This is a genomic window from Halobacillus rhizosphaerae, from assembly GCF_046719735.1.
GTDB lineage: Bacteria > Bacillota > Bacilli > Bacillales > Halobacillaceae > Halobacillus_B > Halobacillus_B rhizosphaerae.
The window spans coordinates 57,672-115,342 of sequence record NZ_JAUTWQ010000012.1 but is presented as its reverse complement, the minus strand read 5'-3'; the positions used below and the strand labels follow the sequence as shown (position 1 = coordinate 115,342).

At 41.7% G+C, this 57,671-nt stretch carries 49 protein-coding genes and 1 riboswitch (2 of these 50 cut by a window edge); of the genes, 35 read left to right on the top strand and 14 right to left on the bottom strand.

Going from position 1 to position 57,671, the window contains the following annotated elements:
- Window positions 1-1,041, bottom strand: partial view of a high affinity choline transporter 1 gene (locus Q7A53_RS14440; RefSeq protein ID WP_411789885.1) — the 5' portion only. It extends 540 nt beyond the left edge of the window; the window shows 1,041 of its 1,581 coding nt (coding positions 1-1,041); it begins with the start codon at window positions 1,039-1,041; its stop codon lies off the left edge, out of view.
- Window positions 1,042-1,460: 419 nt separating this feature from the next.
- The gene (locus Q7A53_RS14435; RefSeq protein WP_411789882.1) at window positions 1,461-2,918 is read right to left on the bottom strand and encodes an Eco57I restriction-modification methylase domain-containing protein; all 1,458 of its coding nucleotides are present in this window, start codon (window positions 2,916-2,918) and stop codon (window positions 1,461-1,463) included.
- Window positions 2,919-3,151: 233 nt separating this feature from the next.
- On the opposite strand from Q7A53_RS14435, the gene Q7A53_RS14430 reads away from it, so the two are divergent.
- Window positions 3,152-4,252 (top strand): M24 family metallopeptidase, encoded by a 1,101-nt coding sequence (locus tag Q7A53_RS14430; RefSeq protein ID WP_411789881.1) that lies wholly within the window; start codon window positions 3,152-3,154, stop codon window positions 4,250-4,252.
- A 361-nt stretch (window positions 4,253-4,613) separates the two neighbouring features.
- Here Q7A53_RS14430 and Q7A53_RS14425 read toward each other — a convergent pair whose 3' ends face one another.
- The gene (locus Q7A53_RS14425) at window positions 4,614-5,618 is read right to left on the bottom strand and encodes a phosphotransferase family protein (protein WP_411789880.1); all 1,005 of its coding nucleotides are present in this window, start codon (window positions 5,616-5,618) and stop codon (window positions 4,614-4,616) included.
- Between the two features lie 216 nt (window positions 5,619-5,834).
- On the opposite strand from Q7A53_RS14425, the gene Q7A53_RS14420 reads away from it, so the two are divergent.
- From Q7A53_RS14420 to Q7A53_RS14375, 10 genes are all read left to right on the top strand, one after another.
- A complete protein-coding gene (locus Q7A53_RS14420) occupies window positions 5,835-6,185 on the top strand; it encodes a lmo0954 family membrane protein (protein WP_411789879.1) in 351 nt (116 codons plus the stop codon).
- 26 nt (window positions 6,186-6,211) lie between these two features.
- Complete coding sequence (locus Q7A53_RS14415) at window positions 6,212-6,850, top strand: PspA/IM30 family protein (RefSeq protein WP_411789878.1); 639 nt, start codon at window positions 6,212-6,214, stop codon at window positions 6,848-6,850.
- Between the two features lie 125 nt (window positions 6,851-6,975).
- On the top strand, window positions 6,976-7,698 hold the full coding sequence (liaF, locus tag Q7A53_RS14410) for a cell wall-active antibiotics response protein LiaF (protein ID WP_411789877.1): 723 nt from the start codon (window positions 6,976-6,978) through the stop codon (window positions 7,696-7,698).
- Window positions 7,695-8,735 carry a sensor histidine kinase gene (locus Q7A53_RS14405; RefSeq protein ID WP_411789876.1) on the top strand — a complete coding sequence of 347 codons (1,041 nt, stop codon included), beginning with the start codon at window positions 7,695-7,697 and terminating at the stop codon, window positions 8,733-8,735. Before liaF ends, Q7A53_RS14405 begins: the two co-directional genes overlap by 4 nt.
- Window positions 8,732-9,364, top strand: a complete 633-nt coding sequence (locus tag Q7A53_RS14400) for a response regulator (protein WP_411789875.1) — start codon at window positions 8,732-8,734, stop codon at window positions 9,362-9,364. Before Q7A53_RS14405 ends, Q7A53_RS14400 begins: the two co-directional genes overlap by 4 nt.
- Before the next feature lie 669 nt (window positions 9,365-10,033).
- The gene (locus Q7A53_RS14395) at window positions 10,034-10,267 is read left to right on the top strand and encodes a ribose-5-phosphate isomerase A (protein WP_411789874.1); all 234 of its coding nucleotides are present in this window, start codon (window positions 10,034-10,036) and stop codon (window positions 10,265-10,267) included.
- An 82-nt stretch (window positions 10,268-10,349) separates the two neighbouring features.
- On the top strand, window positions 10,350-11,876 hold the full coding sequence (locus tag Q7A53_RS14390; RefSeq protein WP_411789873.1) for an RQC-minor-2 family DNA-binding protein: 1,527 nt from the start codon (window positions 10,350-10,352) through the stop codon (window positions 11,874-11,876).
- 393 nt (window positions 11,877-12,269) lie between these two features.
- Complete coding sequence (locus Q7A53_RS14385) at window positions 12,270-12,914, top strand: DUF4166 domain-containing protein (protein ID WP_411789872.1); 645 nt, start codon at window positions 12,270-12,272, stop codon at window positions 12,912-12,914.
- Between the two features lie 19 nt (window positions 12,915-12,933).
- Window positions 12,934-13,770 carry a tryptophan 2,3-dioxygenase gene (gene kynA, locus Q7A53_RS14380; RefSeq protein ID WP_411789871.1) on the top strand — a complete coding sequence of 279 codons (837 nt, stop codon included), beginning with the start codon at window positions 12,934-12,936 and terminating at the stop codon, window positions 13,768-13,770.
- Window positions 13,771-13,865: 95 nt separating this feature from the next.
- Window positions 13,866-15,239, top strand: coding sequence for a polysaccharide deacetylase family protein (locus Q7A53_RS14375; RefSeq protein ID WP_411789870.1), 1,374 nt, complete (start codon window positions 13,866-13,868; stop codon window positions 15,237-15,239).
- Between the two features lie 140 nt (window positions 15,240-15,379).
- Here Q7A53_RS14375 and Q7A53_RS14370 read toward each other — a convergent pair whose 3' ends face one another.
- Genes Q7A53_RS14370 through Q7A53_RS14360 form a run of 3 tightly spaced genes read right to left on the bottom strand, consistent with a single transcriptional unit; the run spans window position 15,380 to window position 19,144 of the window.
- On the bottom strand, window positions 15,380-16,360 hold the full coding sequence (locus tag Q7A53_RS14370; protein WP_411789869.1) for a homoserine dehydrogenase: 981 nt from the start codon (window positions 16,358-16,360) through the stop codon (window positions 15,380-15,382).
- Between the two features lie 4 nt (window positions 16,361-16,364).
- Window positions 16,365-17,426, bottom strand: coding sequence for a homoserine O-acetyltransferase MetX (metX, locus tag Q7A53_RS14365; RefSeq protein WP_411789868.1), 1,062 nt, complete (start codon window positions 17,424-17,426; stop codon window positions 16,365-16,367).
- Between the two features lie 20 nt (window positions 17,427-17,446).
- A complete protein-coding gene (locus Q7A53_RS14360; RefSeq protein WP_411789867.1) occupies window positions 17,447-19,144 on the bottom strand; it encodes an O-acetylhomoserine aminocarboxypropyltransferase/cysteine synthase family protein in 1,698 nt (565 codons plus the stop codon).
- A gap of 121 nt (window positions 19,145-19,265) precedes the next feature.
- Window positions 19,266-19,375: riboswitch (SAM riboswitch) on the bottom strand.
- Window positions 19,376-19,527: 152 nt separating this feature from the next.
- Between Q7A53_RS14360 and Q7A53_RS14355 the strand changes: the two genes are divergently transcribed.
- The 3 genes from Q7A53_RS14355 to Q7A53_RS14345 all read left to right on the top strand — a co-directional run bounded on the left by Q7A53_RS14355 (window position 19,528) and on the right by Q7A53_RS14345 (window position 21,655).
- On the top strand, window positions 19,528-19,725 hold the full coding sequence (locus tag Q7A53_RS14355) for a DUF2188 domain-containing protein (RefSeq protein WP_411789866.1): 198 nt from the start codon (window positions 19,528-19,530) through the stop codon (window positions 19,723-19,725).
- A 211-nt stretch (window positions 19,726-19,936) separates the two neighbouring features.
- Window positions 19,937-21,148 carry an FAD-dependent oxidoreductase gene (locus tag Q7A53_RS14350; RefSeq protein ID WP_411789865.1) on the top strand — a complete coding sequence of 404 codons (1,212 nt, stop codon included), beginning with the start codon at window positions 19,937-19,939 and terminating at the stop codon, window positions 21,146-21,148.
- 51 nt (window positions 21,149-21,199) lie between these two features.
- Window positions 21,200-21,655 (top strand): hypothetical protein, encoded by a 456-nt coding sequence (locus Q7A53_RS14345; RefSeq protein WP_411789864.1) that lies wholly within the window; start codon window positions 21,200-21,202, stop codon window positions 21,653-21,655.
- A gap of 100 nt (window positions 21,656-21,755) precedes the next feature.
- Here the strand turns inward: Q7A53_RS14345 and Q7A53_RS14340 are convergent, their stop codons facing one another.
- From Q7A53_RS14340 to Q7A53_RS14325, 4 genes are all read right to left on the bottom strand, one after another.
- On the bottom strand, window positions 21,756-22,721 hold the full coding sequence (locus Q7A53_RS14340) for a coiled-coil domain-containing protein (protein ID WP_411789863.1): 966 nt from the start codon (window positions 22,719-22,721) through the stop codon (window positions 21,756-21,758).
- Window positions 22,722-22,834: 113 nt separating this feature from the next.
- Window positions 22,835-23,137 carry a hypothetical protein gene (locus tag Q7A53_RS14335; RefSeq protein WP_411789862.1) on the bottom strand — a complete coding sequence of 101 codons (303 nt, stop codon included), beginning with the start codon at window positions 23,135-23,137 and terminating at the stop codon, window positions 22,835-22,837.
- Window positions 23,124-23,702 carry a hypothetical protein gene (locus tag Q7A53_RS14330; RefSeq protein ID WP_411789861.1) on the bottom strand — a complete coding sequence of 193 codons (579 nt, stop codon included), beginning with the start codon at window positions 23,700-23,702 and terminating at the stop codon, window positions 23,124-23,126. Before Q7A53_RS14330 ends, Q7A53_RS14335 begins: the two co-directional genes overlap by 14 nt.
- 83 nt (window positions 23,703-23,785) lie before the next feature.
- Window positions 23,786-24,466, bottom strand: a complete 681-nt coding sequence (locus Q7A53_RS14325; protein ID WP_411789860.1) for a BMQ_0737 family morphogenetic spore coat protein — start codon at window positions 24,464-24,466, stop codon at window positions 23,786-23,788.
- Between the two features lie 270 nt (window positions 24,467-24,736).
- Between Q7A53_RS14325 and Q7A53_RS14320 the strand changes: the two genes are divergently transcribed.
- Window positions 24,737-26,530 carry a hypothetical protein gene (locus Q7A53_RS14320; RefSeq protein WP_411789859.1) on the top strand — a complete coding sequence of 598 codons (1,794 nt, stop codon included), beginning with the start codon at window positions 24,737-24,739 and terminating at the stop codon, window positions 26,528-26,530.
- A gap of 1 nt (window position 26,531) precedes the next feature.
- Window positions 26,532-26,945, top strand: a complete 414-nt coding sequence (locus Q7A53_RS14315; RefSeq protein ID WP_411789858.1) for a M67 family metallopeptidase — start codon at window positions 26,532-26,534, stop codon at window positions 26,943-26,945.
- A 496-nt stretch (window positions 26,946-27,441) separates the two neighbouring features.
- Here Q7A53_RS14315 and Q7A53_RS14310 read toward each other — a convergent pair whose 3' ends face one another.
- The gene (locus Q7A53_RS14310) at window positions 27,442-28,293 is read right to left on the bottom strand and encodes a TetR/AcrR family transcriptional regulator (protein ID WP_411789857.1); all 852 of its coding nucleotides are present in this window, start codon (window positions 28,291-28,293) and stop codon (window positions 27,442-27,444) included.
- 120 nt (window positions 28,294-28,413) lie between these two features.
- Between Q7A53_RS14310 and Q7A53_RS14305 the strand changes: the two genes are divergently transcribed.
- The 3 genes from Q7A53_RS14305 (at window position 28,414) to Q7A53_RS14295 (ending at window position 33,041) form a co-directional block, all read left to right on the top strand.
- The gene (locus Q7A53_RS14305) at window positions 28,414-31,599 is read left to right on the top strand and encodes an efflux RND transporter permease subunit (RefSeq protein WP_411789856.1); all 3,186 of its coding nucleotides are present in this window, start codon (window positions 28,414-28,416) and stop codon (window positions 31,597-31,599) included.
- 248 nt (window positions 31,600-31,847) lie between these two features.
- Window positions 31,848-32,816 (top strand): NAD(P)/FAD-dependent oxidoreductase, encoded by a 969-nt coding sequence (locus Q7A53_RS14300; RefSeq protein ID WP_411789855.1) that lies wholly within the window; start codon window positions 31,848-31,850, stop codon window positions 32,814-32,816.
- A 42-nt stretch (window positions 32,817-32,858) separates the two neighbouring features.
- A complete protein-coding gene (locus tag Q7A53_RS14295) occupies window positions 32,859-33,041 on the top strand; it encodes a hypothetical protein (RefSeq protein WP_411789854.1) in 183 nt (60 codons plus the stop codon).
- A gap of 44 nt (window positions 33,042-33,085) precedes the next feature.
- Here Q7A53_RS14295 and rarD read toward each other — a convergent pair whose 3' ends face one another.
- Window positions 33,086-34,003, bottom strand: coding sequence for an EamA family transporter RarD (rarD, locus tag Q7A53_RS14290; protein WP_411789853.1), 918 nt, complete (start codon window positions 34,001-34,003; stop codon window positions 33,086-33,088).
- A 692-nt stretch (window positions 34,004-34,695) separates the two neighbouring features.
- Window positions 34,696-36,291, bottom strand: a complete 1,596-nt coding sequence (locus tag Q7A53_RS14285; RefSeq protein WP_411789852.1) for an FAD-dependent oxidoreductase — start codon at window positions 36,289-36,291, stop codon at window positions 34,696-34,698.
- Between the two features lie 143 nt (window positions 36,292-36,434).
- Between Q7A53_RS14285 and Q7A53_RS14280 the strand changes: the two genes are divergently transcribed.
- The 9 genes from Q7A53_RS14280 (at window position 36,435) to cls (ending at window position 46,177) form a co-directional block, all read left to right on the top strand.
- The gene (locus tag Q7A53_RS14280) at window positions 36,435-37,712 is read left to right on the top strand and encodes an EAL and HDOD domain-containing protein (protein WP_411789851.1); all 1,278 of its coding nucleotides are present in this window, start codon (window positions 36,435-36,437) and stop codon (window positions 37,710-37,712) included.
- A 90-nt stretch (window positions 37,713-37,802) separates the two neighbouring features.
- A complete protein-coding gene (locus Q7A53_RS14275) occupies window positions 37,803-38,222 on the top strand; it encodes a MarR family winged helix-turn-helix transcriptional regulator (protein ID WP_411789850.1) in 420 nt (139 codons plus the stop codon).
- Window positions 38,219-39,418: an MFS transporter gene (locus Q7A53_RS14270; protein WP_411789849.1), complete on the top strand. Its 1,200-nt coding sequence runs from the start codon at window positions 38,219-38,221 to the stop codon at window positions 39,416-39,418. The genes Q7A53_RS14275 and Q7A53_RS14270 overlap by 4 nt, the downstream gene beginning before the upstream one ends.
- Window positions 39,419-39,524: 106 nt before the next feature.
- Complete coding sequence (megL, locus tag Q7A53_RS14265) at window positions 39,525-40,724, top strand: methionine gamma-lyase (protein WP_411789848.1); 1,200 nt, start codon at window positions 39,525-39,527, stop codon at window positions 40,722-40,724.
- A 161-nt stretch (window positions 40,725-40,885) separates the two neighbouring features.
- The gene (locus Q7A53_RS14260; RefSeq protein ID WP_411789847.1) at window positions 40,886-41,380 is read left to right on the top strand and encodes a PTS sugar transporter subunit IIA; all 495 of its coding nucleotides are present in this window, start codon (window positions 40,886-40,888) and stop codon (window positions 41,378-41,380) included.
- 157 nt (window positions 41,381-41,537) lie between these two features.
- Window positions 41,538-42,482, top strand: coding sequence for an aminoimidazole riboside kinase (locus Q7A53_RS14255; protein WP_411789846.1), 945 nt, complete (start codon window positions 41,538-41,540; stop codon window positions 42,480-42,482).
- Between the two features lie 12 nt (window positions 42,483-42,494).
- Complete coding sequence (locus tag Q7A53_RS14250) at window positions 42,495-43,979, top strand: glycoside hydrolase family 32 protein (RefSeq protein WP_411789845.1); 1,485 nt, start codon at window positions 42,495-42,497, stop codon at window positions 43,977-43,979.
- An 83-nt stretch (window positions 43,980-44,062) separates the two neighbouring features.
- Entirely contained in the window at window positions 44,063-44,605 is a 543-nt protein-coding gene (locus Q7A53_RS14245; RefSeq protein ID WP_411789844.1) for a transcription repressor NadR, read from the top strand.
- Window positions 44,606-44,734: 129 nt separating this feature from the next.
- A complete protein-coding gene (gene cls / locus Q7A53_RS14240) occupies window positions 44,735-46,177 on the top strand; it encodes a cardiolipin synthase (protein ID WP_411789843.1) in 1,443 nt (480 codons plus the stop codon).
- Window positions 46,178-46,888: 711 nt separating this feature from the next.
- On the opposite strand, the gene Q7A53_RS14235 is transcribed toward cls, so the two are convergent.
- Window positions 46,889-48,040 carry a S1C family serine protease gene (locus tag Q7A53_RS14235; protein WP_411789842.1) on the bottom strand — a complete coding sequence of 384 codons (1,152 nt, stop codon included), beginning with the start codon at window positions 48,038-48,040 and terminating at the stop codon, window positions 46,889-46,891.
- Between the two features lie 190 nt (window positions 48,041-48,230).
- Between Q7A53_RS14235 and Q7A53_RS14230 the strand changes: the two genes are divergently transcribed.
- From Q7A53_RS14230 to Q7A53_RS14200, 7 genes are all read left to right on the top strand, one after another.
- Window positions 48,231-48,923, top strand: coding sequence for a response regulator transcription factor (locus Q7A53_RS14230; RefSeq protein WP_411789841.1), 693 nt, complete (start codon window positions 48,231-48,233; stop codon window positions 48,921-48,923).
- A complete protein-coding gene (locus tag Q7A53_RS14225; RefSeq protein WP_411789840.1) occupies window positions 48,920-50,248 on the top strand; it encodes a sensor histidine kinase in 1,329 nt (442 codons plus the stop codon). The genes Q7A53_RS14230 and Q7A53_RS14225 overlap by 4 nt, the downstream gene beginning before the upstream one ends.
- A 63-nt stretch (window positions 50,249-50,311) precedes the next feature.
- Window positions 50,312-50,830 (top strand): acyl-CoA thioesterase, encoded by a 519-nt coding sequence (locus tag Q7A53_RS14220; RefSeq protein ID WP_411789839.1) that lies wholly within the window; start codon window positions 50,312-50,314, stop codon window positions 50,828-50,830.
- Between the two features lie 368 nt (window positions 50,831-51,198).
- Window positions 51,199-52,644 (top strand): alanine/glycine:cation symporter family protein, encoded by a 1,446-nt coding sequence (locus Q7A53_RS14215; protein ID WP_411789838.1) that lies wholly within the window; start codon window positions 51,199-51,201, stop codon window positions 52,642-52,644.
- A gap of 357 nt (window positions 52,645-53,001) precedes the next feature.
- Window positions 53,002-54,894 (top strand): ABC-F family ATP-binding cassette domain-containing protein, encoded by a 1,893-nt coding sequence (locus Q7A53_RS14210; RefSeq protein ID WP_411789837.1) that lies wholly within the window; start codon window positions 53,002-53,004, stop codon window positions 54,892-54,894.
- 110 nt (window positions 54,895-55,004) lie between these two features.
- Window positions 55,005-56,246, top strand: coding sequence for an aminopeptidase (locus Q7A53_RS14205; protein ID WP_411789884.1), 1,242 nt, complete (start codon window positions 55,005-55,007; stop codon window positions 56,244-56,246).
- A 243-nt stretch (window positions 56,247-56,489) separates the two neighbouring features.
- Window positions 56,490-57,671: the 5' portion of a penicillin-binding transpeptidase domain-containing protein gene (locus tag Q7A53_RS14200; RefSeq protein ID WP_411789836.1), read on the top strand. It continues 840 nt past the right edge of the window; the window shows 1,182 of its 2,022 coding nt (coding positions 1-1,182); its start codon is at window positions 56,490-56,492; its stop codon lies beyond the right edge, outside the window.

Sequence of the window (57,671 nt, the reverse complement as noted above, 5' to 3'; positions counted from 1 at the left end):
AATAGAAGATATAATGCCAGGGGTTAAGTACCGTAAGACATGCGGCAGAATAACCGATGGATTACTTGGTGACGGGAGTCCCAGGCTTGCCCAGTCAATATTAAATCCAACTACTCCAATGAGCACGGCAGGTACTGCGGCAATAATACAGATGATTCCGGCAGTAATGGAAAGCCACATCGCTGTTTTCTCATTTTTAGCGGATAGAACTCTTTGGAAGTAGACTTGCCAAGCGATACCACCGAAAATTAATAATAACGCATAATCCAGCCAGTTCCAGAAGTAATTTCCCCATTCAGGATCCTTCCAGCCATTTAATGGAGGGAACAAGTTAGAGTAAGACCCTAGCTCTCCAGAATAGTCACTCCATGCAGACTGGAGTCCGCCAACGTGGCCGAGGGCAAAAGGTACAACTAGAATCAGTCCGATTAGTAGGATTGCCATTTGGAAAACGTCCGTATAAGCAACGGCCCACATGCCGCCTGCAACTGTATAAGCAATAGCGATGACCCCTGATAAAATGATGGAGGTCGTGAAATCAATGTTTAGAATGGTTCCAAACGTCGTACCTAAAGCTGTTAAGATTGCTGCACTCCAAAACATTTCTCCCAGCAATGCGGGGATGTACAGAACACCTGCCATTCGTTTCCCGAACCGTTGCTCCAATGGATCAATAATCGTCATAAATTCATAACGGCGCATTTTTCTAGCGTAGAATATACCTCCGATAATTAGACTTAAGGCATATCCCCATGGAGCTTGTGCCCAGACGAGTCCATCAGTATAGGTAGATTCTGCCGTACCATTGACATAGCCGCCTCCTACCCAGGTTGCCGCCATAGTGAACATAGCAATTCCGAGCGGCAGGCTCCTTTTAGCGACCATCATATCTGATAGGGAACCGGACTTGTTTGTAGCGAGGAAAGCTCCGATGTAGTATACCAGGGCATAGAAGGCAATCATGGCAATGAACCCGCCCCATTGAATATTATCGTTAGTAACAGCGATGTAAATAACGAAAATGATTAATAATGTCCCCATTAAAATGAATGGACCATTTTTAGATAAGAAGGATTGTTTCGATTGTTTTTCCATCCATATCACTCCTTTGTTAGTATTCGGAATATTCCGTAAATCACAACAGACGTACGGTTTCCTTAAATAACTGCTCTCAGTTATTCGTAGAAGAGTTCGCAGTTCGTTCTATTCCAAGATGTAAGAACGAACGTCTACTGTTGGTTTAATGTGCAATTCCGTAGACTTGCCGACCGACTTGTCTAACTTGATTAATTTTATTAAGAAAAAATTTAATCTTTTTAACAGCTTTTACACTATCAATACTAGTAAAGTTTGTCAAAGTGAGAATTACACGTAAGGTAGTATAATTGGAAAATATACCTCACTAAAAAACACCAGCAGATGCGCTGGTGTCATAGATATGGGGGAAGGATAATTGATTTTTAAAGCAATTCGAAGATATGATCACAAAATCGGTTGATATGGTGCTGATTGTCAGGCGAGATTTGATAGATGTTAAAGACTAACTGATTCATTTGGTTTTGTAACACGTGTACGGGAAAGTTTTTATCAGCTTTTTTCCCCTCAACAAGCTGCTTTGCGCAATTCGTAACTGCAGTTTTCATAGCCGGAGAAGGTTCGATATAGGGCAGTTTCTTTATATATCCAGAGGTAATCATATTCGTTCGGTTCAATACTTTTCTAAGCATGTATTTAATCAAATTACTATTTAATAAGCCTAAAATATAGTAAAGGTCTTCCCTGTTGTTGGGAAACAGGTTAGCGTTGACACCAAACAAGCTTCCCTTTGGAAGGTAGGCGGCAGAAAAGTTTATCCCCATGGAAGAACAGGTGATGCCCTCTTTATAAAAGAAAGATTTGTTCCTTAAGACAAAGGTATGGCTATGCTCAGCGTAAACGGGCCAATCTTTATGAATGTAAAATTTAGGTGAATAGTACCATGCATCCTTATTTCCTCCATTTTTATAAAAGGGAATCCACACGTTTCGATCTTCTGTCCTCTCATCCGGCTTGATGAGGTAGTGACCGTCATTTCCAGTTGAAATTCCAGTACCTCCTTGAACCACAGAATCCAGCATCGTATATTCTTTATGAAAGTGAGTTAATATTTCCTGAGGAACATTAATAGCGAAATTTCTATTGGGAAGGTCTTCGTAAACCTGCTGAGGCAGGAATTGAATTCTCTCTGAAGGAGGAGAGGCATACTCTTCTTCCGCTAAGCGATCAACTAACCTCATAGGTTTTACGCTGTTTTTTTCATTAGGTTTACGTTTTACAATCGTTAAGATTGCCGTTCGGACATTCGCGTTTCCCATGTGAAACAGACGCCTTGGGGCCAGTATAATTTCCTGAATTTCTATTTGTTTTACTAGAAATCTTCGAAAGGCTCTATAATATGCGTTGGTTAAAAAGGAATCCTGAACAATCATGGTCAAGACTCCTCCATCTTTTAAAGTTTTCAGCCCATGATAGACGAATAAAGCATACAGGTTCGGAAGGCCTATTTCCTCGAACTGTTCACCCAGCCAATGTTTATTACTTTGAAAGTAAGAGCTTTGTCTTTTTGATTTATACGGAGGGTTTCCAATGATCGCATCATACTTAATTTCTTTCTCCTTCATTAAGAAATCCGTGTTTTCGAAATGAATCTCAGGGTGCGGATTTTTGATGTTTAAGTCGATATCAAAGGCATGCAATCGATCGGGAGGATGACCTTGTTTCAATAATTCATGAACAAATACACCTTCTCCCGTACAAGGATCAAGAATAAGCGGAGAGGAAGAAGAGTCCTTAAAATGGCTGAGAATTTTTTGGACCATGTATTCTGCAGTGGTTTGCGGTGTTTCGTACTGCCCCATTGCACGCTGATAAGATAACATAGATACCCCTCCTGTACGGTTGGGGTATATTTTACTATTACATAAGGTAAAAGTCACCAAATAATAGTTAATAAGAATTATTATTTTTGGGTATATTATAGTTATAAAGGTTCATTAATAGGGAAGAATTGCCGCCGGGAGCTGAAAGAAAAGCGTCAGATTTTTGTGGCATTTGGATTGTGGTCCATCTTCCGATATGATAATGAAGGAAAGAATAATAAAGGAGTGATCCTATGGAACATAGACTGAACAACTTTTCAGATTATCTAAATAACAATCAAGTAGACATGGCTTTTATTAATTCTACAGAAAACGTTTTTTACTTAACTGGTTTTCATACGGACCCGCATGAAAGGCTGCTTGGTCTGCTTGTGTTTAAAGAAGCTGATCCTGTCGCCATTCTTCCTAGCATGGAGGAAAGCCAGTTGCGTGATGCCGGCTGGAAGTACGATATAATCGGTTATAAGGATCATGAAGACCCTTGGAGCAAAATGAAGGATCAATTAAATGAAAAGGGCATTCATTCTGCTGACACGATCGGCCTTGAGAAGCAAGTGCTATCCTACGGGCGCAGTGAATCCTTATTCTCCCTTTTTCCAGAAGCGAAAGTAGTGGATGTGGAAGGACAGTTGAATGAAATGCGCGTCGTGAAAGACGAACAGGAAATTTCAATTATGAGGGAAGCGGCAGAGCTCGCTGATTATGGTGTGAAGATCGGAACGGAAACATTAAAAGAGGGAATTACAGAGATGGATGTTATCGCTGCCATTGAATATGAACTGAAACGAAAAGGTGTGACAGAAATGTCCTTTTCTACAATGGTTCTATTCGGTGAAAAGTCGGGTCAGCCACACGGTAATCCGGGGGATCGGAAGCTGAAACCTGGTGACTTTGTCCTCTTTGATCTAGGGGTAGTTTGGAAAGGGTATACTTCTGATATTACCCGTACATTTGCTTACAAGTCTGTTTCTGATCAGCAGCGCAGTATTTATGAGAAGGTTAAGGAAGCCTTAGAAGCTTCTCTTTCTATTTCCAAACCAGGAACTAGGATTGGAGATCTGGATCAAACAGCGAGAGACATCATTACCGAAGCGGGATATGGAGATAAGTTTCCGCACAGAATCGGCCACGGTCTAGGAATTAATGTACATGAATTTCCTTCTATGAGTCACTTAAATGACGGTACACTTCACACAGGTATGACCTATACCATTGAACCGGGAATCTATGATCCCGAAATTGGCGGCGTACGGTTGGAAGATGATGTGCTGGTTACTCAAGATGGATATGAAACGTTAACTAAAACACCAAAAGAATTGCGCATTATTGATTGAACGGAGTCAAGGTGGAGGACAGATGAAACTTCACAATAATAAAGCTCAGACAAAAACTCTTGAGATAAAGGCTGAGACAGAAGTTTTTTAGACATTATTTAAACCGAACGATGATGAAATGTTGAAAGACATGATTCCATCATCGTTCGGATTTTTTTGTGCTTTTTGAGGTAAGGTGTCCAGCCTTTCTACAAGACGAAGACAAGGGTTTGACCCCGAAATAGGCACCACGAGGAGGCACTCCTGCCGCCTGCGAAAAGCGGAGTATAGTTAGACTTTAAAAAAGTCTGTTCGTGTTTTCCATTCTTTTCTAAAATCCATTATCCAGTTACTCTGCTAGTTCCTATCATTTTTCATCCATTTAGAGATGAGCTTGAATCCCTGCATAGACTTCCCATTCGTTCAAAGTTTTACGGATGAGTCTTTGGGTGTCCAGCAGGCGGACTTGTCCGCAGTTTTCTTTATTAGCTAAGTCACATAAGGCAACCATGTCTAACAATTTAGCTTGCTGCAGCCAATTCTGCGGTAATTTACCTCCGTGTTTTAGGTAACTTGAGATAAAGGGCTTTATAAAAGAAGACTGATGAACATCTTCATACCTCAGCATGTTTCCAATATCAATTAATGGTGAGTGACTAAAGGCAAATTCCCAATCTAAAATTCCAGTAACTTGTATCCCGTCCGTGGCCTCTTTTATAAGAATATTCAAAGGGTTGAAATCACTATGTACTAATGAGGTATGGTTTCCGGTATGGTCAAGAAGATGGGCATGGTTCCTTGCCAGTCTGCTGATGTCTTCGGCCATTTCCGTGCCGGAATTTTGTAAGAACGGCTTGTCTGTAATGATCTTTTCTAGCATATGGATAAAGGATTCTGCACCAGATAGATCGAGTGGGTGAACGTTTAATTCTTCATCGAAAAAACCAGGTGACGAAAACTGAAAGGTATGGATGGCGGCTAAATGCCGTCCTGTTTCGTGTGCTGCTTGAATTAATTTCTCTTCTTCTTTTTTATCAAACATCTCAGATAGCTGATCACCATGTATCCAGCTTAATAGGATAACTGGATACTCGTAAGTCGATAATGAAAAGTCAGAATACAGAACTTCAGGAACGGGGACGGTGTCCTCCACTAGCTGCAGTACTTTCCTTTCTACCTGACCTTTCATTATTTCTCCATTATAAATCCGAAGCACATAACATTCTCCAGTCACTAGAGTAATTTTTACATTAGAATTACTTAGCCCTCCACTAAGCATCTCTAGTTTAAGAACTTCTTTTCCTTTTAAAAATGGCTGCAGCAGACTTGAGACAGTGGAGTGGTCTGGGATAATGAGTGGTTTGGAACGCTCCCATCCTCTTTTCATTTGAATCTCTCCCTTATCAAAAAAAGTGTCAACTATTCATCACGTTTCTATCATTAATCTAACATAAAATCTCCTGCCTCTTTAGGAGCTGGCAGCTAGGGTTGGACCACTACTAAGCCTCAAGTCTTAATAGAAAATATGGCTCTAGCTCATTATCTCAGCATTCTGCTCGCGGTAAGATAAGGATAAGAAATAAACAAGGAGGGAAATAAAATAATGAAAAAGTTCATGCTGTTTATCGCGGGATTGATTGCACTTGGAATCCTTCTTGCAAACCTAGGACCTATGGTATTGCTTGGCGTTAGCGTCTGGCTGCTGTATGTGGTATTTAAACAATTTATGAAGAGCGACTCCACAGCGGGAAAGATTGGCTGGGCAGTGCTTGGGCTAATCATCCTAAGCTTTGCTGTTTCTAATATCTACTCTGTAGTAGGTTTGGCTGCTGCTTACATTCTTTATATCATCTATAAAAAATGGAGCGGTAATAAAAATGAACACGTAACATCTTCCAAAAGTTCTGATCCCTTTTCTAATTTTGAAAAGCAGTGGGCAGAACTGAATAAATAAACTGAACTCTAAAGGAGAGATTATGAATGGGAAATCTATTTACTCGATTAAAAGATTCGATTTCAGCAGACTTACATGATGCTTTAGATCAAAAGGAACAACGCAATCCAATGGCGATGCTGAACCAATACTTGCGCGAAAGTGAACGAGAGACTGAAAAAGTACGAAAACTTGTGGAACGTCAATATCGGTTAAAGGATGAATTTGCCCGTGAGCATTTGAAGGCTCAAGAAATGGCCGAGAAAAGAAAGCGTCAGGCAGATGTCGCTCATCGGGCAGATGAAGAAGCCATGTATGAATTTGCCACGAAAGAACATGAAGAATACGTGAAACGTTCGGAACGATTAAAAGCCTCCCATTTAGAGGCAATGGAGCAGCTGGATCAGTTAGAGCGTAAATATGAGGAAATGAAACATCGATTAAAGGACATGCACCTAAAACGAATGGAGCTAATGGGAAGAGAAAATATTGCAAGTGCTCACCACCGTATGAATCAAGTGATCGAAGAGTCAGCGGATAAACCTTATTCAAAGTTTTCGGAAATGGACCAATATATTGAGAACCTTGAATACAAAGTAAACAGTGCCTACTATAAAAGCACTTTCGATAGTAAAATGGCTCAATTAGAGAAAGATTTACTGAAGAAAGAAGAAGTTAACAGCTAAATATAAATCATGGTATTATAAAAGGCGCAGAGTACTGCGTCTTTTATTAAAGAATTCATTTTATAAAGAGTGAAAGATATAGAAAAAACTCCATCATTAAGAATGGCACACTTGGGGGGACCTTTATGTTTAAAAATATCTCTACAGACACGATTAATTCCATCTTAATCATAGGGGTGATCCTCCTCGTGGTTGAAGTCGTTTTCTTTAATGGAGGGCTCATCTTCTCTATGTTATTTTCTGGCCTGTTTATCTATATAGGGTGGAAAAGATATTACAAACTATGGGGGAAAATCTTTTTTTGGATCGGAACACTCTCCCTGGTATTTACGGTATTAAGCATGATTGCTGTAAGATTTATTATTATCGCTATCATTGTCATCTTCGTAAGAAACTATTATCGATCCAAAAAAAATCCAGAACTTATTGTACCTGAAATTGAAGTTGAAGAATTTGAATTTCCAAGCGGGGGAAAGCTGTTATTTAAGCAGAAGTTCTTTGGGGATCAAACCACTGGAGAACATTCCTACCAATGGCGGGATATTAATATTCATGGTGGTTTCGGCGATCGGATTATAGATTTAAGTAACACAGTACTTCCCCAGGATGAAGCTGTCATTTCTATCCGTCATCTGGTGGGTAATCTTCATATTTATGTCCCTTATGACGTGGAGGTCAGTATCCACCATAGTGCATTGTTGGGAAAGGCGGCAATCTTTCAGTATAAGAAGGTTAAGATTTGGAATCAGTCTGCCTCCTACCAAACCCCGGGTTATCTTCAAAACAAGCCGAGAGTCAAAATAATTACTTCTCTTCTATCCGGCGATATCGAGGTGAAGAGAATATGAGTGTATGGCAGCGACAGATCGTGATTGGTGTCAGTACATTTGTCCTTTTTTCACTTCTGATCCTTTTGTTTACCTTTATGGGGTTCCCAATCCATTCCTGGTCTGAATTGTGGGAAAGACAAGTATTAAGCATGCCCTATATATTCTTAGTTATAACGATTTCCGTCTCCGCAGGTTTACTGATAGGCATTGCACAGGGCTGGTACTGGAGAAGACATTTACATGGAATAGACCACCAACTAAATGAAATCTCTCATGGTCACCCTGTTGCTTATGAAGATCCTGATATCCAAGAGTTTCAGCTGATAGAAGAAAAGATGAAGCAGATTGAAAACAAGTTCCGCAAGCAAGCTGAATTATCCCAGCGCCTGGCTACTGAACGGGCAAAAGAACGAGAAAAGAGTCTTCAGGAAGTGGTTATTCAAGAACGAAACCGGCTGGCAAGAGAACTACATGATTCTGTCAGTCAGCAGCTTTTCGCAGCATCCATGATGATGTCCGCGATCAATGATTCCACTGAGCAAGAACCTGGTGGCAGTCATAAACAATTGAAAATGGTTGAAAAAATGATTCATCAATCCCAGCTGGAAATGCGTGCACTGCTTTTGCATCTGCGTCCTGTAGCGTTGAAGGATAAGACTTTATCAGAAGGAATAGAGGAATTACTTTATGAACTCACACAAAAAGTTCCTTTGGAAATTGATTGGTCAGTGGAAGAAATCGGTCTCGACAAAGGATTAGAAGATCAGCTATTCCGGATCCTCCAAGAATCGGTTTCCAATACATTGCGCCATGCCAAAGCCCATACATTAAATGTGGCCCTGATTGAAAGAGAAGGCAATATTATTCTAAGAGTAGTGGATGATGGGATAGGTTTCGATGTAGAACAAGAGAAGGCGAGCTCTTATGGACTTCAAACCATGCAGGAGAGAGCTTTCGAAGTGGGCGGAACTTTGAAAATTGTCAGTCTGAATGAACAGGGAACGAGACTTGAAGTCAAAGTTCCTTATCGTAAAGAAGGAGGAGAGACTTCGTGATCAAGGTATTATTTGTGGATGACCATGAGATGGTGCGAATCGGTGTGTCAGCATACTTGTCCGCACAAAAAGATATTGAGGTTGTGGCAGAAGCAAGTGATGGAGGGGAGGCTATTGACTTAGCATTAAAGCACCGCCCTGATATCATTCTGATGGATCTTGTTATGAAGCAGATGGATGGCATAGAAGCAACTAAACATATTATGGACAAGTGGCCGGAAGCGAAGATTATAATTGTTACCAGCTTTTTGGATGATGAAAAGGTTTATCCAGCCCTGGAAGCAGGAGCTGCTAGTTATATGCTGAAAACTTCTAAAGCTGAAGAGATTGCCAGGGCAATCCGTGCTACATATGAAGGACAGTCTATTCTAGAGCCCGAGGTCACCGGAAAAATTATGACAAAAATGCGTAAACCTGCTTTAGACGCTCCTCATGAAAATCTGACCAATAGAGAAATGGAAATTCTAATGCTGATGGCAGATGGAAAAACGAATCAAGAAATAGCCGATCAGCTATTTATCGCTTTGAAAACGGTCAAAGTCCATGTGAGTAATATACTTGGAAAGCTTGAAGTTCAAGATCGTACTCAAGCTGTCATCTATGCTTTCAAGCATGACCTTGTACAATAAAAGAAATCCTGCGTTGCCATGCCGCGGGATTTCTTATTTATTTCCGGGGCGTGTCTAAGCGGATATTCCGCATTTGTACGTTTTCCATTTGTGGCGAGCTTCATCGGAAGCGGATCTCCACCCTTATTCGGAATTATATATGGCTGCGGACCTTTGTTAACTCAAATAAAGTCATTAGCATAGGGAATAACATGCAACTCAATAAATCTTCAACACATAACTGCTTTTATTAAGATTTCAAATATATTAAGAGGTTAAAACGAATAAAGTAAAGAACCAAGGGCTTTAAGCTATGATGTTTTACTTTTATGATGCCCACATTTAAAACCTGAACGGTATGTAAAGGTAGGTAAAAAAATGACGCAAGCAGGTAAGTACGGCTATCTCTTCCGCTATTATTTGGTACAATTTAATTAAAGAAGCAGCTGCTTACAGGCATGTGGTTTAACTGTCTGGGGAATAACATAAGTAGAGGTGAGATCATCGAAGTGGAAGAATAATATTGCTGATAGCTTTGACTGGAACGAAGAAATTTAACAGGAATCAGCCAATAAGGTAAGCCAATTTGTTAAAGATGGAGAAATAATCGGAGCGGGTTCAGGGTCTACCTCTTATCTTGCTCTTTGTGCCATCGGAAAACGAATCAAAGAAGAAAATCTACATAGTACTGTGATCCCATCCAGTGAAACAGCACTAAATTGCGTGAGATTGGGCATCCCGCAATCAACATTGTTGGATTGCCGTCCTGATTGGGGGTTCGATGGGGCAGATGACAAGAAGCGGCTAATCAAAGTACGCGGAGGGGCAATGCTCACCGAAAAGCTAGTGATGGCAAGCAGCATCCCTGGAGTGGTGGAAGCCGACTTATTTTTTGATTATAACGTGGAAATTTTAACAATTTAAGCCCATTTATCTAATAATCAATGGTACTCGTTCTCGGATTTTCTATAATAGTAATAAAACCTTCAATAAAAGGGGAATCATTATGGGACTGCCAAAGAGGATTACTTATCAGGATGATCGATACCCGTTTATCGTACTCACGCCCATTGGAAAAAAGAATAAGCAAATACGGTCCATAGGGCATAAAACAGAACGGGGCTTGTTATCGCGCTTAAATGATGCGGTCAGTGATCAGATTCGTATTCAAGCTTTAGATACTTGCCAGTTGAAGAACTACCTGAATATAGAAGGGCAGGCAGTCATTCCGGTCCCTTTTTTAAAAGATGAAACGGTTTACCCCCATTTCCTCCGCCCAGAGCTATTTCTCTGGAAAGAACTGAAAAATGAACAAGGTCTGCCGTTACTTGCGGATTATGTATATGATATTGATTTCACCCAGTTATCATCAGAGAAGTTAGAAGTCCATATTGCAGAAGTTATTGAAGATTACATGTTTCTAGCAGACGTAGCCACGCAGCCCAGAGAGTATTGGTTAAAAAGGATTGCCACTGCCTTCCATCGGCATCCGATTGTTCAGTTAGCTCACAAGAAAAAAGACGTCATTCATGCCGTAGAAACGATGAACCAATCCGCTTTACTATCCCTGTTAAAGTATCCAGAAGATATTGCCTACTGGCGGCATCGAGCGGAAATCATTATGCGGCCGTTTCGGTCTCTTCCTAGTGACTGGCTGAAGAAATTGAACTCTAGCTGCAGCCACGAGAAGCATTTGCAATTTGACGCTCCTTCCCGCACGATCTGCTGTTATTGTGAAGCTTGTGACTTTTGCCTTTTTTACCAGGTAGATGAAGATACGGTACAATTTGAAGAAGAATTTGATGTCTTGAAAGCAGAAAAGAGACTCATTACTACAGAACGTCAATTTGATGAAATTGCTAGAAAGAACAAGCGGCTTTTAGAACAGCTTCAGCAGTTAAAAACCATAAAAAAACAACTTTGGATCGCTAGGAAACAGCTTGATGAGTGTTTAAGGGTTACACGCCAGATTGAACGGTATCAAAAGAAAGTCAATATATTTAAAGATTATCCCATCCTTCAAATGTATGATCAATTATCTAAAACAGAACTTCCAGAAAGAAAAAGAGCTTCCATATTAATTTGGCTTGCTGGGGTGGAATTGTATGACGTGAATATTGTGAAACAGCTGCCTCTATGGCTGCAGTACATTCCAGAGAATGTTTATCCGCTTACCGGTCATATCTTAGAAGAACTTTCTGAACGGCTGGAAGAAGTGCGGTATGCTGAAGAAGATGTAATTATTACGATCAAGGGCAAGCCATTAACCTATGCGTATGTTCAGCAGATTTTAGACTTGATTCATTACTATGGAACCGATTATCCTGCCCACACACTGGTGCAGATTCTGGCAGGGAAAACGACGAATAAGCTTAGAACCCTGTATTTACATGAAACTCGGTGGTTTGGTTTGTTATCCGATTGGCCAGAAAAATATATTCAAAAGCTTTTCACACAACTGGAGAAACAGGGGTGGCTGATGAAGCAGCAAAAAGGATATTCAGTAAGTGACTTTGCAGAAGAAGTCATGTGAATCCGATAGCGGAAGCGCCTCGGAAGCTGCGAAATGCATAAGCAAAACCATGAAGCGTGCTTTTGCCACAGAATGGGGTAGCTTATGTCACGAGTTAGGCAGGAGCTGGATGTAGCTAAAAGCGGAGAGGTGCTTTTAATCCCTCCGTGCTAAGCCAGCCGGCAGCAAGAGGGCGATTTCCCCCTTTGTATATCTAAGAGTTACCTTAACTTTATAAAAAACAGGGCTACCCTTGGTGGGCCTGTCTATATTTGTATGGTAAGCGCTTTATTATGCTATAATTCTAATTAACTTAATCAAAAAGTTCCTTCTTAACTTTCTGAAATTCAAGGTTTTTCAATAGAAGATTAACGTTCGATTAAATAGAGCCTGCCATACGAAGGAGGAGAATTCGTGAAGTCTATTTACCAATTAGCACTAGGGGAAAGTTTCCATAAACTTCACCCAGAGATGCAGAAGAAGTTTGGTTTAATAAGCAAGCAGAAAATTATGATTCTTGGACAAGGAAGGATGACAGAAATCCGAGGAACCCCGGCGTTTCTGCGTCCACTTCTTATGGCCTTTGTTCCCGCCCATGTGATGTTTGCGGAAAGAGGGAGAAATATTCCGTTTACGCTGGAGAACTATGCTTATGAAGATGAACAAGGCAGAGAAAAGGTAAGCTGGATCAGACGCTTTTTCTTTCCTTATGCGATTCGCGGTTTCGATGCAGTGATGCATTACAATTCGGAAACGGGCAAAATTGTGGATGACCTCGGTAAATCAGGGACCTTTCAAACAGAATTGGATCTTGAAGTTACTCCTGAAGGTGGATTGCTGATGCAGTCGAATGCCATTTCCTATAAGGGAAAGTATGACTTATCAGGCATTCATACTTCTGTTTACGAACATTTTGATGAGGATCAGGAGGCATTTCGAGTGCACGTTCATGTGGAACACCCTTGGTTTGGCACCCTGCTGATGTATGAAGGGCTTGTTCATACAGAATTTTTACCGATGACCTACAGCAATATTCCAGAGCGGGGAATATTAGTATAAAGGAGTGCAATGAACGGATATGAGACATCAAGACTCTAAAACTAATGAGAAAGTTCACACGGATTTTCGCGATCGAATGACGTACGGGGAATATTTAGACCTGGATAAACTGTTGTCTTCTCAGGAAAGATTATCGAATCATCATGATGAGATGTTATTTATTATCATTCATCAGGTAAGTGAACTATGGATGAAATTAACGCTGCATGAATTGCGGGAAGCGATAAACGCCATTCGGAAGGATGATTTGCAGGAGGCTTTTAAGATGCTGGCCAGAGTTTCAAACATCCAGACTCAGATTATTCAAGGATGGGATGTCTTGTCAACGTTGACTCCTGCTGAATATATTCAATTCCGGGATGAACTTGGACAAGCTTCTGGTTTTCAATCATATCAATACCGCATGATTGAATTTGCTCTGGGATATAAAACCCCGCATGTTCTGAAAATTTACGAGAAAAACACAGCATTACATGAAGAACTGGAAAAAGCATACAAATCCCCTGGGCTGTACGATGTGGCCATTGAAAAGCTGGCAGAAGCAGGTTTTTCCATCAATCCTGATCTGATCGGGCGTGATTATACAGAAATTTATCACGGAGACAAAAGCGTTGAGACAGCGTGGACAAAAGTTTACAGAAATGTAGATTTGTACTGGGATTTATATCAACTGGCAGAAAAGCTGGTCGACATTGAAGACCGTTTTCAGCAATGGCGGTTCAGGCATATGAAAACCGTTGAAAGAATCATCGGGCATAAGGCGGGCACCGGCGGCTCTTCCGGAGTTGGTTACTTAAAGAAAGTACTTGATCACCAGTTCTTCCCCGAACTTTGGAATGTCAGGACAAATTTATAATAATAGGAAAAAACTGAATATAACAAATATGTTAATTGATTATTACATTTATGTTACACTAAGATGTGAATAAATATGAATGCAGAGGTACAGTCATGAAAGAACCCATCATTTATCTATCACTTCTTAGTGTGTTGTTGTTATCAGCCTGTTCGTTTATTGCTACAGCGAATGAAAATAATGCAAAGAAATCTGCGCCTTCACATTTCAAAGTGTCTATGGAAACTGAAGTCGAGCAGTTTGAAGGATATCAATTAACTATTCATTATCCTCAAACTCCTGATAGTCAAATTAATCAAACGATCATTGATTATGTGAATCAGAAGAAAGCATCTTTTAAAAAGCAGAGCTTTCAAACTTCTGTTAAGCAGAATAACCATGAAATCCATGAATTAAATATAAATTTTGAAGTCTTGTATGAGAATGCAAGTGTGTTTGTCGTGCGTTTTAGTGAAAAGCTTCATATGGAAAAGCAAAAAGAAGTCACCCAAACAATTATGAATTTTGACAAGGAAAACGGAAAACGCCTAGAGCTGGACCAGATTTTCCAAAAAGATAAAGAATATTATGATCTACTATCCAGCCAAGTTCAAACGGAAGTACTCGAGAAAGCAAGGGTGGACGATGCGGATCTGACGGCGAAGATTAAAGCAGAGTTAAGCCCGAAAGCAGATCTGTATAAGAATACAGCGCTAACGGGAGATTCCTTAACCGTTTATTTCAATCAGGGCCAGCTTCCTAAACAAGTTTCTATTCAAAAGGTGAAGCTGAACGACAAGAAGCTAATGAATTTGGTGAAGGAGAAATACCTTCAGCAGGGAGAGCCAGCAGAAAAAAGCAAGGAAGTTGCAGCGAAAGAGGAACAGCCGTTAAACGAAGATGTGAAAGCGGAATATCGTTCTGAAGCTGATAAAAAAATTGCCCTTACGTTTAACGATGGACCGCATCCTAAGGTAACTAGAAGAATACTAGGAACGTTAAAGAGTTATCATGCAAAGGCAACCTTCTTTATGATCGGACAGCGTGTTAAGTATTACCCGGAAATTGCTAGAGAAGTCGCTGAGCAAGGCAACCAGATTGGGAATCATACTTGGGACCATTCCAGGGCAGATTATTTAACCAGCAAGGAACTTAAAAAGGAACTGGAAAAAACTCAGAGGATTATTCAGCAAACGACAGGACAGACTCCAACTGTTGTGCGTTATCCATTCGGAGGAGTTCCTGCTGAAAAACAAGATGATCAGCTGCGCCGCGCTCCCTTTACGATAACAGTAGATGACTGGCAGCTGGAGAATTCAGAAGTAATCGCCAAGGAAGTTATAGCGAAGGCGAAGGATCATTCCGTAATCATGCTTCATGATCTTTATCCATCTACGGCGGATGCTGTAGAACAAATTGTCCGCACCCTTACTAAAAAAGGGTACAGCTTTGTGACTTTAGATGAACTTCAAAACCGCAGAGTTAAATGAAAGAGGCACGGACAATTCTGAATGGTTAACGAGAAATCCGGCCACCTCATTTATCCTTGAATACAGTAAACCCGAACCAAAAAAAATTTAATGGTTCGGGTTTTTTAAGTGATTCAATTATAGTGGTTGCTGCCTCTTCTTCATAGCTGTAGTTGTTTTTCAGGTTGATCCTCGAAAAGGGTTAGGAAGTCTTCAATCATGGCACTAGCAGTCGCCATTTTACCTGCACCTGGGCCTCTGAGAGTGAGGGGGCCAGCTAACTCTGTAGTCATAGTCACTGCGTTGTCCACTCCATCAATACCGTAAAGAGAGTGCGACGAGTCTAAGTGAACAGGTTTTACAGCTGCGATAATTTTTCCGTTAGATTCCTCGAGTATGGCCAGGTGCTTTATTCTTTCTCCTTGAAGAGTGGCTTGTTTCAGGTCGGATTGATCTATAGCTATGATACCCTGACGTGTAACTTCATGCCAATCAGGCTGTTTTCCATAGATAAGCTGGCTTAAGATCATTAATTTATAAAAGGCATCCCATCCTTCTAGATCGTTAGCTGGGTCTGCCTCGGCAAAGCCTTCCTTCTGAGCAGCTTTTAAAGCATCCTCGAAGCTATCTCCTTGATTGTGCATAGAAGATAATATAAAGTTAGTCGTTCCGTTTAAAATCGCTTCAAGTTTTACTACTTTATTGACTTGCAGTAAACGGGTAAGGGTTCCGATGACAGGGGTCCCGCTTGCAACGGCTGCTTCATATTTTACGGAGAGACTTTTCTTTTCTGCCTTTGCGAATAGTGCCGCTCCGTGGGTGGCAAGTAATGCTTTATTTGCGCTTACCACGGGTATGTCTGCATCTAACGCACGTGAAAGGTACGTATAAGCAGGCTGTTCACCATTGATCGCTTCAAAGATCACATCAGGCTTTTGATCCAGAATTTCTTCAAATTGATCGGTAACCAATATAGAGGCAGGCAGTGGTCTAGGCCGATCCAGATGTTTCACTAGAATAGCGGTAATTTTGATTTCTGCGCCAGTCAGCTGTTCCAAATATTTTTTGCGAGATTGAATGATTTCTACTACACCTTGCCCTACAGTTCCATAACCTAACAGGGCCGCCTTTATGACTGCCAATCTTTTACCCCCCTTTGTTAATTTTTCGCTGTATCCATTCTCCCCAATGATTAAATTCTACTAAGAAACCATCATGACCATAATCGGTTTCTACATGAAAGTGCTCGCTTCCGGGTACTTCATTGCTGAAAGCATCGATGAGTTCTTTGGGGTAGAGAAGATCATGCTGAAAACTGATGGTATTTACTTTTGCTTGATATTGTTTGCATGCTTTTTTCCAGCCATCACGACCCCGTCCAATGTCATGATGATTCATAGCTTCCAGTAAGTAGAGGTAGCTGTTAGCATCAAAGCGATCTTTAATCTTTTCTCCTTGATAGTCCAGATAAGATTGAATATTATACGATAAAGGTTCACTTTTACTGCGATCAAACCTTTTTTGAAATAAAGTTCCACTGCGATAAGTAACCATACCGGCCATCCGTGCTAATTCAAAACCCTGGAGATGGTGGTTCGAGGAATAATCCCCTTGCTGCCACGCAGGATCATCTTTAATGGCCCGTGTCCCAATATGATTGAACGCGATCCCATAATCACTTAAGTAGGGGGTAGCTGCCAGAACGTATAACTGTTTCATAAACAGGGGATAAAGCAATCCCCATTCTAATGTCTGCATTCCGCCAAGCGATCCCCCGGCGACAGCATGCACTTGATGAATCCCTAATTTGATAAGAGCACGATACTGAGCGTGCACCATATCCCGAATCGTTACGGCTGGGAAATCCAACCGATACGCTCGTTTTGATCCTTTTGGACAGCTTGCGGGACCAGTAGACCCATGGCAGCCGCCTAAAACGTTGAATGTGATTACTTGATACCGAGAAGTGTCTACGGGCTGATCCTGACCTATGAGTCCTGCCCACCAGCCGGGCTCCTGATCAGACCCAATCGCATATTGGTTTCCTGTTAAGGCATGGCAAACAAGAACGACGGGGGCATCATCAGGACCAAATCGTTCATAGGCAAGCTGGACATCATCCAGTGTCTCTCCGGATTCAAAAGTAAAAGGACCGATTGAAATGGTATGGTTGTTTTGTTTAGAACGGGTAGGGTTATTCAATGACATGCTGCTGCCTCCTCTCATAGTTATACGGATAGCGGAGCTTCCTGAAAGGATTTGCCTTCACGAATGGCTGTAATAGATTCATAGAGACTTAAACCGGAAATCAAGTGAGTATCCTCCATCGTTAATTCCTGCTTCGACCAAATCAGAGTGGGCTGGAATTTACGGGCTTCTTCGACGAATTGATCGGAAACCTTGTATTTGTAAATAATATCGACGGGTGAAGAAGGATCTAAGGTAGTGAGGTCTTCTGTCTGAATCACATTAAAGCCGAGACGCTGTAATTTCTTGAGTTCTTTAGAAAAGTCTTCATCCAGATGCTCCTCAACTGCGATAATCGTTTTCTTGCGTAGATCTCCATTGGAACGATCCAGGGAAGATTCCAGCGTTTGGACTACGAGATGCTTCGATTCTCTGTAAGGCTTTGAGAAACCGGTGGCTTGCTCGATAGCAGAATCTAAATCTGAAATTAAGTCTTCAACGGATTCAAGACCGACGGATAAACGGATTAACTCTTCTGTAACTCCTGATTTCTGCAATCCTTCCTCACTTAATTGCTGGTGAGTGGTAGAAGCGGGGTGGATAATTAACGATTTAGCATCTCCTACATTGGCTACGTGGGACCAGAGCTTTGTATGGTTAATAACCTGCCTTCCTGCTTCACGATCTCCTTTTATGCCAAAGACCACAATGGAACCATATCCATAATTTAAATATTTTTCAGCAAGAGCGTGAGTGGGATGATCCTCGAGTCCCGGATAGTTCACCCACGCTACACCTTCATGTTCATTCAAATACTCAGCGATCTCTGAAGCCTGATCGGCATGTTTTTTAATTCTTAAATGCAGAGTTTCAAGACCTTGAAGAAGTAAGAATGCATTTTGCGGACTCAAGCATGCCCCAATATCTCTGAGTAATTGGACACGCAGCTTTATTGCATAGCCGGCAGGCCCGGCATCAATTCCGAAACGAATTCCATTATAGCTCTCGTCAGGTTCAGTGAATCCCGGAAACTTTTCGTGATTCCAGTCAAAGCGGCCGCTGTCGACGACAATACCGCCGATCGTTGTTCCGTGACCGCCGATCCATTTCGTTGCAGAATGAACAACAATGTCTGCACCCCAGGCAATGGGCTTGCAAACGTAAGGAGTAGCAAATGTATTATCAATGATTAAAGGAATATGGTGATCATGAGCCACATCTGCCACCGCTTCAATATCCAATACATTTAAGCTTGGGTTCCCGATGGTTTCTGCAAAAATGGCCTTCGTTTTTTCAGTGATTGTTTTTTCAAAATCTTCCGCTCGCTGTCCATCAACAAAATGCACTTTAATGCCATAGCGGGGGAGTGTATGGACAAACAGGTTATAGGTTCCTCCATAAAGGTTAGAGGAAGCAACAATCTCATCACCAGCACTTGCTACGTTCAAGATCGCCATCGTGATCGCAGCCATTCCCGATGACGCGGCTACGGCAGCGGCTCCATCTTCGAGTAAAGCGATCCGTTGCTCCAGAGCGTCTACGGTTGGATTCATAATCCGGGAATAGATGTTTCCCGGTTCAGCAAGTGCAAATAGATCTCTTGCATGGTCTGTATCCCTAAATACATAAGATGTGGTTTGATAAATCGGCACCGCTCTTGATCCAGTGGCTGGATCGGGTTCCTGACCTCCGTGTAAAAGCTGAGTTTCTGGTCCTAAGTTATGAAAAGATAAAGTCATCGTTCATCCTCCTTGGATTTTAAAGTCTAGGAAATGAATTTCGATCAGGTCAATACATTTGAGAGAATATGAAAAAGCCCTCTTCTTATCAGAAAGAAGAGGGCGTATGAATCAGTTCCTCCTCTCATCTTTCAGATCATACGACCTGTAGGAAGTAGCACCTTTTCAAGTTTCCACTTGAAGGTTGCCGGGCGTCACAGGGCCTAGTCCCTCCGCCACTCTCGATAAGAGATGTTCCAATATTTAATTTAATTTGACTTGTTACGAATTATAAAAGGACTTTATGCTATTGTCAAACTATTTTTTCAATTTAAGAAATGTTTGAGAAAGGAATCTGTTGGGAATTGTTGTTTATCAAGATAATTGAAGGAGAGGATTAAATCATGAAAGAATATAGTGTAGTACCTAATAAAGACGTAACAGGCTGGCTTGTAAAAATTGAAGATATCGCCCCTGAAAAATTATACGATGAGCGCGATACTGCAATTGAAAAAGCGGTTGAAATTGCTGAAAACAACAAACCAAGCCGTGTGCTTATTATGGATCAGAACCACGAAGTAGAAGAAGAGCGTACATTCTAGAAAATATGAATAGTGCCCTTTTGAATAGGGGAGAAAAACAGGCTGCCGGGTATGATCGGGCAGCCTGTTTTTTAGTGAAAAATTAATGGTGTTAGAGCATTTGTTGATATTAAATAGAGGCCTATTCATTGGGGAGTTCTATATCAGGGAGCTTTTTATAGTGTTTATCTATGAATAACGTTACATTATAAAGAGAGAGGTGACGAAAATTATGGAGAAAGAATTCGATATCATTATTGTTGGTGCTAGAGCCGCCGGAGCTAGTTTAGCCATCCTCCTTGGCCGCATGGGAAAAAGAGTAGCAGTCATAGATAAAGCGAAATTTCCTAGTGACACTCTATCAACTCACCATATGTCCCATCTGCATTATTTGCGGGAGCTTGGTGTTTTGCAAGAAGTAGAAAAAACAGGGCTTAGAAAGATTACGAGAATGAGAACTTACATAGGGGAAAGTTTTGTAGAGGGGCCGAGAGCTTCTTATACACTGATCCCAAGGCGTAAACACTTGGATCAAGTATTGTTAGAAAAGGCGCTGACTTATGAAACGATCGTGATGAAAGAAGAAACCTTTGTCAGTGACCTGCTTTGGGAGGCAGGGCAGGTTACGGGGGTTTGTACAGTAAACAAGCAGGGGGAATCTGAGCAAATTACAGCGGATATTGTGGTGGGAGCCGACGGAAGAAACTCAGCGATCGCCAGATGGGTAAAGGCAGAAGAATATCATACGGAACGACCGCTTAGGCCAGTGTTCTACGGATATTACAAAGGAGTACAGCCATTGATTGAACCAGCGACTGAAATTTTTCTAAATGAAGGGAGAGTGGGCTTTCTTTTTCCGATGGAAGAGGGCATGGATTGTTTGGGTCTGGAAATCCATCCAGAGGAATTTAAAACGTTTACTGAGGATCCACAGCAAGTGTTTGAACAAACATATAGAAACTTCTACCAAATGGAGACACGCTTGAAACAAGCGGAGCTAGAAGGGAAGATGATTTTCACTCCTGGGGTTCCTAACTTTTTCAGACAATCGTTTGGGAGCGGCTGGGTCTTGCTTGGGGATGCGGCTCACAGTAAAGATCCAAGTACAGGCTTAGGAATCAATGATGCCTTTATGCAATCCTTCCTGCTTGCTGATGCGATTCAGCGTCACGATCAGGGAGAGAAATGGCAGGAGCTTATGAATCAATTCAATGAAAAGACAGATGAGCAGCTCATGCCTGGGTATCAGCTCACGTTGGACTACGTTCACTCCCTGAGAAAATGGACGACGCGAGAAAAAGCCATCTTTCAATCTATAGCTGCTAACCCTATGGTATGGAATAAAATCGTTCCGCTTCTTCCTGATTATCTTAAACAAATCTCCCCTGAACTGTATGGTGCAGCGGAAGCAGAAGCCAAAGAATTTGGGTTTGACGGCGAGTAAAAAGGAAGGGAAACCTTGGCAGTATAGCGAATAGGTAACAGGAGGTGATTTATGATGTCCTGGACCAAAGAATCAGCATTTGAGAAATTACAGGAAGTCTATACAGATAGAGTAATGCAAGATGAAAAACGACGGATTTTCCAACAGGTGTATCGGCATCTAAATGAGCATCTAAAGGATCTGGCAGTTCCAAAAGCGATAAAAGAAGAATCTCAAAAACAGTTGAAATTCTTTAAGGAATACACATTTATGCCTGGAGATAATTTATTTCAATCTATGCGTTATGTCTTCCTGCTTGCTCGAGGAGAAAGAGAGAAGAGCCAGCAGGAAACTGTGGACCATTTACAAAGAATTTATCGGTCGTTATTTCAGCCGGCCGGTTTAAAAAATCCTTATATCCCCGATTCTTTCTGGAACACTCCTTTAGGGACAGCATGTCTTGTTGCTGAAGAAGGGGTAGAAGCGGTCTATCCAATACTGGATGAAATCCTTGAAGCAGAAAAATAAAGACGACCAGAAAACCCGAACCTTTAAATATATTGGTTCGGGTTTTTTGCGGTTTGTTCTGAATGATGGTGTGCGAGTCCTTCATAGTTTAGTAGAAATTTTATTCTTCCTCTTCGTTATCCTGGTCTTCACTCTCAAGTTCATCTATTTGCTGAGACAAATCGTTGAGTCTTTGCTCCAGTAACTGAGTGAGCAGAGATTTAAAATCTAATTTATCCTCCGTCCCGGCAAATGGGGACGCTATTGCCTGAAAGGTATCGAACAGGGGAAGATTAAGATTTTCGAAGAGATTTTCTAAGTCCAGTTCAGGACTTTCTTCTTCCTTCACTTGTATATCGTTTATTTGTTCTTCTAAACTTAAATTGCTCTGAATAAGCCGAGAAATTTCTTGATCCTTTGCTGATTCCATATCGGCGTATTTCTTTTCCAGATCCTCAATTTCATTGCTGTGATGGGCAGATAGCTCCTCAATTTCCTGTTTATGTTGAGCAGTTAACTCCTCAAGTTCTTGTTCCTTGGCTGCTTTGTATAATTCGCTCCGATGCTGGCTCTCGTGAAGTTGGGCATGAAGTTTGTTTATTTCGTTTTGCATACTCTTTTCCTTTTGCTCGTAATTCTCTTTGTTTTCTGCTAACTCTTTTTTTAAGGAAATGTTTAACCTGCCCATTTCCACAAGTTCGGCGCTTTGCTGGTAATACTGAGTGTTTAACCGTTTCATTTTCACTTGTAACTCTTCATAATTCTCTCTTAAATCTTTATTCTCCTCATGCATAGACGACATCCTTTTTTGATAATCGTAGTTATCATTTTGCAGAGTAACCAGGTTTTCTTTATAGACTAATATTCTATTTTCATAAGATTGACTCCCTTTGGAAGCCGATTCCCTGGCAGAGGTTAAATCCTCTGCTAGTCGGTTATTTTCTTCCTTTAAATTCTCGTTTTCATCCTTAAGTTTTTCTAATAGAGCATAATGAAAGTTCTCTTGATAATCTTTGACCTGTTTCTTATATTTATCTAGCTCGGCTTTAAAATAAATGATTCTTTGCTGAAGCTGGATTTGATCCAAGGGAAAACTCCTTTCTGTAACTTAATAGTAAATGATAGGTAGTTCCTTCCCACTATTTATATGAGCGTGCGCCCAGGATGGTTCCTTCTGCTTGCCTGCCAGAAAAAAAGACACTATTCCTTTAGCATGTGAATAATGTCTTCAAACTCTTGATGATTCTGTTCAATGACTGCCTGAAGGGCGGCATCTACCTCCTTCGTCAGTGGGGGATTTTGAACGGCTTCTTTAGTTGCGGTTTTTTTGTTTAAATTCGACAGAAGATAAAAAATAATTAATTGAATCGTCTTATGATCGAGAAACATAAAGCTGCTGTTCGTATCTTTTTTGTGACCATGCAAGTCCTCGAGTAGACCTTTCAAATAATGACTCATCAACTTCTTTAATAGCAGTTCTTCTTCAGCATTATAATTGCTCATTTGTCCCACCCTCTCCATCGGGAGTATTCCCATTGAGGTTCACTTGATTAATGGCTGTTATGCCCTCCTTGCATTCATCGCAGTAGCTAAACCCAAGAAGACCGCCTGCATAAGATTTTTCGGGTGTCCATTTCAACTGGAAATTAGAAAAACTTAGCGTCTCATTCGGTTGAATGACTTTTCGGGTCAGCGGCTGCAGCCAGAACTCTTCTTTATCCTTGGGATCGTTTAAGCGTTCCCACGCTCCGGCAATGTTCATTTTGTGTTTCGAGTTTTTATAAACGTATTTGCCGGAAAAGTGAAAAGGTGAATCGGGAGTGGTTTTAATGCAGATATATGGATTCGTAAGAGGGAGTTTTCCGAGATTTAAAATATGATACGAGCCCATGCATAAGCTTTCCTGACCGGCACTATGTGAGATATTCAGTGAATATGTAAAGTAGCTGATGTAGTGAATGTTTTTTTTCTGTTTGATTACGGATAACTGTTCTTTGATTTGAGCGAAGGAAGAAGAGTTATCCTTTTGAAGTTGTATCAGCTTTTGTAAGAGATCAGATTGATTCATGGATGGGTCACCTCCAAAAAAAATAAAGAGAGGATTTAATTTCCTCTCTTTATTCCTATGAAACATTCCCGTTCGTTAGTACATCAGCCGGCTGTAGTCGGAAAGATAACAGGGCATTGTGGCGGGATAGTTGGAGCAGGACATGGCGGAATAGGCAGCATGTCGCGAGGCGTACAGAAGTCAGCAGTGATTTCAAGAGTTACATCAAAAGTAGACTGAATGCTTTGGCAAAGACGAACAGTTACAGTAATATCAGTAAGCATGTCGACGTCAGTTCCTGCTGTTACACAGTCTGCAGTACAAACGAAGCAGTCTAATTCAGTATAGCTTACAGAAACGTCAGTTCCTGTTGGAGCACAAAGGATAACTTGCTCACAGCGAGTAAACAAAGCGCTTCCTACTTCTACAGTTCCTCCACCCATTGCTGGTACTAAGTCAACCGAGATAGTAACGTTGAAGTTTTTACGGATGTTAACTAACTGAAGAGTCACTAGTGCTCCGTCGATGACGAATTCTTGATCGATTCGATCCAAAATTACGATTGGAGGTACTCCATCTACTGCTAAAGATGCTGGAGTTACAGCACAGGATACTGTGCTTAAGTCAATATCAGTACACTCCAATAGGTCGCCGGTAGGGCCAACCGGTAAATCCAAATCTGCCAAAGTCAAATCAAACGATGCCTCATTCACAATCCAGTCATAAACTTTCTCTGTGTTAATACAAAGAAGTTCCTGACCTCCATTTAAATTTTCCGCTTGCATAATATGCAAACACCTCCGAAAAAATTATTGTTCTTTCATTCGTAGAATATGAATTCCGTGTACCCGAGGTATAGTGAATCAGCGGAGTTTTGAACATCTTTCTAAAGTTGTACGATTTACCTAGTAAGAAATGGAAATGAAATTAACTTCTTCAGCCCGCATAGTTATAAATTAGAATTCAATTTATCCGTGATTCCCTATACGGACAGTTGTCACGTCTCAAGGGTTACTCAATAGTATATTAATGTGCTGAAAAAGGGTGAAGGTGTGATGGATCGATATCAGTTATACAGCACTGCAGAAATTGAAGAGTTAAAGCGAAAGCTTCATTTGTATAAGAAAACGGTTGCCGCGTGGAAATCAGGTGAAGCTGTCGAAGATTCTCTTCAAACCAAACGGGAGCTTTACCAGATCACAACAAAATTATTATCATTAGAAGGAGTTATGCAGAGAATGGAAGAAAGAGAAGATCAGCAATTATCAGAATATGAGCGTAAAGTAGAAAATATGACCTCAAGGATGGAAGACTTTCGAAATTCAGTCAGTCATTTGAAACAGGATATGAACATGATTAAAGATAAAGTTGCAAATATCCCCTTTCAGGAACTTCTTTATAAAATGGATCAAATGATTGATACACAGCACAATTCTATAGAAGAAAACAAGGATGAAATTGATCAATTAAAGTCTCAAATTTACCAAATGAGAAGAGAAATGGAGAGAGAAAAAGAAAAGCTTGAGGAGACCTATGGATCTCAACAGCACAATTCTATAGAAGAAACCAAGGATGAAATTGATCGATTAAAGTCTCAAATTTACCAAATGAGAAGAGAAATGGAGAGAGAAAAAGAAAAGCTTGAGGAGACCTATGGATCTCAACAGCACAATTCTATAGAAGAAACCAAGGATGAAATTGATCGATTAAAGTCTCAAATTTACCAAATGAGAAGAGAAATGGAGAGAGAAAAAGAAAAGCTTGAGGAGACCTATGGATCTCAACAGCACAATTCTATAGAAGAAACCAAGGATGAAATTGATCGATTAAAGTCTCAAATTTACCAAATGAGAAGAGAAATGGAAAGGGAAAAAGAAAAGCTTGAGGAGACCTATGAATCTCAACAGCAGACTTCTCAGCAATCGTATGCTCCTAAGAGGAGATCAGAATACAAGCAGTTGCAAAACATGCTTCAAAGTTCGAGACATATTGAAGCTGCTCCTCAAGAAAAAAAAAATAATTCCATGAACTGGCAGAATTTTAATCAGTACCAGCATCCGCAGAGTCATACTCAAGACCCGTATGGGAGGCAGGTAAGGGCGCCGCATGATAGAAGAAGGAACACTTCAGTATCGAGTGATAGAAATAAAACAACCGCTCCATTTTCTCCACTGGAGTTAAACAAAAATATTGTGATTTCGAATTCAAACAGAAACAACGGAAAAAAAAATTCTAAAATACCATCTTCAAAGAACAAGGAAAACAAAAGTAAAGATCAATCAGAAGCGGATGAAAAAAAGAGTCCCTTGTTAGAGAAGAATGAAACAGTAAGTGCTCAAAGTAATTTCAGTGAAAAGACCGTGGAACAAGCAGCGGTGCAAGACAAAGCGGTGGTGCAAGATAAAGCAGCGGTGCAAGACAAAGCAGCGGTGCAGGATAAAGCAGCGGTGCAAGACAAAGCAGCGGTGCAGGATAAAGCAGTGGTGCAAGACAAAGCAGCGGTGCAGGATAAAGCAGTGATGCAGGACAAAGCAGTGGTGCAAGACAAAGCAGTCGTTTCAGACAAAAAGGAGATACCTCCACAGATCCAAGAACGAACCAAAGCGGCAGTTATCTCGGAGTCAGAAACTGCCGCTGATTTATTATCGGACAAAAAGGAAAGTAAAACCCCTGTTAAACAAGAGACTAAAAAGAAATTAGAATATCCCAAAGAACCTACCGCAGCTCAAAAAAGCAACAAAGAAAAAAAGCCTGCTCAAAAATTGGAAAAGAAAACAGAGGAAAATTCACAGTCAGACACTAAGACGAACTCTCCCTCATTTTTTTCTTTATTTCAGAAGAAACAATAGGTTGGAATTAAGAAGAATGGTTATACCTGAAACGATATATGATGAAATGGTTCGTCAATGTCACCTGAATCTACCCTATGAGGCTTGTGGTCTGCTTTCTGGAAACGAGCAAACGGTCCGATCTTTATGGATACTGCAAAATGAACTGAAATCGGATCGCCGGTTTTTTGTCAGTAAGATGGCAGTGGAGGAAACTCTGCTTAAGGTGCAGAACAAAGGGGAGAGGGTACTGGTTATCTATCATTCTCACCCGACCACAGCGCCTATCCCTTCCTATTCGGATCGGAAGAATCACCCTGATGATGAGATTATGATGATGATTGTGTCTTTTAAAACACATCCACCGATTGTAAAAGGCTACCAGCTGCAGTCTAATAGTTACTTAGAACGCCCTATTTTTATCGACCCCTTATGATAGCCCTATCCTTTATCTAGTTTCTGCTTATAATAATAGAAATCACATAAAGGAGGGGTGGGTTTTGAAGAAAAGAATTACCACAAAACAGCCCAATAAACATGTCGTTCCTTCGAGGGAACCAATTGTAATTGATTCCTCGTCTATAAAAAAAGTACCTCTAAGAAGAGGCGGTTGCTGCGGGAAATCACGAACACGCTAACGTTTAGGCAGATGCGAACAGTCCTCCGATGACAAACATTTGTCTGGAACTTACTGAAATAATAATCAATATATTTATTTAACTCCTTTCGTGTCTAAAAGGAGTTTATTATTGTTTGCAGGATGTGGCTGGCACATAAACTAGCTGGGTTAGTGAAGGAGTATGGGCAAGCAGGTAAGAGCAGTTTCCACTGATATCGAAGGTATGAACTCAGGAGTCTTTATTTATGATGATAAAGCTCACCAGAACCACATTATTAAGGGTTCGGGTGAGCTTTCTTTGCCTGGACAGGCTTTATTTCTTCAATTGGTAAAAAGTGCGTATTTGTCCTGCAATTCCCTGAAACCGCTGGTCATGATCCAAATTGGAAATCATTCCTCTAATGATAGCTGGTCGGGGTTCCATTTTTTGGATTTCATCTAATAATACGGTAAGTGTAACCTCCAGGTCTCCTTCTGCGTGCTGTTTAAGGCTTTCCAAAGTAGTGATTATCTCATCAAGTTCATAATTGTAAAATTCTTTAGGGATAATATCTCTCATGAATTCCTCGGTTATGACTGGCTGGTCATTACTCTTTCGAAAACCTTCAACAATGAAATCTGTACTTCTTAACAGAGCATGACAGACCTCTTCTAAATCTAAATCAGCATTTTCGATAATGATGAGGTCAAGGAAGCTTTTAAATATTCCCTGCATGAGCAGACTTACTTCCCAAAGTACAGAATCGATATCCTCCCCGTAAAGAGCCAGAAGGTGACGTTTATAAAATAAGTAAGAGTTGAACCTCATCTGCTGAAGAAATCCTTCAATATTTTCATTAAAAGGAATCGCCTGTTCGCGGATTTGCATAATAATAAATTCTCTATGGTCTGCTATTTCCTGAAAAGTAACTAACAGCTGGCGGATAAACTTCGTTCTAGGTTCTAAATCCAGCGACTGAATTTCATCGGTTTTTTGTTGAATCCTCCTTGAGTAATAGTTGAATATCTCAAGGAGCAGCGCATCCTTAGATTTAAAATGCAGATAAAATGCACCTTTGGAAATGCTGCATTCATTTGCAATCTCCTGGACCGAAGTGGAACTGAATCCTTTTTTAGCAAACAGCTTTATAGAATGTTCAATAATTTTTATCGACTTTTCTTCCATAGTTCATAAAGCTCCTTATTTAGTCATGATCAAAACGTTACCTCTTGACTATTGACCGGGTAGTCATTTATATTATAGATGGTTATGACTAAGTGGTCAACAAAAGGAGTGGAACGATAAGTGAAGGGAATTATTAATTTTTCAATGAATAATAAATTTGCGATTTGGTTAATGACGATCATCATTACCATTGCAGGTTTATATGCAGGTTTAAACATGAAGCTAGAAACCATACCTAATATTGAGCCGCCGATTATTACGGTACAAACGGTATATCCTGGGGCAACTCCGGCTGAAGTAGCCGATCAGATCTCCGAACCCCTTGAAAAGCAAGTGAGTAATTTAAGCGGGATGAAAACGGTAAGTTCTACTTCTTACCAGAATGCTTCCTCACTTCAGCTAGAATATAGTTTTGATAAAGATTTGGACAAGGCCGAACAGGAATTAAAGGATGCGGTTAGTAAAGTCGATTTACCCGATGAGGCACAAGATCCTTCGGTGACGCGTTTGAACTTTAATGCTTTTCCGGTTATTAGTTTTAGTGCGGTGAACAGTGATCAGTCTCTTGAAGAACTTACTGCCACGGTACAAGACAAGATTGTACCGGAAATTGAAGGGTTAGATGGAGTAGCAGACGTTCAGGTTTCCGGACAGCAGGTTCAGGAAGTCCAAATGAATTATAAAGAAGATAAGTTGAAAGAACTTGGAATGGACGCTGATACGGTCACGAATTTAATCAAAGGATCAGATGTTCGGTTTCCATTAGGGCTCTATACGTTTAAAGACAGCCAGAAATCTGTCGTAGTGAACGGCAATGTTTCATCTGTAGATGAACTTAAAAACTTAGAAATTCCAGCTGTTCCTTCAGGTTCCTCTCAGGGAGGGCAGACAGGCTCTTCTGCACAAGGAACACCAGCAGGGCAAGGAGAAGGAGTTCCAGGCAGCTCTCAAGGTGCTGCAGGACAAACATCTCCGCAGGCACAATCTTCAAATGGAGCTTCCCAGCAAGCTTCCGCGCAGATCCCGACTGTACAGTTGAAGGATATTGCAGATATTAAAATGGTAGGTAAGAGTGAATCCATTTCACGCACGAACGGTAAAGATTCCATTTCTATACAAGTCGTAAAATCTCAAGAAGCAAATACGGTCGATGTTGTAAATTTAGTAAAAGAAAAAACTAAAGAATTTGAAGATGATATGGATGGCGTGAATTTCGTTTATTCGTTTGACCAGGGAGAGCCGATTGAACAATCGGTCAGTACCATGCTGAATAAAGCATTATTCGGCGGGTTATTTGCAGTTGTCGTCATTCTCTTATTCTTGCGTAACTTCAAGACGACCATTATTTCAATTATTTCGATACCTCTTTCCTTATTAATAGCTGTTTTGCTATTGAAGCAAATGGATATCACGTTAAACATTATGACGCTTGGTGCTATGACAGTGGCGATTGGCCGGGTTGTCGATGATTCCATTGTAGTGGTAGAGAATATATATAGGCGAATGGCTTTACCGGAAGAGAAACTTCGCGGGAAAGAATTAGTTCGATCGGCAACCCATGAGATGTTTAAGCCAATTCTTTCTTCCACAATCGTGACGATTGCAGTATTCCTTCCACTAGGACTCGTGCAGGGTACGGTTGGACAACTATTTTTACCTTTTGCATTAACTGTAGTATTCGCGCTGCTTGCTTCGTTACTTGTGGCGATTACGATTGTTCCTATGCTTTCACATTCCTTGCTTAAGAAATCACCAGCAAAAGAAGGGAAGCACGAAGGACCTGGGCGAATGGCACGTGGCTACAGGAAGTTCTTAAATGGCGTATTAAATCATAAAATAATTTCCTCCATTATTGCGATTGGAGTGTTAGCGGGAAGTATTGCTCTTCTTCCGCTGGTGGGAACAAGCTTCTTATCCAGTCAGGAACAAAAGATGGTCGTGGCAACTTATAATCCTGAACCGGGTCAGACGGAAAGTGATGTAGAAGATATTGCCGTTAAAGCTCAAGATCTTTTAGCCGGGAGAAATGGAGTAGATACGATTCAGTACTCCGTAGGCGGAGAAAATCCGATGAGTCCTGGAGCATCGAATCAAGCGGTCTTCTACGTAGAATATCAAGATGATACGGAAAATTTCTCTGATGAGTCTCAAGAAGTTCTTGATGAATTGAATAAAGAAACCGATAAAGGCGAATGGGTATCACAGGATTTCTCTTCTTCAGGATCAAGCAGTGATTTAGAAATGCTAGTGTACGGAGAAAATACGGATGAAATTAAACCGGTTGTGAAAGATGTTGAAGCGATGTTGTCCAAACAGGACCACTTGAGAAACATTGATTCCAGTCTTTCGGAATCCTACGATGAATACACGTTAATTCCAGATCAGGAGAAGTTAAGTGAGCTTGGTTTGACCGCTTCACAAGTCGGTATGGAGTTAAATACAAACAAGCAGCGTCCTGTAGTGACCACCATCCAAAAAGATGGCGAAGACGTAAACGTGTATTTAGAAGTACAGAAGGAGAACTATGAAAGTATTGATGATTTAACGGATAAAGAACTGCAGTCCCCAACCGGGAAATCCGTTCCGATCAGTGATGTAGTCAAAGTAAAGGAAGGCAGTACGGAAGATACCATTACTCGTAAGGATGACCGTGTATATGCAAGTGTCAGCGCGGAAGTTACCATCGATGATGTAGGATCTGTCTCCCAAACTGTTAAGGATAAAATGGATGATATCGATAAACCATCTGGTGTAGATATTACCATGGGCGGAGTAACTGAAGATATTCAGGAGTCCTTTACGCAATTAGGACTCGCTATGCTTGCTGCGATTGCGATCGTTTATTTAGTTCTCGTGATTTTCTTCGGCGGTGGTTTGGCTCCGCTTTCGATCCTATTTGCACTGCCGTTTACAATTATAGGAGCTGTATTAGGTTTATTAGTAAGTGGTGAAACCTTAAGCATCTCAGCTATGATCGGCGCCCTTATGCTAATAGGAATCGTCGTAACGAATGCGATTGTCTTAATTGACCGAGTCATTAACAAAGAGAAGGAAGGCTTTACTACCAGAGAAGCTCTTCTGGATGCAGGCATGACTCGTATGCGTCCGATCCTTATGACTGCCCTTGCTACGATTGGAGCCTTGCTGCCACTTGCTTTAGGCTTCGAAGGCGGATCAATTATTAGTAAAGGTCTTGGTGTAACAGTCATTGGCGGGTTAGCAAGTTCTACATTGCTTACCTTGCTGATTGTACCGCTCGTCTATGAAATGTTAACAAAGTTCCGCAGAAAAAAACCTGCAGAATAAAGGATGGAAACACATGAGCACTTGCTGCTCATGTGTTTTTTTGTATAAGTTTCTCTATAATCGTCGAGCGATTCCCATTGAAAAATAGATAAGAGAAACGGAAATTTATGTTACTATAACTTTACGATGATTAATAGGTTATTTAATGGTGAATAGATTAATAAGCGAAGATTTTTCAAAGATAGAAATGATGATTAGCTTTTTGAAATCATTTAATAGGTTGAATAATAGAGAGGCAGGTGGAAGCGGTGAATTCATATTCCGTTACCATTATAGGGGCAGGACTGACAGGAATTAGTGCGGCAAGAAAATTGCAAGAACAAGGGGTTACCGATTTTATCGTTGTCGATAAAGGGAAAAGTGTCGGAGGCCGTTTAGCAACGAGAAGAGTGGGAGATGGAAAAGCCGATCATGGAGCTCAATTCTTTACAGCTCGCACAGAAGAATTGAAAACTGAAGTCGATCATTGGCTCTCCAATGGCTGGATAAAACAATGGTTTGGAGAAAAGTATCCTCGCTACACTTCTGTAAATGGAATGAACCAATTTGCTAAAGAGCTTGCTGAAGGTCTGCCTGTTTCACTGCAGACAAAGGTGAATAAAATAAATGAAGATGCTAAAGGAATGATTCTTGTAGACAGCATTGGGAATGTGTGGAGAAGTGAACGTGTCCTCATTACCATTCCTGTACCTCAAGTAATTGAGCTGCTTAAAAATAGTGAAGTATCGATTAGTCATGGTGCGGTAAAGCTGCTAAAGTCCATCACCTTTACTTCTACTTATGTAGGGATCTTTGAATTTGAAAACTCAACGCAGCTTCCTGACAACGGTCACATTCATGAGGAGCTTCCAGATGGAGTGGAACGTATTGTCGATCACAAGAAAAAGGGGATCTCAGAGGCTACCATCGTTTGTGTGTATATGACCGGAGACTGGTCCCGCCGACATTTCGGGGAAGATTACGTGATGTCTTTAATTAAAGAAAAAGCAGGGAAATACTTAGATTGGGCTGATCTTAAATCGGAACAGCTTAAAAAATGGCGGTATGCTCAGGCGAATCAAACAGTCAACGAGCCTTATGTGGACTTGAATGATAATGGAAGGTTTATTGTTGCGGGAGATCCCTTTTTAAGAGAAGATGACACCGCCAAACGAACAAGATTTGAAAGTGCTTATTTGTCCGGTAATGATGCGGGGGATTATTTAATCAAATTGTAAGATTGGGTAATTTCCTATTTCTTTAAAAAGGAGCAGCCAGGAATGGGACTGCTTAAAATAAAAAAGCCGCATTCTCTTGATAGAATAGAGGATGTGGCTTTTTTTATTTTAAGCGCTCTGCCTGTACTTTTTTCTCTTTTTAAACTGCAGCCTATGATATTTCCCGCCCCACTAAATTCTAAAGGTCATAACGGAAATAGTGAGGATTACAGCAACGAGCTTTAATAAGACCAACCGGTCCGGCAAGCTGGGAAATTAGGAAAGTTCTGTTATCCGCTCGCCTTAACTTTATAATTTTCATATTTTCTTAATCGTTTCATTCGAGTAAAGGTGTAAACGACGAGCCCTGCCCAAATGAAAGCAAAGGATACAGCGTGGACGGCTGTAAATGATTCATCATACAGGAACACTCCTAAAGCCAGCATGATGGTGGGAGCAAAATATTGTAAAAAACCAACCATCGATAAAGGAATCCGTTTCGCCCCTGCTGAAAAAAGGAGCAGAGGGATGGCTGTAACAATTCCCGCGCCAAACACTAGCAAAGAAGTTAAGGACAACCAATTTACTTGGTTGAAGCTCCCGCTTTGCTGTGTAAACAAATAGATCAAAGCAATAGGAGCGACCACAAGAGTTTCTGCTGTCAGGCTGAACATGGCATTAAGCGGTACAAGTTTTTTAACTAAACCATAGGTCCCAAAGCTAAACGCCAGTAATAAAGCAATCCAAGGAACGGAGCCAAAATGAATGGTCATGTAGAGTACTCCAATGCCGGCCAGTAAGAAAGCAAGCCACTGCGTTCTCGAGAACGTCTCTTTAAGCACCACCATCCCAAGCAGGATGCTGACAAGCGGATTAATGTAATATCCTAAGCTCGCCTCAATCACGTGTCCGGTATTGACAGCCCATATGTAGGTAAACCAATTGAGACTGATCGTAAGTGACGCCAAAATGACTCCAAGGAGACTCTTTTTGTTATTCCAAATGGCTTTACATTCTAAAATAAAAGCTCCCCACTTATTTAAAATAAGAATAACCGCAATCATAAATACACAAGACCAAATAATACGATGAGCCAGTATTTCGAAAGCAGGAATTTCTTCAATCAGCTTCCAGTAAATCGGTAAAAATCCCCATAAAATATAAGCGGCAGCTGTATAAATCATCCCAAGCTTTTGTTCATTATCCATACACACATGTCCTTTCCTGAAGTTGGAATCTTAATACATTCTAATCCAGGAAGCCCCAAAAAGAAAAGAAAATGGTTCACTCTAAAGCGGAGGCGACTGTTCAGCTCCGACAAGCATAAGGCAAGCGGCGGAGTGGATGGCCCTTAATCCACGGAGGCGATTGACTTATGACCTCGAGGAGCTAGGAGCCGCAGCTGGAAGACTCTAAAGCGGAGGCGACTGATCAGCTCCGACAAGCATATACCTGTCAGTAATTTGCTGCTCATTTAGGAAAACTCGCGGTCAAATGTAAATTACCCGCCGACCAAAATTCTAAGAGCAGTTAAATAGAGACTGGGACAAAAGGGAAGAAGAATCAAGGGAAGGACAGGGGCTTCATCCGAATGAGCGATCCGGAAATACACTCCGCTTTTTGCGGGCGGATGGTGTGCCTCCTCGTGCTTTCGCACTGCGGGGTCAAACCTATGTCTTCCTCCCGCAGAAGTCTCCGTGTATTTCCTGCGGGCTGGTATGTTTCTATTTCTCATTCGCTTAAATTATTGTTCATCAGAGGAAAAAGCCTGATAAAGAAAAACTCCAAGAAATTCTGCATCATGAAGGGCATGAAAAAACCCGCACGATGGAGGAGTGTTAATCCCTTCACCGTTCGGGTTTAATAATGGCTAACAGACTTATGTCCCACACTCAGGATTTTACGGTTGGTCACTGGATGGTTCGTGGGTTTGTTCTGTTTCAGTGGGGACAAAATCGACGTCCTTTGTATCACTTAAAGCGATTTTCAACAAAGGCTGTTTGGCTGGACCTTCCATGACTGCTCCGTCATAGGAAAATCTTGATCCGTGACAAGGACAATCCCAAGTGTGTTCTGCACTGTTCCATTCTACTTCACAGCCCATATGAGTACAGGTAGTATCGAGGACATGCAGTCTGCCTTCCTCATCTTTATAGGCACCTGCGCGTTCACCTCGCCATTGAATAATTCCGCCTTCTCCTTTTTTGAGAGATTCCGGCCGATTTCCAACCAGCTCAAGCTTCCCTTCAACTAAGTGAGCGGATACATCAAAATTCTGTGCTAGGAATTGCTTAATGCTTGGGTCTGCTTTAAAACGCGCTGGTTTGAAAACCTCATGAAAGAGCGATTTTTCTCCCATAATATAATCGTGGTTCAGCTGAGCGGCTAAAGTTCCGTTCGTCATTCCCCATTTTCTGTAGCCGGTGGCAATGAATACACGGTCATTCTTTCTAGTGATCGGTCCGATATAGGGGACTTTATCTAAAGTAGTTAAATCTTGGGCCGACCAGTGAAAGAGAACATTTTTCACGCCGAAGGTTTCTGCGGCAAATTCTTCTAAAGCTCGGTAATGGAAGCGGGTATCTCTTCCTTCTCCGGTGGGATGGTTTTCTCCTCCTATTAAAAGAACAGTCCTGCCTTCATGTTCAGCGGTTCTGATCGATCGTTTGGGTTCGTCAATGGATAAATACATGCCATCTGGAGCGGGTCTTTCCGGTTCAATGGCAAGTAAGTAGGAACGTTCAGCATGCATGCGGCTGAAGTAGAACCCTTTGCCATCATAGAAAGGGAAGTGGGTGCATGAGACGAGCTGATCGCAGGTAACTGTAGCGCCGCGGTTCGTTGTTACAAGGAGCTGTTCTCCTTCTTTGACCTTTAAAGCTTCGGTCCCTTCATAGATTTTTCCACCTAATCGAGTGATTTCGTTTACGAGAGCAGTTAAGTATTTAATGGGATGAAATCTTGCTTGGTGGGACATCATTAACGCTTTGGAAATGTCTTGGTTAAATGGGAGAGTATCTACTAGGTCTCCGGGAATTCCTAAGGTCTGGTAGGCTTGATATTCTTTTTCAAGCTTTTGGGCGCCTTCCTTCGTTTCGGAATACAGATATGCGTCCTCTTTCGTCCAATTGCAGTCTATTTCTAAATCATGGATCAGCCTTTCTATGAGGGTATGGGCATGGAGTTGGGCTTGATAGTATAACGTAGCTTTCTCCAAACCGAAATGGTGAACTAATTCCTCGTAAATAAGACCGTGCTGAGCTGTGACTTTAGCTGTGGTATGTCCGGTAGTTCCGTTAAGTAATTGATCTGATTCCAGAAGGATAACTTTCTTTCCTGATTTAGCTAATAAATAAGCGGTAGTAATTCCTGTGATTCCGCCTCCGACAATTAATACCTCTGTGTGTTCAGCTTTATCCAATGCTGGAAAATCAGGGAGGTCGGCATCTTTTCTCCACATCGGTTCCGGCTGAGTCCAGTCTTGTTTCTTATCCATAACTTTCCTCCTCTAAGGATGCTTTGCTCTCAGTTTGTCCTACCCTTTCTTTTTCATGTACGGAAGAGTGCAAATTAACAATAGAGGATTTGTGTAGTATACTCTTAGGTATGAACTAGCGTTTAAAGGGGAGACGACAAGGGGTGGAAGTATTTGTAGCAAGACAGCCCATTTTAAAATTAAATGAACAAGTTTACGGCTTTGAGCTTTTGTATAGGAGCAGTCAATATAATAAGTTTACTTACATAGATGCTAATCGAGCGACATCTGAAGTGTTGCTGAATAGCTTTGTTACGATTGGTTTGGATAAATTGTCTCAAAACCGTCCTTGTTTTATTAATTTTACAGAAGAACTGCTCTTGAAAAAGATTCCGGAGTATTTTAACCCTGAAAAATTGATTGTAGAAATATTAGAGGATGTTTCCTGGACACTGGATTTAATTCGAGTTTGCAGGGAGCTGAAACAAAAAGGTTTTCTTATTGCCCTGGATGATGTAGTCAGTGTGGCCCAGACAGAAGTAGTAGAGCTGTTAAATTATGTGGATATTATTAAAGTGGATATTCAGATTGCTCTTCCCCGGGACCGGGCGGAAATTATCCAAATGGCTAAAGCAAGAGGCATCACTTTGCTTGCCGAGAAGGTAGAGACTAGAGAAGAGCACCAGCAGTGTGTGAAGGAAGGATTTGAATTATTCCAGGGGTACTTCTACAGCAAACCTGAAGTGTTTTCTGCGATTGATTTACCCTTAATCAGCTCTAGTTACTTTCACCTTATTAAAGAGTTATCCGTTCCGAGTGAACAGATTAATTTGAATAAAGTGACAGAGTTATTTGAGCAGGATTTAGCACTGACCTACAAATTATTAAGATTAGTTAATACCTCTATCTATCAGCTGTCAGTGCCGATTCATTCCATCAAACAGGCAGTGATGCTACTGGGTACGGAGACTCTTAAAAAATGGTTGTACGTATTGTCGATTGAACAGTCGAATCCACATTTACCTACTGGCTCTGAACATATTTGGAAGCTTAGTTTGCAGCGGGCAAAAATGTGCGAACAAGTGGCGATTAAGATGGGAATGGAGCGAAAAGCGGATGGATATTTTCTAATCGGGTTTATTTCGCTGATTGATGTCATTACTAAACGATCCATTAAAGAGTTAAGTGAAATGCTGCCGCTTGATAAAGAAATTAAACAAGCACTGAATTTTACAAATAATAGTTATCGAACAGTCCTGGATCTTGTGATTGCGATGGAACGTGCCGATTTTGACTGGCTTGAGAATAAAATGAACAGTGAATTGATTACCTTCAATGAATTGTTTGAAATATACGGACAGGCGATCTCCTGGACGGATCATCTTTATTCTGAAGTTTTCTTTTCGAATGAGGACAGTATGGACAATAGGAACGAACTCTGATAAACTTACTTTTGGTTTTGCTTGCATAGGTGCAAGCAAATTTTTTAGTTAAAACATTACCTAGGTAATGAATAGAAGGAGAAGAGTCGAATGCTTTTTCACCGAATACAACAGCTTTCTAGAGATGTGAACCAATACTTAAATCATGCATTGAAGGATGAAGATATTTATATGTCGCACTGGGCAGTCATCTTTCAGCTGAAACAATTTGGTCCTATGACTCAGACAGAATTGAAAGAGCGATTAAATATTGAAGCCCCGCCGCTTTCTAGAACCTTGAAACGACTGGAAGAGATGGAATACGTGCAGAAATGGACGAGCCAAGATCATCGTACCAATGACCTGCAATTATCTGCCAAAGGGGAAAGCTATTATCCAGGCTGGGAAAAGAAGATCAAGTCTGCTGAGAACAGGGTGTTGAGTCAGCTCGGTGAACAGGGAGAGGCGGAGCTTGAACAGAAGCTGATCGCCATATCTTCCATGATGAATGGTAAAGGAGGGCAGTCATGAGGCCTAAACAAAAACTGTGGACGAAAAACTTTGTCAATGTGTGTATGAGCAATTTCTTCGTCTTCTTAATTTTCTATCTTATGTTTGTTACGCTGCCTATTTATACGATTGATCAATTACATGTCAAAGAAGGACAGGCAGGGTTAATCATTTCAATTTTTTTACTGGCGGCGATATTAATCAGGCCGTTTACGGGGCAGTGGGTGGATACTATTGGCCGGAAGCCGATCGTCATTCTGGCTTTATCCATCTTTCTAGTCAGTTCGCTGCTCTATTTATTCGTGGAATCGTTCCCTTATTTATTAGTCATTCGTTTTCTCCAGGGGATCGGATTCGGTATGGCGACCACAGTAGTGGGGGCGCTTGCTTCGGATGTGGTACCTAATCAGAGAAAAGGAGAGGGAATGGGATATTTTGCGATGTCGATGAACTTTGCCATGGTGATCGGACCCTTTCTTGGATTAACTATTGTACAAACGTTTGATTATCAAATCATGTTTGTCATTTGTGTGGTATTTGCCGCGGTGGCGTTTGGATCAGGTCTCTTCATCCGTGTTCCCCTTGCAGCAAGTTCAGAAGTTAAGAAGCGCAGAATTGTTCCGAAAGCAGATGGGTTGATCGAACGACCTGTTCTTCCTATTGCGCTGACAGGTGCTTTCATGGCGTTAACGTATGCGGGGGTGCTATCGTTCGTATCGGTATACGCCAAGCAATTAGGATTAGAAACAGCAGCCACCTACTTCTTTGTAGTCTATGCCGTCGTGTTACTAATTTCTCGACCATTTACAGGAAAGTGGTTTGATCAATATGGAGAGAACATCATAGTGATTCCTTCCATTATTATCTTTAGTGCAGGTCTGCTCTTATTGAGCTTGGCACACTCTTCGATCCTTCTATTAATTGCCGGCGGCTGTATCGGCCTCGGATGGGGAACGATCGTGCCGAGTTTCCAGACGATCGCCTTGAAAAAAGTTCCCGAGCGTGCGGGCGCTGCCACGGCCACTTTCTTTTCAGTTTTTGATACAGGGATTGGAACAGGCTCCTTTATCGTAGGAGCCGCCGCAACCAAAATTGGTTTTTCCTCTTTATACTTTAATAGTTCCTTTATTGTGCTAGGTACAGTCCTGCTTTATATGCTGCTTCATGGCAGGCAAAGTCAAAAACAATGGGCAATGGAATTAAATTATGACAGCTAGAGGAGGGAGGAATTCCTCCTTCTTTTATTGAAAGAATAGAAAGCGCTTACAATTAAAGGGAGTAGCGCATATAGTAATAAAAGAAAGAAATGAGGAGGATGAAAACATGAACGAAGAGAAAAAACGTATGGAGACCGCCATGATTCACGAGGGGTTTCATTCTAAAGACCATATGGGAAGTTTGACTACACCTATCTTTCAAACGTCCACCTTCTCCTTTGATACAGCAGCACAGGGAGCTCGAAGGTTTGCTGGAGAAGAGGAAGGTTACATATATTCAAGGTTAGGTAATCCGACCGTCCGTGTGCTTGAGGACCGAATCGCAGCACTGGAAGGTGGAGAAAGCGGCCTTGCATTTGCTTCGGGGATGGCGGCAATTTCTGCTGTTCTCATTGCCTTAACCAAATCTGGCGACCATATCCTTTGTTCTAATGGACTGTATGGCTGTACCTTTGGGCTATTAAAAATGCTCGAAGAAAAGTCTAAGATTTCATACGGCTTCAGTACTATGGAGGATGAGGAATCGCTAAGGAAGGCTATCCGGGAAAATACGACATGTATTTTCATTGAAACGCCGATTAACCCAACGATGAGAGTGATTAACTTGGAAATGGTGTCGCGGGTAGCAAAAGAATATAACGTGCCGGTGGTCGTTGATAACACGTTTTCTACACCTTACTTGCAGCAGCCGCTGGCACATGGGTGCGATGTTGTTGTGCACAGTGCTACCAAATACATTGGCGGACACGGGGATGTTATTGCGGGGCTTGTGGTGGGAAAGGAAACGTTTATCAAATCTCTTGCCATGAGTACTCAGAAAGACATTGGCGGCATATTGTCTCCTTTTGACGCCTGGCTGTTAGTGAGAGGCTTGAAAACGCTCCATGTCCGTCTTGATCGGCATTGTTCCAATGCGCTTAAAATTGCGGAGAAATTGGAGAGTCATCCGTTTATAAACCACGTCTATTTTCCAGGTAGTCAGAAGCACCCTGATTATTCACTCATTCATAAACAAATGAGGCAGGGAGGAGGCGTCCTGTCCTTTGAAATTGTTGGAACGAGAACAGATGCAGAGCAATTTATGAATCAGCTTAAGCTTATTAAGATTGCCGTAAGCTTAGGCGATGCAGAAACATTAATCCAGCATCCAGCTTCCATGACCCATGCTGTGGTTCCGCCGGAGGAAAGAGAGAAGATGGGAATTAGTGAGACAATGATTCGGTTATCAGTGGGTCTTGAAGCGTGGGAGGATATCTGGGAGGATTTAGAACAATCCCTGGATGCCAGCGTACACCACCAGGGATAGGAACACCTGTTAGCAGGGGCGCCTGCCGGGACGCTCAAATGCTGCAGGTTTTATAATTTGAGTGGCAGGGAAAAGGTGATGTAGTTTAGTTTTTGCCGTAGGTACGACATGTATTGAAGTAACAGGAAGTTTTACCAACTGAGGAAAGGGTGAATCAATGGATGTTTAAAAAGCTATTTGGAAATAACCGTACCGAAGAACAGCTTGTGGCTCCATTGAGCGGCAAGGTTGTGTCCCTTGACGAAGTAGATGACCCTGTCTTTAATCAGCGCATGATGGGGGACGGTGTGGCCATTCAGCCTTCTGAGGGAATAGTCGTCAGTCCAGTGGACGGAGAAGTCGTTCAATTGTTCCCTACCAATCATGCTGTAGGGGTAAAAACAAAATCTGGAGTAGAAGTACTTATTCATATTGGTCTTGAAACGGTCTCCATGGAAGGAGAAGGATTTGAAGGTCATGTGAAAACTGGAGATAAAGTAAAAGCCGGTCAAACGTTGGTTACATTTGATAAGTCTCTTGTGGCGCAAATGGCTAAGAGTACCATCACGCCTGTAATCATCACAAATTTTGACGAAACTATTGAACAATTCACCCCTGCTTATGAGAAGGTTACCTATGCAGGGGATACCGTGATTGCTACTTTGCAAACTAAATAATGAATGGAAAAGTCTAAAATGACAGTTCTGCCAGAAGCAGAGCGAGTCTTTTAGGCTTTTTTTGGCTGGAACCATTCTATTCTCACAAGTTATAATGGTTTCAGATCATTCATTCAGCAAGTAAACTAATTTGGATAGTATAGGGGGACGCATGGAAATGACAATCGGAGTAATCAGTTTAGGAGAAGCGCTGATCGATTTTATCCCATTAGATAACCAGAATATCAATTTTCAAAAGTGTCCAGGCGGGGCACCTGCGAACGTAGCAGTTGGGCTGGCTAGACTGGGAGCACGTTCTACTTTTCTCGGAAAAGTCGGTGAAGATGTTCTGGGCCGGTTTTTAAAGAAAACCTTAGAAGATTATGGTGTCCATACAGAAAATATGAAGCTGACGAAAGACGTACGCACAGGTGTCGTGTTCGTTACCCTGGACGAAGCAGGCGAACGCAGTTTTGACTTTTATATCGACCCGAGCGCCGACCGTTATTTGAAGGAGTCAGAGATTGACGAGTCCTTATTTCCCTCTCATAATTTACTTCATTTCGGTTCTATATCAATGATCGATGAACCGGCAAAATCTGCCACACAAAAAGCCGTGAAGCTTGCAAAAGAACATGGCTTACTTGTATCCTATGATCCCAATTTAAGGTTAAGCCTATGGAAGTCTGAAGAACAGGCAAGAGAGACCATCCTCTCCATGATAGGGGAGGCAGACATCGTGAAAATTTCGGAAGAAGAGCTGGAATTCTTAACTGGAGAGTCCGGCGTTGAAGCGGGAGCGGCAAAGTTAAACGATTATCATATTCCTCTATTGTGTGTGACGATGGGGAAAGAAGGCAGCTATATTTTTAATGCGGATGGACATGTACACATTCCTGCAATGAAAGTCAAAGCTGTTGATACTACTGGGGCTGGCGATGCCTTCGTTTCTGCCTTGTTATACCGATTGAGCGAAATGAATGTGCCCGCCTCGCAATTAACTTTGGAAGAGCTGGAAGAAATGATGGGATTTGCGAGCGTATCCGGAGCCCTTGCCGCAGCGACTAAAGGGGCGATGACAGCATTGCCTACATATCAGGAAGTAATGAAGCACTTAGAGTAAAGGAGACTGGACATGACAGCTAGTGATCAAGAATTGAGAAGACAGGTACTTGAAGAAGTTCAAAAACATAAAGCTAATGTAGAAAATGATCCTTACCGGCTTCAATTTCACCATATGCCGCCGGCAGGATTAATGAATGATCCGAATGGCTGGATCCAATGGAAAGGTACTTATCATTTATTCTATCAATGGATGCCGTTTGAAACCGATCATGGAGCCAAGTTCTGGGGTCATTACACCACAGAAGACTTCATCCACTGGACCCATGAAAAAATCGCGTTAACTCCTTCTGAATGGTATGACAAAGATGGCTGCTTCTCTGGCAGTGCAATTATTCATGAGGACAAGCTGTACTTATTCTACACTGGAAATGTCTTTAATGAGTCTGGAGAACGGGAGGCTTATCAGTGTATGGCTGTATCAGAGGACGGGGTCACCTTTGTTAAAAAAGGAGTAGTGGCGCACCTTCCCGAGGGCTATACCGCCCACTTTAGAGATCCGAAAGTGTGGAAGAAGGGAGAAGAATGGTACATGGTCGTTGGAGCTCAAACGACAGAGCAGGAAGGGAAAGTGGTCCTGTTTCGCTCTTCCCGCTTGACGGAATGGCAGTTTCTCGGTGAAATAGCCGGAAGCGGTGAAAATGACCTTGCCTCCTTCGGATATATGTGGGAATGTCCCGATTTATTTGAACTGCAGAACACTGATGTGCTGATCACCTCTCCTCAGGGACTGCAAGCGGACGGAATGGATTATGCCAATACGTATCAAAGCGGCTATTTCCTTGGGACTTTAGATGAATCTGTACCTCATTACCGTCATGGTTCTTTCAAAGAACTAGATCGAGGGTTTGAATTTTACGCTCCACAGACCACTTTAGATGAGAAAGGTAGACGGATTTTGGTGGGATGGATGGGAGTGCCGGATCAATTTGAACAGGAACATCCAACAATTGAGCAACAGTGGATCCACTGTTTAACGATGCCTAGACAGCTTTCTGTCCGCAATCAGCAAATCATTCAGCAGCCCCTTGAAGAATATCAAGCGATGAGAGGACCTGTTTTACTATATTCCTCGATAACGATTGAGAACGATCAAAAAGCGGTCCGGGGGATTGGCGGCAGATCCACAGAACTCTTCATCGAAATGGAGACTCTTGATGATCAATTTGCTCTTGAGCTTTTTCAATATGCCTCTATTAGTTATACGAAAAAGGACAACGTCATCACAGTATCCCGTCCGCATCTTAAAGATAAAAGCCAGACAGAATTCCGCCGTGTAAAGCTGGAAGGGGAATTAAGAAACCTGCACTTATTTATCGATTCTTCTTCTTTGGAAGTGTTTGTAAACGACGGAGAAGAGGTGTTTACTTCCCGGATTTTCGCTGATCCTGCCGAGAAAGACATTCTTTTCACGTCAATTGGGCAAACTACATTCTCAATAGAACAATGGTCTTTATCAGGATTTATTCACCACTCACGGTTAGAAGAAGAGAAATAAAAGGATAAAATTACTGCCTGGTACGTAAGAAGTTAAATTATGATAAAATAGGCTTACGTAAATTGTGCGAAGGAGCCGTCAATATGAGTGAATCACATAAAAAATTAAAAGCAAGTGAACGAAGGCAGCACATTCTGTCTCTTCTAAAACAGCATGGACATCCGATTACGGGCAGTTCTTTAGCTGAAGAAATGGAGGTCACCCGGCAAGTGATCGTGGGCGATGTTTCCCTTTTGAAAGCCAAAGGGGAACCTATTGTGGCAACCAGCCAAGGGTACATGTTTATGACGGAGGCCAAAGATGGCCTTGGCTATGAACGTACTATCGTCTGTCGTCATGCTTCAAACCAGACGGAAGAAGAGCTTAATATACTTGTTGATCACGGAGTTCATGTGCAGGATGTGGTCGTGGAGCATCCAGTTTATGGAGATCTAACGGCACGATTACAGATCTCCAATAGAAGAGACGTGAAGAAATTCATGGAACAAATAGCATCCAATAAAGCTTCCTTCTTATTGGAGCTGACAAATGGCATCCATACTCACACGATAACGGCAGATAGCAAGGAAGCGCTTGACGAGGCAATGGATGAATTAGCGGAAGCCGGAATCTTGGTTAACGAATAGGAAATAAATGTGATGAGAGGTATGTATTCCACATGGGAAACATATCTCTTTTTTTTAGGTTTAGCCGTTTATTCAAAATGTGCTATAGTGAATACGCAGTAGATGAAAGCTAAAGGAAGGTGGCCCCCGGTGAACATTGCGCCTTATATTCTCGGTACAGTTATTGCTCTGAACGTATTATTAGCGCTAGCCATCATCTTTTTGGAACGTCGTGATGCCAGTGCAACGTGGGCATGGTTAATGGTATTGTTATTTCTCCCCATCGCTGGATTTATTCTTTACTTAATTTTCGGCAGGCGATTGAGTCACAAAGAAATCTTCACTTGGGACAAGAAAAGCAGACTGGGCTTATTAACAGCCGTCCAGGACCAGCTAAGAGGGATCAAGGAAAATACGTTAGAGGTTCAGCATCAAGATATTGTGCCTTATGAAGATTTAATTTATATGCATTTAAAAAATAATGATGCCCTTTTCACTCAGGACAATGAAGTGGAAGTGTATACAGATGGTCAAAAGAAATTTCATGCTCTTATAGAAGATATAGAGAACGCAGAAGATCACATCCATTTACTCTATTACATCGTCAGGGACGATCAGCTTGGTAACCGGCTGGCTGAAACATTAATAAAAAAAGCCAAGCAGGAGGTACAGGTGAAACTGCTTTATGATGACATGGGGTCAAGGACGATTCATAGAAAATTTGTGAAGAAATTAAAGGCCGCTGGAGTAGAAGTTGAATCCTTTTTCCCGCCATTGATTCCGAAGCTTAATATGAAAATAAATTATCGGAATCACCGTAAGCTTGCGATTATTGACGGTAAAATAGGCTATATAGGCGGTTTCAATATTGGTGATGAGTATTTAGGGTACAGTCAGCGATTTGGTTATTGGAGAGATACTCACATTAGAGTAGTAGGTAGTGCGGTGCATAACATGCAGACCCGGTTTATTCTCGACTGGAATCAAGCTTCCCGGCAGGACATAGTATATGAAGAAAGATTTTATCAAGCAGAAGGCAGCGGCGATGTGGGAATGCAGATTGTATCCAGCGGTCCTGACTCTGAGTGGGAACAAATTAAAAATGGGTATATAAAAATGATTTTATCAGCGAAGGAATATGTATATATTCAAACCCCATATTTTATTCCCGATGATAGTCTTCTCGATGCACTGAGAATTGCAATTCTCTCAGGAGTCGATGTACGACTGATGGTCCCGAACAAACCCGATCATCCATTTGTATATTGGGCAACCTTTTCCAATATTGGTGATTTATTAAAAGCAGGGGCCACCATATATATTTATCAAAAAGGGTTCCTGCATGCGAAAACGCTGGTCGTTGATGGAGTGATTTCTTCGGTGGGTACCGCGAATATTGATGTAAGAAGTTTCCGGTTGAACTTTGAAGTTAACGCCTTTGTCTATGACTCGGTCGTTGCCAAGCATTTAGCCGATCGTTTTCATGAAGATGTGGTTGAATCAACAGAATTAACCTATAAGCTTTATCAGGAACGGTCGAAATGGATCCGTTTTAAAGAAGCGATTGCCAGACTGCTCTCGCCGATCCTATAAGATAGAGTGGAAAAAAGCAATCAACTGGAGCACTCCAGAACTGATTGCTTTTTTTGTTTTATTTGTGAGTAAGAAGGTTAGCACCTGCGTAAGATCGCATCCCTTTTGATGTTTCTGCTTATGCGTATCGTGTCTCCCCGGGCACTTCCGCTTTTGTTCATCCAGCTTCAGCGCCCAGCCCCTCGAGGCATAAGTCAATCGCCTGCGGGACGGAAGGACGCTCCCCTCCGCCGCTCGTCTTATGCTTGTCGGGGCTCCCCGGGCACTTCCTCTATTGTACATCCAGCTTCAGCGCCCAGCCCCTCGAGGTCATAAGTCAAACGCCTGCGGGGAGGAAGGACGCACCCCTCCGCCGCGCGTCTTATGCGTGTCGGGGCTCCCCGGGCACTTCCGCTTTTGTTCATCCAGCTTCAGCGCCCAGCCCCTCGAGGCATAAGTCAATCGCCTGCGGGAAGGAAGGACGCTCCCCTCCGCCGCTCGTCTTATGCTTGTCGGGGCTCCCCGGGCACTTCCGCTTTTGTTCAAACAGCGTCAGCGCCCACCCCCTCGAGGCATAAGTCAATCGCCTGCGGGAAGGAAGGTCGCTCCCCTCCGCCGCTCGTCTTATGCTTGTCGGGGCTCCTCGGGCACTTCCGCTTTTGTTTTGTAATGCAAAAAAACCTGCGCACCGATACGCAGGTTTTTTAAGAGAGGTTTTGGTTTTATATATTTTTATTGGGAGGAAAGCTTGAGTTCAGCTTTCATTTGTTTACCATTTCGGTAAATCGAGAGCTTAACTTTGTCGCCTGTTTCCGTTTTATTATAAAGGTACTGGCGCAAGCTCATAAGAGAGTCTACGTTCTTACCGTCAATTGCAGTAATGACGTCATACTTTTTCAAATTAGCATCTGCTGCTGGTGAACCTTGCTCAACACCACCGACAATAACGCCCTTTGTTACGTCGCTGGGAAGGTTCAATTGGCGTTCCAGTACAGAGCTTGGTACTTGGCTGACATCCTCCAGGGAAACACCCATGTAAGGACGTTTAACTTCGCCTGTTTTCTCCAGGTCGTTAATGACTGGTTTAACGACATCCATAGGAATGGCAAATCCAAGTCCTTCGACTTCCTGCTGAGAAATTTTCATGGAATTAATTCCAATGACATTCCCTTGCAAGTTGATCAGCGCACCGCCACTATTACCAGGGTTTATGGCTGCGTCCGTCTGGATTACTTCAGTTTGCCAGTCTGGCTGTTGGTCTCCGTTCATGTCCACTGGTATAGAACGGTTTAGACCACTGACAATACCTTTTGTAGCTGATCCAGCGAAATCCATGCCTAGCGGGTTGCCAATGGCTATGGCTGTTTGACCAACCTCTACGTCATCGGCTGATCCTAGTTTAGCAACCTTTTTGACATGTTCACTATCTATTTGTATAACAGCAAGGTCTGTTAAAGGGTCAGTGCCTTTCAATTCGGCTTTCACTTTTGTTCCATCACTTAAAGAGACTTCCAATTCAGAAGAACCTTCCACTACGTGATTATTGGTCACAATGTAAGCATTGTTTCCGTCTTTTTTGTAAATGACCCCAGAACCTGTGCTGGCTTTTTGTAATCCTTGACCTGTTTGCTGCATGTTGCTTACACCGACTACTGCGTCTGATGTTTCTTTGATTGCCTGTGTTACATCTTCTTCATTTTGTCCAAGATGTAATGCGTCAGCTTGTGCAGTAGGCTCTTCCGTATTGACATTTATAGAAATACCCTTCCACTGGAAGAGGGTGGTCACAATAAATACGGCAGCAATCATTCCTAGAACACTAAATGCTAGTCCTGTACGCTTATATTTGCGCTTGGATTGTTTGTTGTTTTCTTCCTCTAACATAATAAACAGCCGCCCCTTTCAAAAATTAAATGATCTCTAGGATGACTTTGTTTCTCTCTGTACACCCTTTATATTACATAGCACTTATGGCATGACTTTGGAGTAAATGTGGAAAAAGTGTGTAAAGCAGGAGAATAGGATGAAAATATGAGAAAATAAGAGAAATCGATTGGTCAGGAGGCAGAACAGAATGAACCATATTGTTGGACTTGTGGAAGATGATCCTAATATTCGAGATATTGTGGAAGGATATCTATTAAAAGAAGGATTCCAGGTGAAAGCATTGGATACAGCCGAAAAAGCCTGGGAAGTCTTTGCTCAAGAACCTCCGGATTTATGGGTGCTTGATCTTATGCTTCCGGGAATGGACGGCTATGAATTTTGTAAACGGGTCAGACAATCCTCAGAAGTTCCTATTATCATTATCTCAGCTAAGGATGATGAAGTAGACAAAATTCTTGGGCTGGAATTAGGCGGAGACGACTATTTAACCAAGCCATTCAGCCCGCGTGAATTAGTGGCAAGAGTGAAGCGTCATCTGAAACGCTGGGAAGTGATGCAGCCCGATCAGATGAACGTACAGGAGGATATTATAAGAGCGGGCAGCCTGTTACTTAATGAAACAGAGCGAAGCGCCTATTTTAACAATCAGGAAGTAGAAGTGACGACCAAGGAATTTGAAATGCTGAGGATTCTGGCAGAACAGGAAAACCGGGCATTTTCCCGGGAAGAATTACTAGTGAAAGTATGGGGCGATGATTATTTTGGAAGCGACCGGGCGGTAGATGATTTAGTGAAACGATTAAGAAAGAAAATGAAGGAACTGCCTTTAGAAACGGTTTGGGGGCATGGCTACCGATTAAGGAGCAGCCGGGAATCATGAGACTTCTTTATCAGTTAAATACAGCCTTTACCGCATTAATTATTGTCGTTATGTCTATTACGGCTTTCTTTACGTATTCCTTGCTTATGGATGTCCTTATTCAGGATGAGCAGCGTCAACTGGAAGCGCGTGCTAAATTTATGACGGACATTATAAACGAAGAGAATCCGGATGTCAGGATTCCTCAACTCTCTAAGCTGATTCAGGATCGCGACTTTCCATTACTTTTATTTGATCGGGGTTCGGGAGAGATCTTATTCCGAACGCTTCCGGAGAATACTGCAGAATCGTGGATCCACAATTTTGACAAGCTGATCAATGATGAAGTGTGGGAAAGTAACGGGAAGAAATATGTAGCTTATGCATTTTCTTCAGGGCAAAAAGGGAGAATCCTGGTTATGGCTACCCCTTTGGATGATTTAGAAATTGTTCAATCGGGATTAGCTTATCGGATGCTTGCCGTGTTCTTAATAGGCTTGGTCTTAGCTATTGTGGTAAGCTATTTCTTGACCCGGAGACTTGTCACTCCGTTGTCGCGTTTGAAACTTGAAATGAAAAAGATAGAAAAGCGGCAATTTGATGAAGTGCGTCCAGTGAAGTCTAGTGGAGAAATTAAGGAAGTTGAACAAAGTGTTAGACAAATGGCGGCAGAGCTGGAGCGCTATATTACCTCACAAAAGCAATTCTTTCAAAATGCTTCTCACGAACTTAAAACTCCTCTGATGTCTATTCAAGGATATGCAGAAGGAATAAGGGATGGGGTCTTTGAAGGGGACGCTGCCAACAAAGGGTTAACCGTGATGGTGAATGAAACGGAGCGTTTAAAGAAAATTGTCAATGAGATGATTCTGCTTGCTAAGCTGGACAGCAGTGAAGATGTCTATCATCCAGAGAAAACCGATATCATTCATGTGATTAAGCAATCCAAAGACCGCCTTCTTCCTATTGCAAAGGATAAAGGAGTAGAACTCGACTATCATTCTGAGGAGTCTTTTTTCGCCTATGTAGATAGTGAAAGAGTCTTGCAGGCGATGATCAATATTATTGGAAATGCAATCAGACATGCGAAACAGCAAGTACAGATCACTTCGGAAATTAAGGAAACAAGAATCATTGTACGTATTTCTGATGATGGCGATGGGATACCCGATCAACTTCTTCCACATTTATTTGAACGTTTTATTAAAGGAAAAGAAGGGGATACAGGATTAGGTCTTGCCATTTCTCGTGCAATTATAGAACGAAGCGGAGGAACAATCCGCGCAGCAAACAATGAACATAGAAATGGAGCTATCTTTGAGCTCACCTTGCCAGCCAGTGATTGAGGTAAACTGGTTCATGGTATACTATTTACTGGGAACGATTCCATGAAAGAGAGGAAATAGATAATGGAAGCAAAAGCATGTATTGATTCATTAGCCGTAAAGAATTCACACGTATTACCACCTGATACGAACAGTCACGGAACCTTGTTCGGAGGAAAATTAATGGCCTACATTGATGATGTGGCTGCCATAGCTGCAGTTCGTCATTGCCGTCAGCCTGTCGTGACAGCCTCCACCGATTCTGTTGACTTTCTTGCCCCTGTATTCGAAGGGGATACGATCTGTTTGGAAGCATTCGTCACTTGGAGCCACAATACATCAATGGAAGTGTTCATTAAAGCAATTACAGAGAATCTGCTGACAGGAGATAGAAAAGTATGTACGACCGCTTTTCTTTCTATGGTAGCAGTTGATGAAAATAATCAGCCAGTTTCAGTTCCTCCTGTATATCCAGAGTCTGAGGAAGAAGTATGGCTGCACAATAGTGCTCAGCGTCGCCATGAGCACCGTAAAGAAAGAAGAAAAGAGTCTAAAGAACTCGCCGAGAAATTTGGAACAGGACTTCCTTGGAAAAGAGAATAGTGAAAAGTGTCTAAACTCATGCTTTTATGTCCTTTCTTTGAAGCGGGCTGGGTTTACCGTGGAGAGGAAAGGGTCTATTTAGAACTGATGTAATATCAAAAAACTCCCTCCATCGCGAGGGAGTTTTTATGTGAGAAAAGCAGAATATCGCTAAATACCTTTCAATAGCAGATGGTTCATTATGAGCTGATCATGGTAATAAGTGTCAGGGGTGCAATCCTCCTTGCCTATTTTCAAATAGTAAGAAAATTGGTAAAGTAAAAAACAGCGTTTTTCGTCTAATTCCTGTTTAATTGAATGTCTCATTAGGGAATAGAGAAGAAAATGGGAATAATTTGTAATCGTTTTAAAAAATTTTGGAGGTGGAGATGTTGAGTGAAATATTAGGGTTTCTGAATGACATTATTTGGAAATACATTCTTGTTATTGCTTTATTAGGTCTAGGACTCTGGTTTTCAATTAAGCTGAAGTTCGTTCAATTCCGTTATATTCCTGAAATGATCCGTGTTTTATTTGATAAGCGATCGATTTCAGCAGAAGGAAAAAAGGGGACCTCCCCATTTCAAGCATTTACCATTAGTACTGCCTCGAGGGTGGGAACAGGGAATCTTGCAGGAGTAGCAGCCGCTATTACCATTGGCGGTCCAGGCGCTGTTTTTTGGATGTGGGTGGTAGCTATTTTAGGAGGAGCTTCGAGTTTTATTGAAAGTACCTTAGCTCAAATATTTAAAATTCCTGACAAAAATCAATATCGAGGCGGTCCTGCTTACTACATGGAAAAAGGATTGAAAAATAGAATGCTTGGTATTGTATTTGCGGTTACGATTACGTTTACATACGGATTAGTTTTTACTTCCGTACAATCCAATACCATTCGCTTAGCATTTGAGCGTTCCTTTGACGTACAAAAGTGGGTGATGGCAGGTATTTTGACCGTTCTGGTTGCTTTGATTATTTTTGGCGGTTTAAAAAGAATTGCCCAGGTTACGCAGTTCATTATTCCATTTATGGCTATTTTCTATATTATTCTGGCTTTATTCGTGTTATTTAATAACATAGGACAGGTTCCAGATATGATCGGAATGATCTTTAAGGGAGCATTTGGAGTTGAAGAGTTTGCCGGTGGTACTTTCGGTGCCATGATTTTAATTGGAATTAAACGCGGTCTTTTCTCCAATGAAGCAGGTATGGGGAGTGCGCCGAACGCGGCAGCTACATCTGAAGTTACTCACCCTGTAAAACAAGGCTTAATCCAGACGCTCGGTGTATTTACAGATACGTTAATCATTTGCAGCTCTACAGCGATTATTATCTTGTTCTCAGGTAAGTACATTAATACCGATTTGGATGGAATTCAGTTAACCCAGGTAGCGTTTGAATCACAGCTTGGCCGGTGGGCGTCCATCTTTATTGCTATTGCGATCTTCTTGTTCGCATTTAGTTCCATGATAGGAAACTATTATTATGGGGAAACGAACATTGAATTTATTAAGAAAAATAAAGGTAACTTGTTTATTTACAGAATTGCCGTTTTACTTATGGTAATCTTCGGTGCTGTCGCTAATTTTGGTCTCGTCTGGTCCCTTGCTGACTTAACGATGGGGATTATGGCATTGATTAACCTTTATGCCATATTCAGGCTTTCCAAAATTGCTTACGCAGCCTTGAAGGATTACAGTAAACAGAGAAAAGAAGGAAAAGACCCAGTCTTCTATGATGATCACCTTCCTGGTGTTGATGGTATGGAATACTGGCAGCGTGACCAGCCAATAGAATACGGAGAGACAGAGAAACAGTCTCAATCTAATAGGTAAAATGAAAAACTTCCGGAGCCAAACGCTCTGGAAGTTTTTTAGATTAGAGATTGGGTGGGCTAAAGCTCTCAAATAACTTTATATTTCCGGCCTCTAAGGGCTGAACAACGTAACGGAAACAGTCTTTTCTCTCGATTCCAAGTATTTAAGTAAAGCGATAGATATAGAATTTAGAAATTCTAAATTTCTATTCATACCTAGATATCATCAATGTATAAAGTAATGATATAAATTTATGGCAGAAAGCATCATGACCCCATTTGGTTAAAAGGCAGTCTTAAAAGGACAAACGAGATTCCTGATATCCTCACATGTGATATCATAAGAACAGATTATAGGATTAAAGGATGGATCAGCATGAGCATATTATCAGTTGAACATATAAGTAAAGGCTATGGAGATAAACAGTTGTTCAATGACCTGTCATTTACCATCTCCCAACAGCAAAGAATCGGACTGATTGGAGTAAATGGCACAGGAAAATCTTCACTGTTGAAAATCCTTGCAGAATTAGAAACGGCAGATACAGGAAATCTTGATCATGCCAAAGATTTCAGCATCGAATATTTACCTCAGGACCCAGATTTGGATGAGGAAAAAACGGTATTAGAACAGATTTATTTTGGCGACTCTACAGTTATGACCGTTATGCGCCAATACGAGAGTGCTCTGAAAGAATTGGAAGAAGATTCACAGAATCCCAAAGTTCAAAAAAAGCTGCTTGAACTTCAGCAGAGAATGGATGAAACGAACGCATGGGAAGCAAATACCCTGGCTAAGACAATATTAACGAAGCTTGGGATTCATGCGACAAATAAAAAAGTCAGTGAGCTTTCAGGCGGTCAAAAGAAGCGAGTAGCCATAGCAAAAGCCCTCATTCAGCCGGCAGATCTATTAATGCTGGATGAGCCGACCAACCATTTAGATAATGAAACGATTGAATGGCTTGAGGAATACTTGGCTCAGTATAAAGGATCTTTAATCGTGGTTACGCACGACCGCTATTTCTTAAACAGAGTCACTAATTTAATTTACGAGCTTAGCCAAGGCAACCTGTATGTCTATGAAGGAAATTATGAAACCTTTCTAGAGAAAAAAGCAGAACGCGAAGAATGGGAGCGTCAGGCAGAGCAAAAGCACCAGAACACCTTGAGAAGAGAATTAGCTTGGCTGAGACGTGGAGCAAAAGCTCGTTCTACGAAACAGAAAGCTAGAAAGCAGCGAATTGAATCCATGAAGGAAGAAAGCTATCAAACAGAAAAAGACCAGGTGGACATGGCTGTCGGATCCACGCGACTTGGGAACCAGGTGCTTGAACTAGAAGGGATTTCTTATTCATATCAAGAGGAGTCGCTTATCCGTGATTTTAATTACCTAGTGGTGCCAGGGGAACGGTTGGGGATTATTGGTCCGAATGGTTCCGGTAAAACGACGTTATTAAATATTATGGCTGAACGTCTCACTCCTGATAAGGGTACGCTTACGATAGGAACAACTGTAAAAGTTGGCTATTACACTCAGAACCATGAACAAATGGATGAATCATTAAAAGTGATCGAATATATAAAAGAAGCTGCATCCGTGATCTCGACGGCCGATGGCGAGCAGATTACGGCTGAGCAGATGCTTGAGCGTTTTCTATTTCCTCGCGCCCAGCAGTGGACACATATAAAACGGTTATCAGGGGGAGAGCGGCGCAGGCTTTATTTATTGCGTGTATTAATGGGCGAGCCGAATGTTTTATTCCTGGATGAGCCGACCAACGATTTAGATACGGAAACCTTGAGTATCTTAGAGGATTATTTGGAACATTTTCCTGGAGTTGTGATCACCGTTTCACACGACCGCTATTTTCTGGACCGTGTGGTGGACCGCCTGCTTGCGTTTGAAGGAAATGGAAAGATCAGGAGATTCTTTGGAAACTATACGGAATACTTGGAAGAACGCCAAACCGAACAAGCGAATCAAGAAAGCGTAAAAGAAAAATCGCATCAAGAAGAAACAAGACGTTCAAACCGTAAACGAAAGCTTTCCTATAAAGAAAAACAGGAATGGGAAACCATTGAAGAAGACATTTCAAACACGGAGCTTCAGTTAGAAGAAGTCAGTGAAGAGATCGCTTCTTCCAGCAGTGATTATGATAAAGTTCAGGAACTCTATCAACAGCAAAAGTCGCTGGAAAAAGAATTGGAAGAGAAAATGGATCGCTGGGAAGAATTATCTTTAATTGTGGAAGAAATGGATCAATAATCGTGGTTACAAAGGGGATCTGCCAAGGCAGGTTCCTTTTTTTTTGTTATCATGGCGCGATTGTGGAATAATGAATACGGATACATTTTGTTAAAGGAGGCCAATTTATGATGCCAAGTATAAATCAATTAGAGAAGTATGCAGAGCTTGCCCTGCGAACCGGTGTAAACCTGCAAAAAGACCAGAAACTGATGATTAATTCAACGATTGACGGTGCGGATTTCACGAGAATTGTTGTTAAGAAAGCCTATGAAATGGGTGCTGAGGATGTACATATTAATTGGAGTGACGATCAGCTTACCCGGCTTCGCTATGAACATGTAGAACAGAAAGTGTTAGAAGAAGTCCCAGAGTGGCAGCGTGACATGTTTAATTATTTTGGCGAGGAGGGTGCGGCTGTTTTATCGATCCGCTCCACTGACCCTGATTTATTAAAAGGGCTTGATGGCAAGAAGATAGCAGCAGCGAATAAAGCACGATCGAAAGCAATGGCCAAGTTCCGTGATTATACAATGAACGATCGGATTCAGTGGTCTATTGTGAGTATCCCGATTCCTGCATGGGCAGCGAAGATCTTCCCTAATGAAAACGAAGAGAATGCTGTAGCTAAGCTCTGGGAACAGATCTTCAGTATTGTCCGCGTCGATCAAGAGGATCCAGTGGCCGCATGGGATCAACACAATCAGACTCTTGCGAAAGCCCGTGATTTTCTCAACAATAAGAAATACAGCAAGCTTGTTTATAAAGCACCTGGCACTGACCTGGAAGTCGATCTGCCTAAAGGCCATCTATGGAAGGGCGGAGCTTCGAAGACGGAAAAGCAGGGAATTCCGTTTAATGCGAATATGCCTACTGAAGAAGTTTTTACCGTTCCGCACAAGTATGGAGTGAATGGTAAAGTAAGCAGTACAAAGCCACTGAACTACAGTGGAAATGTGATTGAGAACTTTACTCTTACCTTTAAAGATGGGAAAGTCGTGGATTTCACCGCAGAAGAGGGAGAGGAAACGCTTAAACACCTTTTAGATACAGACGAAGGTTCTCTACGTCTTGGTGAACTTGCACTCGTTCCTCATGAGTCCCCAATTTCACAGTCCGGCTTAATTTTCTATAACACCTTGTATGATGAGAATGCTTCCTGTCATCTTGCTTTAGGAAAAGCCTATCCGAATAGTCTTGACGGCGGATCAGACATGAACCAAGAGCAATTGGATGACCATGGAGTGAACGATAGCCTTAACCACGTAGATTTCATGATGGGATCAGGAGAAATTGATATTGACGGTGTCTTAGAGGATGGCACGACCGAACCTGTCATGCGCAATGGCAGCTGGGCACTATCCTTTGAGTAATCCTTTTATGAATATGAATTGCATGTAGTTTCTCTCTTGAAACTACATGCTTTTTTACGCTTTCATACAAACCATTCCGGCTCCGATTTGTGATTTTTTGGTGGAGAAGTGAAACTATTTAACCATCTTCCGCGTCCAACTGTTATATAAATATGGATAGCTTGGAGTGAGTGATTCTGCTAGATAAGCAGAAACGATAGAAGGTAGAATAATGATAGAGTTTTTAATAAGGGGGGCTTTAATTTGAAATTTATAAAAATGATTCTTTTTTTCCTCGTTTTGGCAGCGCTTGTCAGCTGTTCGAAACAGCCGAAACCAGAAGATACGATGAAAGCCTATATGAAAGCGTGGGAGAATCAGAAGTACGATGAGATGTACTCGCTGTTAAGTGAGAGCTCTAAAGAATCCATCACTAAGAAAGAGTTTAAAGAAGCTTACACGAACAAATATGATGGAATTAATATGAAAGATCTAGCGATTACATATGATCTTCCGGAAGAGGAGAAAGAGTATGATAAAGAATCCAAGCCGACATTTAAATATAACGTAAGTATGGATTCTTTGGCAGGTAAAATAGAATTTTCCCATAAAGCTGAACTTGTTTTTCACAAGGGTGATGAGGAAAGTAAGTGGCTGATCAATTGGAATCCTTCCATGATTTTTGCTGGTATGGAACAAGGCGATACAATCCGTGCCCGTACTCTAACGCCAGAACGTGGCGAGATTTATGATCAGAATGGCAACGGACTTGCTGTGAATGGGGTCATCCAGCAGGTAGGACTTGTCCCAGCCTGGATGGAAGGAGATCAAGAAGCAACGAAGGAAAAATTAGCAGAGATATTGAATATAACCGTCGAATCCATCAACAAGAAACTGAATCAGTCCTGGGTAAAAGAATCCTCCTTTGTACCTTTAGCTTCGATCGCAGATGGAGAAGACAAGAAAATTGAGGAAATTAAAGCATTAAGCGGGACGAAGTTTAAGGAAGAAAGTGCCAGAGTTTATCCTCTAGGGGAAGCGGCCGCCCACTTAACAGGATATATGGGATCTATCACTGCCGAAGATCTGGAGAAACTCAAAGATAAAGGATATACCTCAAGTTCCAGAATTGGAAGAGCTGGACTTGAGAGCGTACTAGAAGACAAATTAAGAGGGACTTCAGGCGGAAAAGTCATGATCCTGGATAAAGACGGCAATGAGAAAAAGGTGTTGGCAGAAACGAAGGCGGTTGACGGGAAGGACGTAAATCTGACCATTCGCGCAGATCTCCAAAAAAGCATCTACAATCAAATGAAGGGTGATGCGGGTTCTTCCGCCGCTATTAACCCGTCGACTGGAGAAGTGTATGCCTTAGTGAGCACCCCTTCCTATAACCCTAATGATTTCATTTTAGGAATAAGCACTGATAAATATAAGCAATTACAG

Bases quoted from the DNA above. Each gene is read 5' to 3' on its own strand.
- Q7A53_RS14435 (WP_411789882.1), bottom strand. From the start codon at position 2,918: ATGTTATCTTATCAGCGTGCAATGGGGCAGTACGAAACACCGCAAACC.
- Q7A53_RS14430 (WP_411789881.1), top strand. From the start codon at position 3,152: ATGGAACATAGACTGAACAACTTTTCAGATTATCTAAATAACAATCAA.
- Q7A53_RS14425 (WP_411789880.1), bottom strand. From the start codon at position 5,618: ATGAAAAGAGGATGGGAGCGTTCCAAACCACTCATTATCCCAGACCAC.
- Q7A53_RS14420 (WP_411789879.1), top strand. From the start codon at position 5,835: ATGAAAAAGTTCATGCTGTTTATCGCGGGATTGATTGCACTTGGAATC.
- Q7A53_RS14415 (WP_411789878.1), top strand. From the start codon at position 6,212: ATGGGAAATCTATTTACTCGATTAAAAGATTCGATTTCAGCAGACTTA.
- liaF (WP_411789877.1), top strand. From the start codon at position 6,976: ATGTTTAAAAATATCTCTACAGACACGATTAATTCCATCTTAATCATA.
- Q7A53_RS14405 (WP_411789876.1), top strand. From the start codon at position 7,695: ATGAGTGTATGGCAGCGACAGATCGTGATTGGTGTCAGTACATTTGTC.
- Q7A53_RS14390 (WP_411789873.1), top strand. From the start codon at position 10,350: ATGGGACTGCCAAAGAGGATTACTTATCAGGATGATCGATACCCGTTT.
- kynA (WP_411789871.1), top strand. From the start codon at position 12,934: ATGAGACATCAAGACTCTAAAACTAATGAGAAAGTTCACACGGATTTT.
- Q7A53_RS14375 (WP_411789870.1), top strand. From the start codon at position 13,866: ATGAAAGAACCCATCATTTATCTATCACTTCTTAGTGTGTTGTTGTTA.
- metX (WP_411789868.1), bottom strand. From the start codon at position 17,426: ATGTCATTGAATAACCCTACCCGTTCTAAACAAAACAACCATACCATT.
- Q7A53_RS14360 (WP_411789867.1), bottom strand. From the start codon at position 19,144: ATGACTTTATCTTTTCATAACTTAGGACCAGAAACTCAGCTTTTACAC.
- Q7A53_RS14355 (WP_411789866.1), top strand. From the start codon at position 19,528: ATGAAAGAATATAGTGTAGTACCTAATAAAGACGTAACAGGCTGGCTT.
- Q7A53_RS14350 (WP_411789865.1), top strand. From the start codon at position 19,937: ATGGAGAAAGAATTCGATATCATTATTGTTGGTGCTAGAGCCGCCGGA.
- Q7A53_RS14345 (WP_411789864.1), top strand. From the start codon at position 21,200: ATGATGTCCTGGACCAAAGAATCAGCATTTGAGAAATTACAGGAAGTC.
- Q7A53_RS14335 (WP_411789862.1), bottom strand. From the start codon at position 23,137: ATGAGCAATTATAATGCTGAAGAAGAACTGCTATTAAAGAAGTTGATG.
- Q7A53_RS14330 (WP_411789861.1), bottom strand. From the start codon at position 23,702: ATGAATCAATCTGATCTCTTACAAAAGCTGATACAACTTCAAAAGGAT.
- Q7A53_RS14325 (WP_411789860.1), bottom strand. From the start codon at position 24,466: ATGCAAGCGGAAAATTTAAATGGAGGTCAGGAACTTCTTTGTATTAAC.
- Q7A53_RS14320 (WP_411789859.1), top strand. From the start codon at position 24,737: ATGGATCGATATCAGTTATACAGCACTGCAGAAATTGAAGAGTTAAAG.
- Q7A53_RS14310 (WP_411789857.1), bottom strand. From the start codon at position 28,293: ATGGAAGAAAAGTCGATAAAAATTATTGAACATTCTATAAAGCTGTTT.
- Q7A53_RS14295 (WP_411789854.1), top strand. From the start codon at position 32,859: ATGGGACTGCTTAAAATAAAAAAGCCGCATTCTCTTGATAGAATAGAG.
- rarD (WP_411789853.1), bottom strand. From the start codon at position 34,003: ATGGATAATGAACAAAAGCTTGGGATGATTTATACAGCTGCCGCTTAT.
- Q7A53_RS14285 (WP_411789852.1), bottom strand. From the start codon at position 36,291: ATGGATAAGAAACAAGACTGGACTCAGCCGGAACCGATGTGGAGAAAA.
- Q7A53_RS14275 (WP_411789850.1), top strand. From the start codon at position 37,803: ATGCTTTTTCACCGAATACAACAGCTTTCTAGAGATGTGAACCAATAC.
- Q7A53_RS14270 (WP_411789849.1), top strand. From the start codon at position 38,219: ATGAGGCCTAAACAAAAACTGTGGACGAAAAACTTTGTCAATGTGTGT.
- megL (WP_411789848.1), top strand. From the start codon at position 39,525: ATGAACGAAGAGAAAAAACGTATGGAGACCGCCATGATTCACGAGGGG.
- Q7A53_RS14260 (WP_411789847.1), top strand. From the start codon at position 40,886: ATGTTTAAAAAGCTATTTGGAAATAACCGTACCGAAGAACAGCTTGTG.
- Q7A53_RS14255 (WP_411789846.1), top strand. From the start codon at position 41,538: ATGACAATCGGAGTAATCAGTTTAGGAGAAGCGCTGATCGATTTTATC.
- Q7A53_RS14250 (WP_411789845.1), top strand. From the start codon at position 42,495: ATGACAGCTAGTGATCAAGAATTGAGAAGACAGGTACTTGAAGAAGTT.
- Q7A53_RS14245 (WP_411789844.1), top strand. From the start codon at position 44,063: ATGAGTGAATCACATAAAAAATTAAAAGCAAGTGAACGAAGGCAGCAC.
- Q7A53_RS14235 (WP_411789842.1), bottom strand. From the start codon at position 48,040: ATGTTAGAGGAAGAAAACAACAAACAATCCAAGCGCAAATATAAGCGT.
- Q7A53_RS14230 (WP_411789841.1), top strand. From the start codon at position 48,231: ATGAACCATATTGTTGGACTTGTGGAAGATGATCCTAATATTCGAGAT.
- Q7A53_RS14225 (WP_411789840.1), top strand. From the start codon at position 48,920: ATGAGACTTCTTTATCAGTTAAATACAGCCTTTACCGCATTAATTATT.
- Q7A53_RS14220 (WP_411789839.1), top strand. From the start codon at position 50,312: ATGGAAGCAAAAGCATGTATTGATTCATTAGCCGTAAAGAATTCACAC.
- Q7A53_RS14215 (WP_411789838.1), top strand. From the start codon at position 51,199: ATGTTGAGTGAAATATTAGGGTTTCTGAATGACATTATTTGGAAATAC.
- Q7A53_RS14210 (WP_411789837.1), top strand. From the start codon at position 53,002: ATGAGCATATTATCAGTTGAACATATAAGTAAAGGCTATGGAGATAAA.
- Q7A53_RS14205 (WP_411789884.1), top strand. From the start codon at position 55,005: ATGCCAAGTATAAATCAATTAGAGAAGTATGCAGAGCTTGCCCTGCGA.